The sequence below is a fragment of the Pseudomonas sp. ME-P-057 genome (assembly GCF_030208975.1).
In the GTDB taxonomy this organism is placed as follows: Bacteria; Pseudomonadota; Gammaproteobacteria; order Pseudomonadales; family Pseudomonadaceae; genus Aquipseudomonas; species Aquipseudomonas lutea.
Genome location: NZ_JARVSX010000005.1, coordinates 1 through 57,671 on the forward strand (window position 1 = coordinate 1; position 57,671 = coordinate 57,671).

Genomic DNA, 57,671 nt, shown 5'->3' on the forward strand with positions numbered 1-57,671 from the left:
AGCCCAAAAGCTGGGGCTGCAGTTGGTGAAAGCTGCTTAGATTTATCTAGGAGAAACAACGGGTTATTTTATGTTTGATGAGAGCCGGCTTGCTGGCGAACGCGCGAGACCATTCACCCCGGCAGCGACTGACCGGCCGCATTCGCCAGCAAGCCGGCTCAGGTTTTGGTGTCATTTTTGAATGCCCATGATTGCTCCCGCGGCCCCTGTGGGAATGCCGCTCCCGGCGCGCTGCGCCATTTGAAGAGGATGACGCGGAGCGTCACAGGCTGCATTCCCACGCGGAGCGAGGGAACGATCAGTGTCGCCCCGGCGCTTTTCACCAACCCTCCTCTCAGGCCAGTTTCGCATTCACTGGCGCGACCACCTTGGGCTTTCTGAACACCAACACATTTCCCGCCATCACCAGCACCAGCCCCATCAATGCCGGCGCCGTCCATTGGTACCCTTCGGCGAACGCCGAGACGTTCAACGCCACCACCGGGAACAGCACGGTGCAATAGGCGGCGCGTTCCGGTCCCATCCGGCCGACCAGGGTGAGATACGCGGTAAACCCGATCACCGAACCCGGAATCACCAGGTACAGCAACGAGCCTATGTATCGGGCATTCCATTCAAACGCGAAGGGCGTGCCGCTCAGTACGCAATACATGCACAGCATGGTCGCGCCGTACAGCATGCCGTAGGCGTTGGTCGTCAGCGGGCGCAGGCCGGCTTTCTGTTGCAGGCTGGAAAGCATGTTGCCGGCAGAAAAACACAGGGTGCCGAGCAGGGTCAGGGCCAGGCCGGTCAGCGTCTCGCGACTGGCGCTGTGCCCTGCCATCTCTGGCCAGAACAGACACGCCAGACCGATCAGACCCAGGGTGCCGCCCATCACCACATTGCGCGCGATCTCCTGCTTGAAGAATATCCGCGCATTGAGCGCGTTCCACAGCGTTGCCGTGGAAAACACCACCGCCACCAATCCGGTTGGAATCCACTGACTGGCGGTGTAGAAGCACATGAAGTTGATGCAGAAAAGGCAAAGGCCCTGCGCGAGGCAAATGAGCTGCCCGCGACGATTGACCTTTTGCAGTTTGCCGCTGACGAGCAGCAAGGCGAAGATGATCAGCGCGGCCAGGGCGAATCGATAGACGATCGATACCGGTATGGCAACTTCGCCCAGCTGCAGTTTCAAGGCGATCCAGGTCGTGCCCCAGATCAAGACGGTCAGCAAGTACAGCGTGATGTTCATGTCAGGCTCCCCAATGAGCCCTCAGTCTGGCGTCGTGCTGCCACGCTCACTTGCAGAAACTTGCGCATTTGATCGCGCACCCGCAGGCAGCCGACCGTTCTGGGCGTAGGATGCGAGCGGCAGAGGAGCCGTCCATGTCGTCACTCGAAACCATTCAGGTCTTTCAATCGCTGAACAGCTCGCCCCACGCGCAGCTGGAAAAGTGTGCGTCCCTGGGTGACGGGGTCATGGCAGCGCTGTGGAACAACCGTCATGACGCGCAGAACTACCATGCGCCGACGCACCACACGCTGTCGTGCTACGTCGGCGGTGGCACCGGAACGTTTCGCCGCGATCAGCCCGATAAAAAAGGCGCGCCCGACAAGATCTGCACGCTGCCGGCCGGCCATCAGTCTTCCTGGGTGGTCAACGGAGAGATTCGGCTCGCGCATTTGTACGTCAGCCCCGAACAGTTCGCGCTCAACTGCGTCACGCTGCTGGACCGTGAGCCGCGCCAGCTGGCGTTGCAGGAGCGCACGTTCATGGATGATCCGCTGCAGGCCGAGCGCTTTCATCGTCTGATCGGGATGAACTGGAACGAGCCCGGTGAACGCATGCTCACCAGCAGCCTTGCCCATGAGTTGCTCGACGACATGGTGTTGCGCCAGGTAGGACTGCGCGAGGGTCTGCGCCTGAAGGGTGGACTGGCGCCGCACCTGCGTCGTCAGTTGGTTGATTTCATTGAGTTGAATTTGGCCGAACCGCTGAGTCTTGGGCAGCTGGCGGGGATGTGCGCGCTCTCGGAATACCACTTCGCCCGGATGTTCCGCGAAAGCTTCGGGCTGCCACCCCATCAATACCTGCTCGCCCGACGCCTCAACCGCGCCCGGGAGCTGCTACGTTCCACGCGCAAAGCGTTGGGTGAAGTCGCCCTGGAATGTGGATTCGCCAGCGCAAGCCACTTCAGCAATCGGTTCAAGCAATCGGTAGGCGCCACGGCGGGCGAGTACCGCGCTGCGTTTGAGTAGCGGCGCCTCCGCAATTGGCGTGCTCACCGCTGCCCTGCCCCAAAGCCCGACTTTCAGGAGCGAAGCGGGTGGCGGTCGGACCCGCGAGCCCGACACCACCAGCGCGTCGACTTCACGACCGGGTGTCCCAAGCACGGGCAGGCGTGCTAACCGCTTACCTAGGCTGGGCTGTCGCGCTAAGCACCTACCTGGTGTGAGCTCTCGGGCTAATCGCCTGTCTGCGGCAAACGCAAAACTGTACGGGCGCGCTTGCCCGCGATTGCATTCCGTCAGTCAACCCATGCGTAGCTGGGCCACCCTATTCGCGGGCAAGCGCGCTCCTACAGGTGTCTGAACAAGCAAGCCCGGCACGACCATCGCGTCGACTCACGACCTGGTGTCCCAAGCGTGGGCAGGCGTGCTAACCGCCTACCTGGTATGGGCTGGCACGCTAGACGCCTACCTAGGCTGGGCTGTCGCGCTAACCACCTATCTGGTGTGAAGCTCTCGGGCTAATCGCCTGTCTGCGGCAAACGCAGAACTGTAGGAGCACGCTTGCCCGCGATTGAAAGGCGGATCAATCATGGTTCAGGCAGGAAGACAGCGCGAAGCGCGAGGGCAATATCAATGATGAATATTGCCATGTGCAAGAACCGCATCAACCGTTGGTCTGACACAGCCTCGCCAACCGCCCCGCAGCGGGTCAGCGAAACGGCCCGTAAAACCGGACACGTCGTTTGAGTTCCCGGATCACGGAAATATATTCTGCGGAACAGGGGCTTGAATTGTTGAGCGATCGGCGCCAACACTGTGATTGAGGGCAGACGAAACCATGTCGTCGAGACTCTCCCGAGCAAGCCAAAGTAAGGGAAGAACTATGCAAATCCAGGTCAACAGCGATAACCACATCGAAAGCAGCGTCCGTCTGGAGGAGTGGGTACGAACCACAGTTGAAAGCACGCTCGAACGTTACGAAGAAGACCTTACCCGCGTTGAAGTCCATATCAGCGACGAAAACGGTGACAAGCCCGGCCCGCACGACATCCGTTGCCAGATGGAAGCCCGGCCCAAAGGACACCAACCTATTTCTGTCACCCACAAAGCCGATTCGCTGGATCAGGCAGTGGATGGCGCAGCGGTGAAACTTGATCACGCCCTGGAGCATCTTTTCGGCAAACTGCGCAACAAGCGTGGCGCGGCTCCGGTGATCGAGAGCGACCTGGATGACGAGCCTGTCAGTGCGGACGCATTGCTCGAAGAAGAATTTCTTGAGAAGGATGAGGCGTTGCACGGCTGATGCATCGCTGATGAGCCAGTGATGGCTGACGAAGGGCGGACCTGACAACAGGTCCGCCTTTTTATTGGGCGTTTTTCAGGCTTCGTAGACTCACTCTGAAGTCCCTTGTATGAATCCTCCAACGGCGCCCTTTAAGAAAGCGCCGCGCGCAGTAATGGTGCTCTCCCAAAAACCGACTTGGCCATGCGCCAGCACCCAGCGACTGGCTGCAGGGCAAGCGCGGGTGTTTACCGGCCGCTTGCATGCCCGCACATCGCAGGATCTTTGGATTCGGCGCCTCGTGGCCCAAACCCTGCAAGGTTGTATCGTCGAGGTTACAGACCTGCTGGAGGCCGCTGTTTTCGGGCCTGGCAGGCAGGGCTCGCTCAGCCGGAAGACGAGTCAGAGGCCCAATGAGTGATATCACCGCTAACACGCGAGGGCGGTCAGGGCAGGCATTTTCTACCGTTGATCGGCTTCGAGAACTAAAGGGATTCGCCCTCAGTCAATTTATGCAGACCGCCAACAGGTAACAGGCCATGGACAACCCTTTTCAACTGATCACCGATGCGTTTCACCCCGCCTACCGGGTCAACTTGAGTATTCAAGGTCTGGACGGGACCATCATGCTGACGCTGTCCAACGAATCAGGGGTGGTTGCCAAACGCCTGATCAGCGCTGAACAGCGCAACTCGCCCAAGCGTCTGCAACGCCTGATCGAAAGCATCCAGTTTGGTATTGCCATCGAGCAGGGCCACAGCGCTATCAAAATCTTGGCCGCGATGACCGACGGCGACGTCAAGCAGCTTGCCCCGCCACCTGCGAAGACCCCATTTCTCGGCCGTCCTCAGCTAAACGCCAGTCTCTGAAATCCGGACGCATGGAATGAGGCGCCTTCCTGCGCCTCTCCAGCGTAACCGCGGCCTGTCTTCCTGATGCGCCTGCGCTGACCCGCCCACTGAACACTTCGCCCCGTCTCGCTCGCCCCCCTAAAAGCCCCGCCGATTCAGCCCTCAGACAGAAAGCACCTGTTACAAGAGTTATGTAGCACGCTGGCTGCCGCGTCCTGAAACGATGGGCAGCAGAGTCTGACGAGTCTGAGGTGACGATATGTCTTTACGTTACATAGCGCTGATTGGCGCGCTGGCCCTGGCCACCGGTTGCGTGGAAGAGAGAGTGGTGCACGAGCGACGCGTGGTTGATCGCCCGCCGCCACGCGCCGAATACGTTGAAGTCGTCGCCCCGCAGGCGCCGCCAGTTCGCGTCATCGAAGAAGAGCCAAGCCCGCGCCCCGGCTACATTTGGTCACGCGGCTACTGGCGCTGGAACGGCAATCGGTATGTTGCCGAGCACGGGCACTGGGAGGCCGTCCGGCCGGGCTACCGCTACCAGCATCCCTATTGGGAGAGCCGAGGCGATGGCTGGCATTACCATGTTGGAGTGTGGGTGAACTGACCCAGGCCCTGAAACGAACTGCCCCGGTAAAACGGGGCATTGTTTTGTCCGGTCGCCTGGCGGTGATGCCTGGGCAACTGTCGGTCCGGTGGCAAGCGGGCGTTGACGACAGGGCTGATTTTGCGACGCTTTGCGGCCAGGCTACACATGTCGCCCTTACTCGCACCGAATGCCCGCGAACTATTGCCCCTCCTCTCCTCTCTTAGTCCAGCAAGCAAGACGGCGCACTCCCGCCGTCTACACTTCCTACACGATCAAGAGAGGAATCCGCCATGTTATGGAAAAAAGGACGTCGCAGTGACAACGTCGTGGACGCACGCGGCGATACCGGAGGTGGCGGTGGCGGCGGGATGCGCATTGGTGGCAAGGGGCTGGGCCTTGGTGGCATCGTGATCATCGTCGCGATCGGTCTGCTGACCGGTCAGGACCCGATGCGGATTCTGGGCGAGATCACCGGGCAGATGGGTTCGGAGCAGACCGCAGCGGTCAATCCGCAGACGCGCCAGGCGCCGCCGGCCAATGACGAGCAAGCCGAGTTCGTGCGCGCAGTACTGGGCGATACCGAGGACACGTGGCAGCAGGTGTTCCAGCAAAGCGGCCAGCAGTACAAGGCACCCACGTTGATCCTGTTCAGCGGCCGGGTGCAATCGGCCTGCGGTTCTGCGTCATCGGCAAGCGGGCCGTTCTACTGCCCGGCCGATCAGCGTGTCTATCTGGACATGGAGTTCTTCCGCGAAATGAGCCAACGCTTCAAGGCAGCCGGGGATTTTGCACAGGCCTACGTCATCGCTCACGAAGTTGGCCATCACGTACAGACCTTGCTGGGGGTTTCGGATAAAGTTGACGCCGCCCGTCAGCGCGGCATGCGCATGGAAGGTGACAACGGTTTGCTGGTGCGTCAGGAGCTGCAGGCTGACTGCCTTGCGGGCGTTTGGGCCAACAACGCACAAAAGCGTTTGAACTGGCTGGAGCCCGGTGATATTGAAGAAGCGCTGAACGCCGCCAACGCCATTGGCGACGACCGCTTGCAGCAACAGGGTCAGGGCCGGGTCGTGCCGGACTCGTTCACCCACGGCACGTCTGCCCAGCGTGTGCGCTGGTTCAAGACCGGTTTTGCCCAGGGCCAAATCAACCAATGCGATACCTTCGCCGCCAAGAGCCTCTGATCACATGATGAAACCGCTTTCGATCCTGTTGTTGGGCACCCTGATGAGCCTCAATGCTCATGCTGCGGATCAGGCGGTTAAATCGATCAGTCCCGACCGGCTGCAGATCAACGGGACGACTCAGGCCACTCTCGGCCTGAGTCAGAACTGGGTTCATCCCAGCCCGCAGGTGCAGCGGGTGGTCATTGTTTTTCACGGCCGGTTGCGCAACGCGCAGACCTACCTTCGCAGCGTCGAGCGCGCAGCCAATCAGTCCAGACAGCGCTCGAAAACGCTGCTGATCGCGCCGCAGTTTCTCGACGAGAAAGACATCGCCGCTCACCGTCTCCCTGATGCAGTGCTGCGCTGGCACGCCAACGACTGGATGGCGGGCGAGAAATCCCTGGGCGCCAAGCCTGTCAGTTCGTTCGTCGTCATCGACCACATTCTCAAGCGGTTGAGCGACAGCAAGCTGTTTCCCAATCTGAAAGAGATCGTGATCGCCGGCCATTCCGGCGGTGCTCAGGTGGTGCAGCGTTACGCAATGATCGGCGGCAAGGAAGATGCGCTGCTCAAGAAGGAAGGCATCAAGTTGCGTTACGTGATCGCCAACCCTTCGTCTTATGCGTACTTCGATGCAACTCGCCCGATGCCGGTCGATGCCGCCACCTGTCCGACCTTCGACACCTGGAAATACGGCCTGAACAAGTTGCCTGCCTACGCTGGCAAGGAAACCCCGGCCGAACTTGAAGCGGCGTATGTGAAGCGCGACATCACCTACTTGCTGGGCGAGCTGGACACCGATCCGGAACACCCGGCGCTGGACAAGGACTGCGGCGCCGAAGCGCAAGGTCCACAGCGTCTGGTCCGCGGCCACAACTATTTCGACTACCTGAGCAAGCGTCACCCGGAAGGCTTGAATCAGCGCCTGGTCGAAGTGAAAAACGTCGGGCACAACGGCGACGCGATTTTCACGTCGCCGGAAGGGCAAATGGCGTTGTTCAAGGCCAATTGATATCTGTGAGGCGATAGTGGGACCGGCTTCAGGCGGGAAGGGGCCGGTGTGTACACCGCCAATTTTGTGGTGAATGGCCGGACGCTTTCCCGGCTAAAGCCGGTCCTACTCAGAACGTCGCGGCATCAGCAACTCGGGCCGATCATCGCCTGCAACGCCGTGCAATCGGCTGCATGCCAGTCAGTCAATTGCGGCCACGGGTTTTGCGGGGTGTTGACCAGGACGGTCTGAGCGCCGGCCTCGCGACCACATGCCAGATCAAACTGATGGTCTCCGACCATAACCATGTCTGCGGGATGAACGCCCCAGGCGCGCGCAAGCTTCAGCAGGCCACCGGGATCGGGCTTGGGCGCCGCCTCGTCACGGCCGAGTACATCGGCTATCGCGAAGCAATCGGCAATGCCGATCGCCTCAAGGGTCACGTGTGCAAGCTCCCGGGCGTTACGGGTCAGGATGCCAAGGTGATAACCGCGCCCTGTCAGTTCCCTGACCAGCTCCACCGCGCCTTTCGCCGGTTTGGACGCCAGCGCCAGGCCACGCTCGTGCTCAAGCAGCCACCGATGTTTGGCCGCCGAGACATCCGCCGGCAGCGCGGCGAGATGACCCAGAATGTCGTCCTCCTGGGGTATGTCCAGCGCCCTTTTAATGGCCGCGAAGTCATGCACGGCCAGGGTCAGCGTGCCGTCCATGTCGAATACCCAATGGCGTATCCGCGCCAGACTCATGACCAGTCCTTGCGATGGCGAATCAGGCCTTCCTGGCTGACTGAGGCCACCAGCTTGCCGGCGCGGTTGAACACGCTGCCGCGAGAAAACCCGCGCGAGTTGCCGGCCCATGGACTGTCCATCGCGTACAGCAGCCATTCATCGGCGCGCAGCTCGCCGTGGAACCACAAGGAATGGTCGAGGCTGGCGATCTGCATATCCTTCTGCCAGACCGTTTTGGCATGGGGCAGCAGCGAGGTCGTCAGCAGATTGAAGTCCGAGGCATAAGCCAGCATGTAGCGGTGCAACGCCGGGATATCGGGGAGCGTGCCGTCGGCGCGAAACCACACGTACTTCACCGGGTCCGCAGGCTTTGGGTTGTAAGGATCGGACTGAGTAATGGGCCGAAACTCGATGGGCTTGGGGCACAGCAGCTTGTCCTTCATGTGCTCGGGGATCAGGTGCTCGCGCTGCCGCACCAGTTCAAGCTCGGACGGCAGGTTTTCCGGGCCCACCACCTGCGGCATCTGAGTCTGATGCTCGAAACCCTCTTCGTCGTACTGGAAGGACGCGCTACAGGTGAAGATCGGGTGGCCCTTCTGAATGGCTGTCACACGGCGAGTGCTGAAGCTGCCGCCATCGCGCACGCGGTCCACCTGATACACCACCGGCAGATGAGCATCACCAGGGCGCAGGAAGTAACCATGCAGCGAGTGCACATGGCGCGCGTCTTCGACCGTCTTGCTCGCCGCCGACAACGACTGGCCCAGCACCTGGCCGCCAAACAGCTGACGAAAGCCAAGGTCCTGGCTGCGCCCACGGAAGAGGTTTTCTTCGATCGGCTCCAGGCTCAACAGCGACACCAGATCATCCAGCACGTGGCTCATTCAGGGTTCCTCATACGGTCGTCTCGCCAACCGTCATCATCAATCAGGCCAAGCGCACCAAAGATGGGCGCACAGGAAGTTGGGCGAAATGATACAGAGGTTTGGCGCGTGATTCGCGTGGTGGCTTACAGGGTGGCCAGCCAGCCCTGCCGGTTGATCCGGTACAACACGTGAGCGCGCAAAGGATGCCCGTTGGGCAGGTGCGGGTGATCGAAGTTGTCGGCGGGGTCATTGCGCATGCCAATGGCCTGCATGACCTTCTGCGACGGCAGATTGCTGACTGCCGCGAACGCCACGATTTCATCCAGATCGAGGTGTTCGAAACCGGTGCCAAGGACATTCCAGGCCGCCTCGCTGGCGTAGCCCAGCCCCCAATGCTCACGCGCCAGACGCCAGCCGATTTCCACTGCCGGGCTGAATGGCGCCTCAAACCCCACCACACTCAACCCGGTAAAGCCGATGAATGCTCCGGTGTCCTTGCGTTCAAGCGCCCACAGGCCAAAGCCGTACTCGGCGAAATGCCCGCGCACGCGGCCGATCAGCTTGGCGCTCTCCATTCGGCTCAGCGGCTGTGGAAAATAACGCATGACCTGTGGATCGGCGCACATCTGTGCGAAGGCCGGCAAATCATCATCTCGCCACTGCCGCATCAACAAGCGCGCGCTTTCGAGCTCAAGAATCGGCCCCATTCCTTGTGTCCCTCTCGCCTCGCCTTTCAAAATGCCCGTCCGACGACGACTGCCGCACAGGCAAATCGCTGTGCGGTGACCGTCGGAAATGGCAAGATTCGCTCTCGAACCAGACGCGTGCGCATGATGCCCCTGCCCCTCATTTACCACGAAGATAACAGCCCGGACTTTCCGCCCGACCATCGCTTCCCGATGGACAAGTTCAGGCTTTTGCACGATCACCTTATCGACAGCGGCCTGACCACGGATGCTCAATTGTTTCGTCCGCAAGTCTGCCCAACGGACATCCTCGCCCTGGCTCATGACCCCGGGTACATCGAGCGGTACATGGGCGGCGACCTGTCGCGTGAGGATCAACGTCGACTTGGCCTGCCCTGGAGCGAAGACCTGGCCCGACGTACGGTGCGTGCGGTGGGTGGCTCGCTGCTGACCGCCGAGCTGGCGCTGCAACACGGGCTGGCCTGTCACCTGGCGGGCGGCACCCACCATGCGCACTACGACTATCCCGCCGGTTTCTGCATCTTCAACGACCTGGCAATCATCAGTCAGTACCTGTTACAGAGCGGACGCGTCGACCGGGTGCTGATCTTTGATTGCGATGTGCATCAGGGCGACGGCACTGCACGGATCCTTGAGCACACCGAAGAGGCGGTGACCGTCTCGCTGCACTGCGAGAAGAATTTCCCGGCGCGCAAGGCGCAAAGTGATTGGGACATTCCACTGCCGATGGGCATGGGCGACGACGACTACCTGAAGGTGGTGGACGACACGCTTAATTATCTGCTGCCGTTGTACCGGCCCGATCTGGTGCTGTACGACGCCGGGGTTGATGTTCACCAGGATGATGCACTGGGCTATCTGAAGATGACCGACGCTGGCGTTGCACGCCGCGACGAGGCGGTGATCCGCCATTGTCTGGGCCGGGACATTCCGGTCATGGGCGTAATAGGCGGCGGCTACAGCAAGGACCGTCAGGCCCTGGCACGTCGCCACGGGATCCTGCACCACAGTGCCCAGCGCGTGTGGGTCGAACGAGGGCTTTAGGCGCCACGGCAAGGTGTAGGCTCCACCCCCGATCGCTCCCCACAAAGCTGCAAACCCGAGCTGAAGCCAAGCCAAGTTACCCACATCCCCTGTGGAACCGCCTGTGGATAACCTGAGTGCAAGGCCAGCATGCCCTGAGAACACTGGCTCTTGCGAAGGCTGTACGTTTTTTGATCAAAAAGTTTTCCACAAGCGATCGCTCGTCGTGAAGCTCAGGTAGAATGCGCGCCCCCACCTTGCCACCGCTCGAACCGCCGATGACTTCAGACGCCCCCTCACGCAATCAGACTGTCGCCATCATCGGCGGCGGCCCTGCTGGCCTGATGGCTGCCGAAGTGCTGAGCCAGGCCGGCTATAAGGTCGATGTCTACGATGGCATGCCCTCGGTCGGGCGCAAGTTTCTACTGGCGGGCGTGGGCGGCATGAACATCACCCACTCCGAATCGTCGCCCGCCTTCGTGTCGCGTTACGCAGAACGCGCGTCGGTGATCGCTCCCATGTTACGAAGCTTCGGCGCGCAGGCTTTGTGCGACTGGATTCACGGCTTGGGCATCCAGACGTTCACCGGCAGTTCCGGTCGAGTGTTCCCCGCAGACATGAAAGCCGCGCCGCTGCTGCGCGCCTGGCTCAAGCGTTTGCGTGAAGCCGGTGTCGTTATCCACACGCGCCATCGCTGGCTGGGCTGGAATGCCGACAGCAGCCTGCGGATTGCAACACCGGATGGGGAAATCGCACTGACTCCCGCCGCCACACTGCTGGCGTTGGGTGGAGCCAGTTGGGCGCGGCTGGGTTCGGATGGCGCGTGGGTGCCGCTGCTTGAGCAACGCAGTGTTTGCGTGGCCCCCTTGCAGGCGGCCAACTGTGGGTTTGAAGTTGATGCATGGAGCGAACTGCTGCGCAGCAAGTTTGCCGGCGCACCGCTGAAGAACGTAGCCATGGGCCTGCGAGGTCAGCCTCTGCGGCTGGGTGAGTGCGTGGTGACGCAGACCGGCGTCGAGGGCAGCCTGGTTTACGCTTTGTCCGCGCGCATTCGGGAGGCCATCAATCAGTCCGGTTCGGCCACTGTCGAGATCGATCTGTTACCCGGCAAAATACTGGCCGAGGTGCAAAGGGCGTTGAGCAAACCGCGTGGCTCGCGCTCACTGTCCAAGCACCTGCACAGTCAGCTCGGCATTGATGGCATCAAGGCTGCGCTGCTGCGAGAGCTGATGCCCGCCGCGACCTTCACCGACCCGGCCCTGCTGGCGTCCGCGATCAAAGCCTTGCCGCTGTCGCTGATCAGGCCACGGCCGCTGGATGAAGCCATCAGCACCGCCGGTGGAGTAACGTTCGAAGCGTTGGACGAGCAAATGATGATCAGCGCGCTGCCCGGCGTATTTTGTGCCGGCGAGATGCTCGACTGGGAAGCGCCCACCGGTGGCTACCTGCTCACCGCCTGCTTTGCCAGCGGTCGCGCGGCAGCACTGGGAATGGTCAGCTGGTTGCGCAGTTCGTAAGGGTCACCCTTCACGCGCACGTTCACGCCGCACGATCGATTTGCGGTTCCAGAGTGCCGGCGATGACGTGGCTGTTTGCCGCCTTGCTTCTGGCTGGGCCGGCAGCCCGCTTGCCCCATTCGACGCCCTTCAGTTCGATGTAGGTGTGAGCCAGGGCGGCCAATCCAATGGCCACCAGGGTCACTACCACTACAAACACGTTGTTGCCCAAATGCGAACCGGTGTCCATGAAGCGCTGGCCATCGATCATCGGCGCCATATCGCGGCCGGTGAGTTTCTGCGCCACGATGAACACCGTCGACAGGCAAAACAGCAATGCGGCGTGGGTCATGTAAATCGAGTAAGAAAGCTTCCCCAGCAGCCTGAAGACGCCGGTCTTCAGGAACGTCGAGACCCAGCCGGCCTCGAAGGCGAACAGCAGCACCAGCCCGCAGAACGTCACGCTGGCGATCGGCGAACGGTTCTCGAAGTCGTTCATCACCATCCAGTAACCAATGCTCAGCGTCACCACTTCCAGCACCGTCATGAGCCAGCGCACTGGCACGAAGCGGTCGCGGATCAGCAGATAAACCAGATAGGTGATGTTGCCGGCAAAGAAGCAGGAAAGGCCGAGCATCGCGCGCCAGACCAGCGGGTCGTTTCCAGTGAAGATCATGGTGAAGGTAATGACCGCCATGCAGGCGAACAGCAGAAAGCGGCTTCTCAGCGAGAGCAGGCACAGCCCCCCGAACAGCATGTAGATATAAAACTCGATGCTGATGCTCCATGACGGGTAATTGAACGACATGGTTTCGGTCAGCGTTGTCCAGGCTTGCAGCAAGAGCAGGTTGGGCAGGATCTCTGACGGGTCGAACAGGCCGGTAAACGGAACATTATTCAGCGTGAAGCCTTTTTTGTAGGCGGCCCAGCGCACCAGTTCGAAGAGGATAAACACCAGGAGCATCGTCAGGTGCAGCGGGTACAGGCGAAACACGCGCGAGATGACGAAACGCCTGAAGCTGAATCGCGGCTTCAGCCCGTAGGAGTGGGCCAGGACAAAGCCGCTGAGCACGAAGAAGAAGTTGAGCAGGATGTCCGCTCGACGAAAAAACGCCATCTCGATGAAAGCGCCCACGACGTGCAAGTGGTAGAAAACCACCAGCAGCGCGAAAAAGCCCCTGAAGCTGTCTAGCGTGGTAAATCTCTGAACTGATGCCATGACCCAACGTCCTGTCCTGGTAAAAAACGCCCTGCTCCGCCGCGACGTTCCGCGGCGTGTACACGGTAGGGCGTTGGCTGGCGCCTCGATAGTTGAAATATTTCATGTGCGATACAAATATCGGCGTAAAGATTGACGCCAAGCTTCGCGATCGTGACTGATCAGTCACCGTACGCGATCATCAGGACAAACGTGCTGCGTGGGCGTCAACGATTTGCTGGCGCCACGGCCTGCATCACGCCCAGCACAAGTAGGGCAAACAGGTCTGTCCTGATTGCCCTCTCAACCGCGCGCCGCGGAGCGTGCGTTCAGCAACTGGCGCGCCGAATCAGCAATCATCACAACACCGCCGGCGAGCATCAACACGTCCTTGAGCACCAGATGGCCGCCTCCGGACAGGAAAGGAAAGCCAAAATTCGCGTCGCCAAGACTTGAGACCCAGGCCTCAGGCGTGGTGATCAAAAAGGACAGCGTCACGATCTGGGTGAGGAATGCCAGCACTGACCCCACCATCCCCAGTCGCTTCGAGAAGGCGTAGGACAACACCAATAAACCGATCAGTATCTCGACGCTGCCCAGGCCATCGGAGAAGGCATAGGTGTTGTTGCTGACCTGCCACTCACGCTTGGCCGGATCGAGCTGGCCCTCATGAGTCAGGTGTTCCTTGTATTCATGGGGATGGTTGTAGAAGAACGACATCACCGGGCTATTGGCCACGAATGGCGTGATGCTGTCCGCTTCATAGGGCACAAATTTCAGCGCACCGATCCAGATGAAGATGATCGCGACGCCGACTCTGATCAGGTGAATGCCCAGCTTGTCGAGTCGGGATGCTTTGTGAAGGAGCGTATTCAAGGTGTTCATGGCGGTAAGTCCTCTGTGTGATTTCAGTGGACTCAGGTTAGGGATCGGGCCTCGATGCGTTACTCGCGATCCGCTCAAGATTTTCATTGATCGTCTCAAGTGGTTGAAGTGGCCTCAGCCCCTCGCAGACCAACGCCAATCGGCCCTCTGCCAACTATCAATGCCGACGATGTTCGCTACCAATCGTATTGACTTCTGATTAATTCTGCGGCGAGTAACATCACCTCCATACCGAGTCACCCACTCATTAAACGTACTGGAGCAACCCTCATGAAAACCAACAAACTGATCCTTGGCCTGGCCTTCTCTGTTCTTGCCACCAGTGCTTTCGCCCTGCCCGCTGTGGACGCCAGCCACTTCCTGAACGCACCCATCGTTGCCGAGAATGGCTCGTCGCACACCAACATCAACCGCGTCGCCGCTGACGGTGCTGATCGTGTTGGTGCAAACCGTGTCGCCGCTGACGGTGCTGATCGCGTTGGTGCGAACCGTGTAGCCGCTGACGGTGCTGATCGTGTCGGTGCGAACCGTGTTGCTGCTGACGGTGCTGATCGTGTCGGTGCGAACCGTGTTGCTGCTGACGGTGCTGATCGCGTTGGTGCAAACCGCGTCGCCGCTGACGGTGCTGATCATGTCGGTGCTGCTCGCTTGAGCTGATTGAAGCAAGCTCCTCCCCAGCCCGGCCTCGCCGGGCTTGATTGTTTCTGGACCTTGCGTTTTGCATTTTCCCCCTCGCCTCGCTCGCCCTCTTCTCCCTCTGTCTCTCCCTCTCCCCTATACGCCTGTCAGCCATTTCAGACATCGGTTTCAGATTCTTCCCAGTCTGCCGATGCATTCGTACACATGAATGTTGTGCTGGCTTCCATAACAAAAATCTCCAGCTGACGATTTCGCACATTACAAATTCAGGAGAATTGGAATGAACAGCTGGTTTGCAAACATCAGCGTCAACAAGAAGCTGGCCCTCGGCTTCGGCGTTGTACTGGTATTGACTGCCCTGCTGGCCGTGGTTGGCTGGAACAGCTTGGGCAAGATGACCTACCGCAGCGATCGCGTTGCCGACATCAATAAGCTCGGCCAGAAACTGACTGACCTGCGGGTTTCGCGCCTGCAATACATGCTCAGCAACGGCGATACCACCGCTGCACAAAACGTCCAGACCGCGCTTGACGCCTTCAAGGCTCAGCAGCAATACCTGCAGAACACCTTCTCCAATCCGCTCAATGTTCCATCCATCAAGGCCATGGGTGAGCAAATTACCGCGTATCAGTCTTCGCTGAACAAGATGCGTGACGCGTATGAAGTGAGTGCCAAGGTCCGCGCCGACATGGGCGTGGACGCTGTGAAAGCAGCGGATCTGATCGCGGCGATTAACGACGACGTGCTGAAGCTGGATGTGTTCGATGAACGCCGCTTCGACCAATACCAGGCCGTCATCAAAGCCAAAGAAGACGTGATGTTGGTGCGCTACGAAGTGCGCGGCTACACCGCCAACGTTTCGGCCAAGACCGAAGACACCGCCAATCGCCAGCTGACCGCTGCCATTGAGGGCCTCGCCCCGCTCAACGCCATGTTTGGCGGCACCCAGGCCGAGCGCCTGAAGCAGTTGGAAGCATCGCTGAACGGTTATCGCCAGTCGGTGCAGGGCTTCAAGGTCGCCACTGACAACATCAACGCTGCGCGCACCGAGATGACCGAGGAACAGAGCGCTATTATCAAACTGTCGCAGCAACTCAATGATCTGCAAATCACCCTCGGCGAAGCCGACAACCAGCAAGCCCGCACCCTGCAATTGGCCGGCACATTGCTGGCGCTGATTCTGGGCACACTGGCGGCGATCATCATCACTCGCCAGATCACCCGCCCGCTTCAGGAAACGCTGGCTGTGGTTGACCGTATCGCATCGGGCGATCTGTCCCACAACATGGTCGTCACCCGCAAAGACGAGTTGGGCGTTCTGCAAATGGGCATCCAGCGCATGGGCGCTACCCTGCGAGAACTGATCGGCGGCATTCGCGACAGCGTCACGCAAATCGCCAGCGCGGCAGAAGAGCTGTCGGCCGTGACTGAACAGACCAGCGCCGGGGTGAACAGCCAGAAGGTAGAGACTGACCAGGTGGCTACCGCGATGCACGAAATGTCGGCCACCGTGCATGAGGTGGCGCGCAATGCCGAGCAGGCATCGGTCGCAGCCTCTGCCGCCGACAAGCAGGCACGCGAGGGCGACAAGGTGGTGGGCGAAGCCATTACCCAGATCGAGAAGCTGGCCAGTGAAGTGCTTCGTTCGACCGACGCCATGACCGTACTGGAGCAGGAAAGCGACAAGATCGGCAAGGTGATGGACGTGATCAAGGCGGTTGCCGAACAGACCAACCTGTTGGCACTCAACGCTGCCATCGAGGCCGCGCGGGCCGGTGAAGCCGGTCGCGGTTTTGCCGTGGTCGCCGATGAGGTCCGTGGTTTGGCGCAACGCACCCAGCAATCGACTGAGGAAATCGAAGGCTTGGTCGCAGGGTTGCAGAACGGCACCCGTCAGGTATCGGAAATCATGCTCAGCAGCCGCAACCTGACCGACAGCTCGGTGGCGCTGACGCGCAAGGCCGGCACGTCGCTGGAAAGCATTACCCAGACAGTGTCGAACATTCAGGCCATGAACCAGCAAATTGCCGCTGCAGCCGAGCAGCAAAGCTCGGTCGCGGAAGAAATCAGCCGCAGCATCGTCAATGTGCGTGACGTGTCCGAGCAGACTGCCGCCGCCAGCGAAGAAACTGCCGCTTCCAGCGTCGAACTCGCGCGCCTGGGCAATCAGCTGCAAATGCTGGTCAGCCACTTCAAGGTATAAATGTCATGCGTCTGCGCCAGGCGAAGAAGCGTCTGGCGCAGGCGCTGCGAAGGTGTTGAAGACGAAAAAGCGCAGGCGTATCCGCAATAAAGGGATTTACTGATCCCGCAATTGCCACATACTGCCCGCGCTGTTTTATTTCGTCATATTCATTTCCATCGCCAGGTTTATCTCCATGAAAAGAATTCTGCCTTACCTCCTCAGTGCCGCCCTCTCCTTCGTCCCCTTCTCACTCACTCACGCTGCAACGGCGCCTGCACCGGTGCAACTCATCGTGTTGAGCTCCGGTGGCATCATGGGCGCGTTCAAGGCGGTGGCGCCCGATTACGAGCAGCGCGCGGGCGTGAAACTGCAAGGTGAGGTGGCGCCGTCGATGGGCGCAACTCCCCAGGCAATCCCCAATCGGCTGGCCCGACATGAGCCGGCGGACGTCGTACTGATGGTGGGTGCGGCGCTGGACAAGTTGATCAAGGACGGCAAAGTCGATCCGAAAACCCGCGTTGATCTGGGCAAATCCTACATTGCCATGGCCGTGCGTCACGGCGCACCGCACCCGGACATCAGCACCATGGAAGCCTTCAAGCAAACCCTGCTGAATGCCAGAACCATCGCCTACTCGGACAGCGCAAGCGGCGTTTATCTGTCCCGCGTGCTGTTCAATCAGATGCACATCGCCGACCGCATTCAGGACAAGAGCCACATGATCCCCGCCGAACCGGTGGGCGAAGTGGTTGCGCGCGGCGATGCCGAAATCGGTTTTCAGCAATTGAGCGAGCTCAAGCCGGTCGAAGGCATCGACATCATTGGCCTGATCCCTGATCAGGCGCAGCAGATGACCCTGTATTCCGCTGGCGTCGTGACCCAGAGCAAACACCCGGAGCAGGCCAAGCAGTTTCTGGACTTCCTGAGTTCATCCGCTGCAGCGCCCGCCATCAAAGCCAGCGGCCTGGACCCGATCGCCAAGTAGCGGTGGCTCAGGGACAAATGCGCTGCATCAACATCGCCTTCGCGGGCAAGCGCGCTCCTACAGTTGATCCCGCAATCCCGACAGCCTTCGGCGTACGCAAGATCCATTGATCCGGGCAACACCGGCAACCTTCCGCGTACGCGAAATGCGTCGATCCGGGCAACACCCGCAACCTTTGGCGTACGCGAAATCCGTTGATCCGGGCAACACCGGCAAACTTCGGCGTACGCAAAATCCATTGATCCGGGCAACACCGGCAACCTTCGAAATACGCGAATCTGTAGGAGCCGGCTTGCTGGCGAACGCGGTGATCCAGACGATAAATGCGTTGCGGCAAAATCGCATTCGCGGGCAAGCGCGCTCCTACAGTTGATCCGCGCCATACCGACAGCCTTCGGCGTACGCAAAATCCGTTGATCCGGGCAACACCGGCAACCTTTGGCGTACGCAAAATCCATTGATCCGGGCAACATCCGCAACCTTCGGCGTACGCAAAATCCGTTGATCCGGGCAACACCGGCAATGTTCCGCGTACACGAATCTGTAGGAGCCGGCTTGCTGGCGAACGCGGTGAGCCAGACGATAAATGCGTTGCATCAAAATCGTCTTCGCGGGCAAGCGCGCTCCTACAGTCGATCCCGCAATCCCGACAGCCTTCGGCGTACGCAAGATCCATTGATCCGGGCAACACCGGCAGCCTTCGGCGTACGCAAAATCCGTTGATCCGGGCAACATCCGCAACCTTCCGCGTACGCGAAATCCGTTGATCCGGGCAACAGCGGCAACCTTTGGCGTACGCGAGATCCGTTGATCCGGGCAACATCCGCAACCTTCTGCGAACGCAAATCTGTAGGAGCCGGCTTGCTGGCGAACGCGGTGAGCCAGACAACAAATGCGTTGCGGCAAAACCCCATTCGCGGGCAAGCGCGCTCCTACAGTTGATCCCGCAATCCCGACAGCCTTCGGCGTACGCAAAATCAGTTGGTCCGGGCAACACCGACAGCCTTCGGCGTACGCAAAATCAGCTGATCCGGGCAATCCACAGCCTCCGACGTACTCCGCGCTCCTGCGCTTGTCTTCAGAGGCGAGCCCCGTACACCCGCGATTATTTAAGCGTCAGCTCGATCAACTCGCCGCGCACGTCAGCGCCATCGATGTGCAGCATGCCGACGGTGATCGGCAATTTGAACCGCCTCGGCCCGGCGCTGCCAGGGTTGATAAACAGCACGCCATCGCGCACCTGCTGCAACGGCCGGTGGGAGTGGCCTGTCACGACAACGCGGACGTCGTCGGGCAATGATTTCGGCACGTCGGCCAATATGTGCGTGGTGTAAATCGCCACCTCACCGATCCGCAACACCGCTTCGTGGGGGACGTCGCTGGCCCAGGCGTCATCGGTATCGTTGTTGCCGCGCACCACCGTCAGCGGGGCGATGGCCTTCAAGGTCTCGAGAATCTCCGGCTTGCCGATATCGCCGCCATGAATGAGGTAATCGCAGCCTTGCAACGCCTCCAATGCCTGTGGGCGCATCAGCCCGTGCGTATCGGAAATCAAACCTACTTTCACCGTCATCACTCAGCTCCCGTCCGCCTATGCAGCGGCCTGTCTCGATTGCACGCGTTTCATGCTGATCATCGCCAGCAACGCAACCACGGCGACCAGCGCGGCGAAGAACTCGCCGACATGCTCCAGCCCGAATACCCGCACGCTGAAACCGACCGCCACCACCGGCACCGAAATCGACACATACAGCACCACGAAAAAGGCTGAGGTCACGGCGGCTTTCTGATCGGCCGGGCTGCTGGCAGTCACCGCGCCCATGCCGGCGCGCAGGATCATGCCCTGACCGATGCCCGCCACCAGCCCCGCGGCTATGAGCAGTCCCAACTGAGAAGTGGCGATGCTCAGCCCCAGGCAGATCATGCCGGCAATCAGCCCTACGCAGCCGAGCGTCATGTGCCGCGCCTTTGGCAGTACCTGCAGCAAGGCCTGGCCGATGATCGACGCGACGAAAAACAAGCCGATTACCGCGCCGATCAACAATCCGCTTTGCTGATGCATCACGTGGATCATCACCGACGGCACCATGCTGGTGAAAAGCCCGGCCACGCTGAAGCCCGCCAAGCCCGCGATGGATGCAGAAATAAACACGCTGCGCACCGAGGCCGGCACCGAGGGCTTCTGAATGGTCAGCCTCAGTGTCTGCGGGCGCTGCACGGTCTCACGAATCAGCACCACGCCGAGCGTCGCCAACACCAGCATTGCCAGGTGCACGTAGAACACCAGGTGCAGCGGATCCGTCAGAAACTGCGAAGTGAAACCGGCGAGCAATGGCCCTATGCCGAGGCCGAACATATTGGCCGCCGTTGCCACCAGCGTGGCGTTCTTCCAGGTCTTGGGCGCCAGCTCGATGACCGCAACCGTCGCCGTACCGGTCATGATGCCTGCGCTGAAGCCCGAGAAGAGTCGCCCTATCAGCAACCCGCCAATCGAATCGCTGCACAGGAATATGACCGCGCTGACCGCGCCCATCGCCAAGCCTGCCAGCAGCAGTGGCTTGCGTCCGAGCTGATCGGACCAGCTGCCCACCGCCAGCAGCGCCGCGATGACGCCCGCCGCGTAGATCGAAAAGATGATCGTCAGCCAGCTTGCATCGAACCCGAGGCGCTGCTGATAAAGCGCGTACAACGGGGTCGGCAATGTAGTGCCCACCATGGCGATGAGCAGCGCGCACGCCGCAAAGATGAAATCGCGTGTTGAGGAAGAAGCGGGCAAGGACATGAGCGCACCGGGCACCTGACAAGTGTAGTCAAGCAGTGTCGCCGATACGCGCCGGACGCGGAAGTCCGAAGTTTAAAGGGGCGCGCATAAGCATATTCATCATCACGCTAAACGCTTTGACTTTCACGGCGGGGAGTCATTTGACTGGATGAAGAGTGCCGGAACAGAGGCTTTCGGGCGATAAGCGGGCCAATCAGGCGGCGTGAGAAAAGTGCAACACCCAATACAGCAAAAGACTCTTACGGAACTTGAAAATAACTAACCTGATGAACTTTCTCGACGTTTGGCTAACACCGTGCAGTTCTTTAAAGTCCCGCCCTTAATACCCGTCCAGCAGTGAAAATATTGTGAACAATGATCTACAACTTGTGAAATCGGCACTGGCCCGCTTCGGCGTCATGTTGGCGCTTACGCTGTTCAGCGTCGCGATGGTGTTCGTCGACATCTTCATTGCCAAGACCGACATCCTCGAAACCTCATTCACCGAGGTGAGTCAGGAAGCGATGCTGGCGCTGATCGCCGGCCTGTTCTGGCTCTCGGCGCGTGAGCCTGGCCAACGGGGCGTAGGCATCCTGATCGGCGGTTTTTTTGCCTGCATGCTGATTCGGGAACTGGACGGTCTGTTCGACCCGATCAGCCACAGCTTCTGGCTATGGCCGGCGCTATTGACGGCTGGCACCTGTGTCTATCGGGCCTTGGGCTACAAGGGCGCCTGGCGTGACGTGGTTTCGGGACTTGCCCGTTTTTCCGTGCGCCCGGCATTCGGTTTCATCATGGCAGGCCTGTTGGCGTTGATCTTTTCGCGGCTCTTCGGCATGGGTTCGCTGTGGCACGGGATCCTTCAAGAGGGCTACGCGCGCCTGGCGAAAACCACGGTGGAAGAAGGCGTCGAATTGCTGGCTTACAGCATATGCCTCGGCGGCGCACTGGATTATTTTCTGGAACTGCGACGTGACCTGTCGCGCTTTGACGACCTCACCGAACTGCAGATCTCATCGCCGGCCAAAGCCCGGCGTCGCGCCGCTGCGGCGGAGCTGGAAACCACCGTCTGAACAGGGTTTGACGCAAAAGCCAGGCCCCGGCGGAGCATCCAGAGGCGTCTGAAAATAAACGCCCTGGTTTCGCTCCTCAGCCGGGGTTGCGCGTCCCTTTCGCACCCTCCATCGTGCTAGCCTTGGCACTCTTTGGAGGGATGCGACTGCCCCGCAGGTTGTCCCGTATTTCAGGCAGCCAATCGCCCATGAGCAAGAAAACCCCTGTCACCATTTCCGACATCGCCCGTCGCGTAAACATGACGCCCGTCACTGTTTCCCGTGCGCTGAACAAGCCTGACCTGGTCAAGCCCGCCACCCTGGCGCGCATTCTTGAAGTGGCGCAGGAACTCGATTACGTCCCCAACGCTTTTGCCCGCAGTCTCAAGCGCAGCGAAAGCATGATCATCGGTGTGATCACGGCGTCGGTGGATAACCCGTTCTACAGCGAGATGATCAAAGCCATTTCCCGCGAGGCAAAGAAACGCGGTTACACCATCATGCTGGTGGACACCGACGGTTCGGAAGAACTCGAAGCCAAGGCGGTCGACACGCTGCTCAGTTATCGCGTTGCCGGCATCGTGTTGTCGCCGGTATCGGACGAGCCGGCCTATCAACCTGCCTACCTCAGTCGCCTCAGCAACGGCGACATCCCCGTCGTACAACTGGACCGGGCGCTGCCTGACAGCCCGTTCAGCCATGTGGTTCTGGACAACTACCACAGTGGCGTCAAAGGCGCGCGCTACCTGCTGGCGCAAAGCCCGAATATGCAGCGCATGCTGGTGCTGACCGGCCCCGCGCGCTCGCGGATTTCCGAGGAGCGGCTAAAGGGCGTTAAAGCGGCCATCGCAGAGAGCGGCAAGCCTGTGCAGCTGGACGTGTTTGCAGGTGATTACACGCTGGAGCCGTCGCATCAGAGCACGCTGGATTACCTGCGCAATCACCCGATGCCCGAGGCTATTTTCGGCTTCAATCAACTCATCACCCTGGGCGCCATGAAGGCGCTGCGTGATCGCAATATCGCCCATGACAGCGTGGCCATTTGCGGCATCGACCGACTGCCGTTCGCCGACATCTTCGGCATCCCGATCGCCTGCATCGCCCACGACGCGTCACTGGCCGGCAGCAGCGCCGTGAAGATGCTGCTGGAGCGAATCGGGGATCGCCATGTGCCGAAGGCGCGGATTGTGATTGTTGGGGAGTTGGAGAATGGCGTCGGGGTGTAATAGGTCATCGGCCATCGCCGATCCAACCGGTAAATCAGCGCCCTATCCGAATCGACTCGGTACCTTGTAGGAGCGCGCTTGCCCGCGAACGCGGTGTATCAGATACCAATATGTTGCCTGACACACCGCGTTCGCGGGCAAGCGCGCTCCTACAGGTTTTGCGTTGTCGGCAGATTCACGTTGATTGGCAAATGTGCGTTGGTCAGCGGATTCGCGTTAATCGGCAAATGTGTGTTGGTCAGCGGATTCGCGTTAATCGGCAAATGTGCATTGGTCAGCGGATTGGCGTTAATCGGCAAATGTGCGTTGGTCAGCGGATTCGCGTTAATGGGTAGATTCGCGTTTGTTCGCCACCTTTGTAGCGCACCCAAATCGTCAACGGCTCGTGTATCCCCCATCAATCGGCAGCGACACGCCGCTGATCATCGAGGCCGCGCTGCTCAGCAGGAACAGGATCGGTGCGGCGACTTCGGCGGTTTCGGCGAAGCGCCCCAATGGTATGGCCGCCAGCGCGGGGTCGCGTTTGCTGGGCTCGCCCCACGCCATTTGCGCCATGGGCGTCAGCGTGACGGTCGGGTTTACGCTGTTGACGCGAATCCCGTGTCGGCCCCATTCACCGCATTGCACGCGAGTCATGGCATCCATCGCGCCCTTCGACGCGCAATAGCTCAGGTGATCATCCAGCGCCACCAGCGACGCCTGACTCGACACATTGACGATGGCGCCGGGCACGCCATCGGCAATCATCTTCTTCGCCACTGCGCCGGCGATCATTGCTGCCGCGCGGACATTGATCGCCATGACCTGATCGAACGCTTCAGCGCTTACCTGGGTGGCGGGCTCCAGAATGGAAATCCCGGCGCAGTTGACCAGCCCGTGCATCGCGGGCAGCGACGCCAGCAACGCAGCCAATGGCTGAGAATCCGCGACGTCCACTTGCAACGTCTGGCACCCTTGGGTGGCCAATTTGTCGAGGGCAGAGGCATCACGGCCCATGGCATAAACCTCGGCGCCACTGTTGAGCAATTGCTGCACCACCTCCCAGCCGATACCGCTGGTGGCGCCAGTGACCAGAATCCGCTGGCCGGTGAAATCGAATCGGGCAGTATCCACAGTCAGGCTTCCTGCAAGCGATGCATGATGGGTTTGAGCGCCGGGTACAACGCGACGTAGTCAGCGAACAGGCGCGAATACAACTCGACGTTCCGGGCTTGGGGTTCGGCTCGGCGCTCCAGTTGCACCCAGCCCTTGTGTACCTGTGCGTCGTCCACCAGACCGACCGCATGCGCCGCCAGCAGGGCAGCACCCAGCGCCGCTTCGACTTCCTGCACGATGGTGTACACCGGGAAGTTGGTGACGTCGGCGATTATCTGCATCCACAGGTCCGAGTGGCTGGCGCCGCCGACGACGATCAGCCGCGGGTCCAGAGACTGCGCGCCACGGGTCCCCGCTTCGATGTTGTGCCGGAGCGCGAAAGTGACGCCCTCAAGGACCGCGCGATACAGATGAATGCGGCTGTGATACAGGCTCAGGCCGACAAAACTGCCGCTCGCCTTCGCATCCCATACCGGGCTGCGCTCGCCCATCAGGTACGGCTGAAACAACACGCCGTCACTGCCGGCGGGAATCTTCATTGCCGCGCGTTCGAGAATGACGTGGCTGTCTTCGCCATTCTCACGCCCCTGCTGCTCTTCCGCCTGGCAGAACTGCTCGCGAAACCAGCTGACCGAGGCACCAGCAGTGATCGCGCCGCCAAAGATGTAGAGGTCTTTGGCGCCGTTGAACACGTGAGGAAAGCTGACCAGACCGTGACGCGCATCCACCTGTTGGTTGAGATACCCCCAGCACATGCTGGTGCCAATCATCGCCACATGATTGCCGGCCTGAGTGACGCCTGCCGCGAACGTCGCCATGGCCGCATCGACACCGCCGCCAAGCAGCGGCGTACCGGTTGCCAGCCCGAGACGATCGGCCCATTCGGGCAACAGACCGCCGACCACGTCGCCGGAGTGCACCAGCCGCTCAGGCATCATCGACGCCGGTATGCCCAAGGCATCGAGCATCTCTGCCGACCAGCCCCGCGCTTTGACGTCGTAGATCCCGCCAATATTGCCGGCGGAGCTGTGGTCCACCGCGATCTCGCCGGTCAGACAAAAATTAATGTAGCTGTTGGGCGGCAGCAGGTAACGCGTGTCGGCCCAGACCTGCGGCTGGTTGTCCTTCAGCCAGAGCATTTTGGTGAAGCCGTAATAGCTGTCGACGCCGTTGCCGGTGACCGCGTGCAAGCGCTCAAGGTCTGCGTGTCCGTTGACCCACTCGACCTGTGCCTCGGCGCGTCGGTCCATCCAGATCAGGCACGGGTACAACGGCTTGATCTGTGCGTCGACCGCAATCCCCGAGCCGCCATACAGACTGCTGACGCACATCGATTTAACGCTGTCTTTGGGCACGTCGCTTTTGCGCATGCAGGCAGCCACGCAGATTTCCACGGCGTCGAGCCAGACCTGAGGCCATTGCTCCGCCCAGCGCGGTTTGGGCGTATCGACCTTATAACTGTGGCTATGCTGCGCGACGATCCGGCCCTGCGCATCGACCAACAGCGCCTTGGTGCTTTGGGTGCCGATGTCGACACCGATGACGTAATCCATCCGGGTGCGCTCTTGTTGTTATGTGACGAATGAAGGGCTCAAACGGTAGGAGCGCGCTTGCCCGCGAATCGCGTGGGTTCAGCCGGTTATGCTGCCCCTGATGCACCGCCATCGCGGGCAAGCGCGCTCCTACAGATGGTCAATTATTGACGGGCTTGAGCAGGACTTTGATCGACTTGGTCGAATCGGCCAGCGCAAACGCTTCGGCATAGTCGTCCAGGCCAAAATCATGGGTCACGATGCCTTCGGAGGTCACAAGACCGCGCTCGAACAGGTCAATGGCGATCGGGTAGCAATAAGGGCCCAGGTGAGCCCCGCGCACGTCGAGTTCCTTGCGGTCGCCAATGATCGACCAGTCGGCGCTGGTCTCGGCACCGAATACGCTGAACTCGACGAAGCGGCCCAGCTTGCGGATCAGGTCCAGGCCCTGGGTGACGCCGATCGGCACGCCGGTGGTTTCGATGTAAACGTCACAGCCGTAGCCATCGGTCAGGCCATTGATGATCTCTCTGGCGTTGTCGCGGCTGGGGTTGATGACCACATCGGCGCCGAACTTCTTCGCCAGTTCGAGACGCTCGTCGACCATGTCGATGACCACCAGCTTCTTCGGTGTTTTCAACGCAGCGACTTGCACCATGCACAGGCCCAGCGTGCCGGCGCCGGCGATTACCAGTACGTCGTCGAGCTGAACATCACCCCGATTAACCGTGTGAATCGAGCAGGCCATAGGTTCGATCAGCGCTGAGTCTTCCAGCGAAACCGACTCTGGAATGTGATGCACGATGGCCGTTTTCGGAATGCGCATGTACTGCGCCATGCCGCCCTCGGCGACGTCTTTCTGGAAGCCGAAGATGTTGTGGACTTCGCACATCCAGTACTTGCCGGATTTGCAGAATTTGCACTTCTCGCAGGGCACGATCTGTTCGGCGATGACCTTGTCACCGACCTTTACCCCGAAGTGCTCTTCAGCGCCCTCGCCCACCGAGTCCACGTAGCCGAAAAACTCATGGCCCGGCACGACGGGTGCTTTGACCCAAGGGCTTTCGCCGCCCCAGAACATCGCAGCACCCGAATGACACTTGCAGTCACTGGCGCAGATCCCGCAGGCGCCGATGCGGATGACCAGTTCGTTGGCACGCGCCACCGGTTTGCTGATCTGCTCCAGACGGTAGTCTTTCGGCGCATGGCAGACGACGGCTTGCATGGTGTTTGTAGTGTTTTGTTCCATGTCGGTTCACCTGTTTTGGGTAAGTGATGATTACGGCCACTTGGGAGTGGGAGAACTGTAGGAGCCGGCTTGCTGGCGAATGAGGCCGCTCGGACATCCGCTGCGACTGACCCACCGCGTTCGCCAGCAAGCCGGCTCCTGCGGGCGTCAGCTTGGGCAAATCGCAACGCTCCCTCCGTCCCTCCCTCCCGCACGACCGCAGCCTATTCAATGCATCCGGTTATTTATGCCGCTGCCGACTGATAAAGATCGCCAGCAAGATGATTCCGCCCTTGATCACGCTCTGCACATAGGGCGAGACGCCGAGCATGTTCAGCCCGTTGTTGAGCACGCCCAACAGCATCGCGCCCACCAGCGTGCCGATGATCACGCCACGACCGCCGGCAATCGACGCGCCGCCCAGCACAACCGCCGCGATTGCGTCGAGCTCGAAGCCGACGCCCGCGTTCGGTTGCCCGCTCATCAGCCGTGACGACAACACCAGTCCGGCAATCGCCGCCGTCAGCCCGCTGATCGAGTACACCAGCAGCTTGAACCGCGAGGCGCGCACGCCGGACAGGCGCACGGCTTCTTCGTTACCACCGATGGCATAAACGTAGCGGCCGACGCGGGTGTGCTGCAGCAGTACCCAGGCGAAAAAGTACGTCGCCAGCATGATCAGAATTGGCACCTGAATGCCAAACAGCGTGCCGCGCCCGAACCAGGCAAACCAGTCGGGCATCCCGGAAATCGGATAGCCGTCGGTGTACATCAGGCCAAGCCCGCGGGCGATGCCCATGGTGGCCAGCGTGACGATGATCGGTGGCATCTTCAGGTACGCGACGAAGATCCCGTTGCCGACGCCAAAACCCACACCAATCAGCAGCCCGATGAGAATCGCAATCGGTGGCGGCACACCCGCCACCATCAGCCCGGTGGTCAACGTGCCGGACAACGCCATCACCGGCCCGACGGACAAATCGATACCGCCGGTGAGAATCACGCACGTCATGCCCACCGCGATAATCGCGTTGATCGACACCTGCCGGGCGATGTTTTCCAGGTTGGCCCCGGTGAGAAACTTGTCGCTGGCAAAGATCATGAAGACCGTCACCACGACCAGCCCCACAAAGGGATAGAACGCTGGCGAGCGGATCAGTTGAGCGAAGTTGAGCTTCATCCGGTTGGGCTGCGCAGTCATGGGTTTAATGGAGGTGTTCACTGTTGGAGCTCCCGGTGGCGTAGCGCATCACTTCCTGCGGGTTGATGGCCGAAGCCTCCAGCACATTGACGATAGCGCCCTTGTTGAAAACGGCCACGCGGTCGCACATACCGATGATTTCCGGCAGTTCCGAAGAGATCATGATGATCGCGAAGCCTTGTTCGGTGAGTTTGCGCATCAGGGTGTAGATCTCCGCTTTCGCACCGACGTCGATGCCTCGGGTCGGCTCGTCGAAGATCAGGATGTCGCAGTGATGGTTGATCCAGCGCGCGATCACCACCTTCTGCTGATTACCGCCACTGAGGTTGATAACCCGGCTCTCGCAGCTTGGCGCCTTGATCGACAGCTGCTTCATCAGCTCGCCGGTGGTGGCGTCTTCCTTGTGCCGGTCGAGCAGATGCGCCGTGCCTTCGTACTTGCCCAGGTTGTTCAACGAGATGTTTTCACGAATGCTGAAATCGACGATCAGGCCTTCGCTCTTGCGGCTCTCCGGCAACAGCCCGATGCCGCTGGCGAGCGCTTGCGCCGGATCGTTGAGGTGCGCCGGCTGGCCGCGCAACAACACATCCTTGCTGACCACCGGCAATGCGCCGATCACGCCCAGCGCCAACTCCGTGCGCCCCGACCCTACCAGCCCGGCAAACCCGAGAATCTCGCCCTTGTGCAGATTGAAGCTGTTATGCGGACCGTTACGCGTGAGCTGGATGTCCCGCACTTGCAGCACAATGTCGCCCTGGGCGCGGGACTGCTTGGGTGGAAAGCTGGCCTCAAGACGGCGCCCGACCATCATCTCCACCAAGGTGTCGATGTCGCTGTCGGCAACTGTCAGTGCGCCCACGTTGGCGCCATCGCGGAGCACGCTGATGCGATCGCAGACCTGAAAGATTTCTTCCAGATGGTGGGAGATGAAGATCACCGCCACGCCCTGACTTTTCAGCTCACGCATGATGTCGAACAGCAGCTCGGCTTCGGACGGTGTCAGGGTCGCGGTGGGCTCATCGAGAATCAGCAGACGCGCTTCGAGGGCCAGGGCCTTGGCAATCTCGACGAACTGTTGCTCGGCCACGCTCAAGTGCTGCACCGAGCAATCCAGATTGATCTTCACGCCCAGCCGGTCAAACAACGCGATGGCTTTCTCGCGCATTTCATTCTTACGCAACAGGCCGAAACCGTTGACGATCTCGTGACCGAGGAAGATGTTCTCCACGGCATTGAGATAGGGAATCAGGCTGAATTCCTGAAAGACAATCCCGATGCCCGCCGCGATGGCCTCGTTGTACGTCGCGAAATGCTGCTCGGCGCCGTCGATCAGAATGCTGCCCTTGTCCTGATGCTCGACGCCGGCAAGGATCTTCATCAGCGTCGATTTGCCCGCTCCGTTTTCGCCGAGCAACGCGTGTATCTCGCCACGCTCGACCTGCAGGTTGATCGACTTGAGCGCCTGCACGCCGGGGTAGCTTTTACAGATGTTTTCCAATTGCAGAAGGCAGCTCATGCGCACCTCGTCGCAGCACTAGCACTGCGCAGCCCGGAAGAATCGGTGATGCGCGCCTGACCGGGATGACATCAGGCGAGCGATCTCACGCGCGTTACCAGGTGAAGGTTTTAGCCTTCGCCTGATCCACCAGCAGGATGTCTACCGGAATGGTCGCCGGGACTTGCGAGCCCCACTTCTTGGCGAGCGCCAGGCCCAACGCAAGGCGCACCTGGTCACGCGGGTACTGAGCGGAGGTGGCGATGAACTTGCTGTTGGGCTTCTGGATTTCTTTGACGGCTTCTGGCGCGCCGTCGACACTGGTCAGCTTGACGTCCATGCCGCTGGATTCGATGGCCGCAAGCGCCCCCAGCGAACCATTGTCGTTGACGCTGAACAGGCCTTTGAGATTGGGCTGAGCCTGAAGCATGTTCTCAGTCACGGTCAGGGCTTGATCACGCTCCTGCTTGCCGTTCTGAATGCTGACGATCTTGATGTCCTTGTACTTGCCCAGCGCTTCCTTGCAACCGCGAACGCGCTCAAGGATCGGCACCACGGCGATGCCATCGAGAATGCCGACATCGCCCTTGCCGCCGATGTTCTTCGCCAGGTAGTCGCAAGCCTGCACACCGGCGTCGAAATTTTTCGAGCCGACGAAGGAGTCCAGCGGACCATTGGCCTGGGCATCAACCGCAACCACCACGACGCCTTTGTCATGAGCCTGCTGCACGGCCGACTGCACGCCTACCGAGTCGGTGGGGTTGATGATCAGGATATCGATGCCCTTCTGCAGCATGTCTTCGATGTCGCTGATCTGCTTGGACACATCGTGACGAGCGTCCGTGACCAGCAACGTTGCGCCGATGCTGGTCGTTGCGTCCTGAAGGGCGTCCTTCATGGTCACGAAATAGGGGTTGTTGATCTCTTGGAACGAAGCGCCGACTTTCAGCGGGCCGGTTTTGGCTGCGTCGGCGGCTTGAACAGTGACAGCGCTGGCGCAGGAAACAGCGACGGCGAGCGTACAGAGAGCGGCGCGAACGCCCTTTTTGAGGCGAATTGTCATGGCGAAAATCCCGTTGTTTTTATTGTTAAAGCGGAAAATGTCATCGTTAACATTTTCGAAATTAGCAGAGAAACCGGGGCCCCGCAATACGCGGATTCGACCGTTGGTAAGCACGGTGCGGCGACCGTTGGTGAGTTTCCTTACGCGGGCGCGTTGACAGCATAAAGATCTCTGCCGATACTCCGATTCGCGTTGTACGACAACGCATAACCGATAACAAAAATAAAAAGGATGCTCCCATGACGATGACTGTCAGTCGGTGCCTGTCGCGCCGGCAAACACGCCACACTCCTCCCCTTTCTTGCACTCCATTGTCGTCGTCAGCGTCCTTGCGCGCCGCGACGTCAGCCGAACCGCACGCGCGCGACTGATCCAGAGCGTCCGTCCGTTCAGGCAGTGAGCCTCATTCAAAACCGGTGACCCGAGCACCCATGTCCACTTCGTTGGCGTCCCTAAGGCGACCTTCGATGCAGGACCGTTTTGTCCGCAGAAAGGGAGAACAATAAGAAATGAAGATCCAGACCCATCGTTCGTGGCTGTTGCTTGGCGCTGGCAGCGTCGCGTTCAGCCTGCCGTTGATGAGCCTCGCTGAAGGCTTTATCGATGACACCAAGGCTACGCTGAACCTGCGCAACGCCTATTTCAATCGCAACTTCGTCAACCCGGCGAACCCTCAGAACTACGCCGAAGAATGGACGCAAAACTTCATTCTCGACGTGAAATCCGGATTCACCCAGGGCACCGTCGGCTTCGGCCTCGATGTGCTGGGCATGTACTCCCAGAAGCTCGACGGTGGCAAGGGGACAGGCGGCACGCAGTTGTTGCCGATCCATGACGACGGCCGTCCCGCCGACAACTTCGGTCGCCTGGGCGTGGCGGCGAAAGCACGGGTCTCCAACACGGAGCTGAAGATCGGCGAATGGATGCCGGTGCTGCCGATTCTGCGTTCCGACGATGGTCGTTCGCTGCCGCAAACCTTCCGCGGCGGGCAAATCACTTCCAAGGAAATTGCCGGCCTGACGCTGTACGGCGGCCAGTTCCGGGGCAACAGTCCGCGTAACGATGCGAGCATGGAAGACATGTTCATGAACGGCAAATCTGCCGCGTTCAAATCGGATCGCTTCAACTTCGGCGGTGGCGAATACACCTTCAACGAAAAGCGCACCCAGGTCGGCCTCTGGTACGCACAGCTTGAGGACGTGTACCAACAGGAGTTCCTGAACTTCATTCACAAGCAACCGATTGGCGACTGGACCGTCGGTGCGAACCTGGGCTACTTCATCGGCAAGGAAGACGGCAACAAGCTGGCCGGCGAACTGGACAACAAAACCGCTTACGCGATGCTGTCGGCCAACTACAAAGGCAACACCGTTTACCTGGGCCTGCAAAAGGTTTACGGCGATGACCAGTGGATGCGGGTCAATGGCACAAGTGGCGGCACACTGGCGAACGACAGCTACAACTCAAGCTACGACAACGCCAAGGAACGCTCCTGGCAGCTGCGTCACGACCTCGACTTCGCGATTTTCGGCGTCCCCGGCCTGACGCTGATGAACCGCTACATCAGTGGCGATAACGTACACACCGGCACCGTGACCGACGGTAAGGAATGGGGACGTGAATCCGAGCTGGCTTATACCGTCCAGAGCGGTACGTTCAAAAGCCTGAACGTGCGGTGGCGCAACTCGTCGATGCGACGCGATTACAGCACCAACGAGTTCGACGAAAACCGCGTGTTCATCAGCTATCCGATCTCGCTGATGTAAGAGGCCGAAACGCCGTCGCGCGCTGTCAATGAGACGGGCTTTGGCCGGAAAGCGTCGGGCATCACTCCGCAAAAAGTGATGCGCTTGAACTGGCCCCTTCCCGGCTGAAGCCGGTCCCACTGGAATACTGAGTGCGGTCAGTGGGACCGGGTTTAGCCGGGAAAGCGTCGGGCATCACGCCGCAAAAGTGATGTGCTTAAACTGGCCCCTTCCCGGCTGAAGCCGGTCCCACTGGAATACTGAGTGTGGTCAGTGGGACCGGCTTTAGCCGGGAAAGGGCCGGGCATCCCGCCGCAAAAGGAAGGGTAATGTTCGCCACGACTTTCTGCAGCGGGACGGCGATTTGATACAGGGCCCTTAGGGGCTTACACCTTCGTCGCGTTGACAAAATTTGCGGGCCCTGTTGATAATCCCGCAAACGTCATACGACAACCGATGACACCATAAAAACAACATCAGAATCAGGGTTTCCACGATGACTGAATTCAACGCTCAGGCGCCGCTCAATCGCATTTTGCTGACGGGCGCTGCTGGCGGTCTCGGTAAAGTCCTGCGCGAAAGCCTGCGCCCCTTCGCCAGAACCTTGCGTCTTTCCGATATCGCCGCTATCTCCCCAGAAGCGCGTCCCCACGAAGAAATTCAGCTCTGCGATCTGGCCGACAAACAAGCGGTCCACGACCTGGTCGAGGGCGTCGATGCCATCGTGCATTTTGGTGGCGTGTCAGTGGAGCGGCCTTTTGAAGAAATCCTTGGCCCCAACATCTGCGGCATCTTCCATATCTACGAGGCCGCGCGCCGGCATGGCGTGAAGCGCGTGATCTTCGCCAGCTCCAACCATGTCATCGGTTTCTACCGTCAGGATGAAGTCATCGACGCCAGCGCGATGCGTCGCCCGGACAGCTACTACGGCCTGTCGAAGTCCTATGGCGAGGACATGGCCAGCTTCTACTTCGATCGCTACGGCATCGAAACCGTCAGCATCCGCATCGGCTCCTCGTTCCCCGAAGCACAGAACCGTCGCATGCTTGCCAGCTGGTTGAGCTATGACGACCTGACGCAGTTGATCGAGCGCGGCCTGTTCACGCCGAACGTCGGCCACACCATCGTCTACGGCGCGTCCGACAACAGCACAGTGTGGTGGGACAACCGGTTGGCCAACCACTTGGGCTATCAGCCCAAAGATAGCTCCGAGCAGTTCCGCAGCAAAGTCGAAGCGCAGCCACTGCCGCCGTCCGACGACCCTGCAATGGTTTATCAGGGCGGTGCGTTCGTGGCGTCAGGTCCGTTTGGCGACGAGTAAGGTTCTACGATGACCGGGCTGACTGCGAGGTTGGCCCTCAATCACAAAATCACGGAATGATCGTCATGGCTGCTGAGCTGATTCTCGATGCACGCAACGCGACCGGAGAATCCCCGGTCTGGAACGCACAGGAACAGGCACTTTACTGGGTCGATATTCCGGCCCGTCGCCTGCACCGCTGGAGCCCGCAGGACTTATCGACAACGAGCTGGGAAGCGCCGGAGATGCTCGCCTGCATCGCCTGCTACGGCGACGGCAGCTGGCTGGCCGGCATGGAGAGCGGCCTGTTCCGCATTCAGCCGCAGAACCACGGCACACTGGCCACCGAGCTGCTCAGCAGCGTCCAGCATGCCACCGAGACCATGCGCTTCAACGATGGCCGCTGTGACCGCCAGGGCCGTTTCTGGGCCGGCACCATGTTGATGGACATGTCCAAGGCCGCGACAGTGGGTTCTGTCTATCGCTACAGCGCCGGCCAGACCGAGCCGCTCACCGCGCAGCTCACCGACATGATCGTGCCCAACGGCCTGGGCTTCAGCCCGGATGGCAAGATCATGTACCTCTCGGACTCGCACCCATCGGTGCAGAAGATCTGGGCCTTCGATTACGACACTGACACCGGTACGCCGCACAATCGCCGCCTGTTTGTCGACATGACTCAATACCCTGGGCGACCAGATGGCGCAGCAGTGGACGCCGACGGCTGCTACTGGATCTGCGGCAACGACGAAGGCCTGATTCACCGCTTCACGCCTGCGGGCACGCTTGATCGTTCCCTCGCGGTACCGGTGAAGAAGCCGGCGATGTGCGCCTTCGGTGGTGCAAACCTCGACACCCTCTACGTGACCTCGATACGCCCGGGCGGAGACATCAGCGACCAGCCGCTGGCCGGTGGCGTGTTCGCTCTGCAGCCGGGTGTCCAGGGTCTTGAAGAACCTTTGTTCAAGGGCTGAGCCACACGCTTGGCCCCGCTACGACGCAACGCCGCTGTACCGATCTATCTGAAAACAATAACAACACCGGAGACATCCATGGACTTCAAACGCAAGTTGCTCCTCGCCGCACTCCCTTTGGCGCTGTGCCTCTCAAACACAGCGCTGGCGGAAATCAAAATCAAGTTCGCTGAAGTACACCCCGCAGGTTATCCACCCGTTGTCGCCGAACAGGAAATGGGCAAAAAACTCGAGACGCAAAGCAAGGGCGAGATCAGCTTCAAAATGTTCGCCGGCGGTGTGCTGGGTTCCGAGAAGGAGGTGGTTGAGCAACTTCAAGCCGGCGCCATCCAGATGACCCGCGTCAGCCTTGGCATTGTCGGTCCGGTGGTACCGGAGGTGAACGCCTTCAACCTGCCATTCGTGTTCCGTGACCATGCTCACATGCGCAAGGTCATCGACGGCGAGATCGGCCAGGAGATGCTGGACAAGATCACCAACTCAAACTTCAACCTGGTCGCCCTGGCCTGGATGGACGGCGGCACGCGCAACCTCTACACCAAAAAACCTGTGCGTGACATCGCTGACCTCAAGGGCATGAAGATTCGCGTTCAGGGCAACCCGGTGTTCATCGACACCATCAACGCGATGGGCGGCAACGGCATTGCCATGGCCACCGGTGAGATTTTCAGTGCTCTGCAAACAGGGGTCATCGACGGCGCTGAAAACAACATGCCGACGCTGCTCGAGCATAACCACTATCAGAACGCCAAGTTTTACACCCTCACCGAGCATTTGATCCTGCCTGAGCCTGTCGTGATGTCGAAAACGACCTGGACCAAGCTGAGCCCCGAGCAACAAGCGCTGGTGAAAAAGCTTGCCGTCGAGGCGCAAGCCGAAGAGCGCGTCCTGTGGGACAAGAAGTCTGCCGAAAGCGAGGCAAAGCTCAAGGCTGCCGGAGTGGAGTTCATCGCGCTCACGCCTGACCAGAAGAAAGCTTTCGTCGACGCTACATCCAGCGTACGCGGTCAATACGGCGCGCCTTATGCCGACTTGATCAAGCGCATCGAAGCCGTTCAATAAGTCCTTCAGCCCGATAGCACTGCGGTGGCGGCCCTGCCCGCCCACCGCCGTTGTGGTGAGCCTATGAAAAACACGATTCTGCGCTTCAATGACGCACTGTATCGCCTCTGCATCGGGATCGCGGGCCTGTCGATGCTGACGATGTCGCTGATCATCCCGTGGGGCATCTTCGCCCGCTACGTACTGGGATCCGGCTCAAGCTGGCCGGAACCGACCGCCATCCTGCTGATGGTGGTGTTTACCTTCTTCGGTGCCGCCGCGAGCTACCGCGCCGGTGCACACATGGCGGTGAACATGGCCACTGAGCGAATGCCTGTCGCGCTGCGCAGCGCACTGGCAGTGCTGGTGCAAATCCTGATGGCAGTGGTGTGCCTGTTCATGATCGTAAAGGGCATGAAATTGTGCATGACAACCTGGAACCAGTTTCTCGGCGAAATGCCGTCGCTGCGTGTGGGCATCTCTTATTTGCCGATACCGTTGGGCGGCGTGCTTACGCTGATCTTCGTATTGGAAAAGCTGTTTCTGGGTGACCAGAGCCACCGTCGGGCGGTGAGTTACGAAGTGATCGAATCAAGCGAAGAGGCAGCATGATGGACGCATTTATTCTGTTGGGCAGCTTCATCGCGTTGATCTTGATCGGCATGCCCGTGGCCTACGCCCTTGGGCTGTCGGCGCTGATCGGCGCGTGGTGGATCGAGATTCCGTTCGACGCGCTGATGATTCAGGTCGCAGGCGGCGTGAACAAGTTCTCGTTGCTGGCGATCCCGTTCTTCGTTCTGGCCGGCGCGATCATGGCCGAGGGCGGCATGTCACGGCGACTCGTGGCGTTTGCCGGTGTGCTGGTGGGCTTCGTGCGCGGAGGCCTGTCGCTGGTGAACATCGTCGCTTCGACCTTCTTCGGTGCCATTTCCGGGTCTTCGGTGGCTGACACGGCATCGGTGGGTTCGGTGCTGATTCCGGAGATGGAGCGCAATGGCTACCCGCGGGATTTTTCTACGGCGGTAACCGTCAGCGGTTCGGTGCAGGCCTTGCTCACGCCCCCCAGTCACAACTCGGTGCTTTACTCGCTGGCGGCCGGCGGTACGGTGTCCATCGCCTCGCTGTTCATGGCGGGCATCATGCCGGGGCTGTTGCTCAGCGCCGTGATGATGGGCCTGTGCATGATCTTCGCTCGCAAGCGTAATTACCCTAAAGGCGAAGTCATCCCGCTGCGCAAGGCACTGAAAATCGCCGGCGAAGCCCTCTGGGGCATGATGGCGATGGTGATCATCCTCGGCGGCATCCTCTCGGGCGTGTTCACGGCCACAGAGTCTGCAGCGATTGCCGTGCTGTGGGCATTCTTCGTCACCATGTTCATTTACCGCGATTACAAATGGCGCGACCTGCCCAAGCTGATGCACCGGGCCGTACGCACCGTTTCAATCGTCATGATCCTGATCGGTTTCGCCGCCAGCTTCGGTTACATCCTGACGCTGATGGAAATCCCGATGAAGATCACCACGGCGTTTCTGACCCTGTCGGATAACCGTTACGTGATCCTGATGTGCATCAACATCATGCTGCTGTTGCTGGGCACTGTGATGGACATGGCACCGCTGATCCTCATCCTGACGCCGATCCTGCTGCCGGTGATCGTCGGCATCGGTGTAGACCCGGTGCACTTCGGGATGATCATGCTGGTCAACCTGGGGATCGGGCTGATCACGCCACCGGTGGGGGCCGTACTGTTCGTGGGCGCCGCGGTGGGTAAGGTCACGATCGAAGCCACCGTGAAAGCGCTGCTGCCGTTCTATGTGGCACTGTTCATGGTGCTGATGGCAGTGACCTATATCCCTGCGATCTCGCTGTGGCTGCCGAGTGTGGTGCTGTAACGGCTGAGCAAGACCTCACGCGGTGAGCTGAATCAAAAGCCCTCTTCTCGAGGGCTTTTTTTGGTCGCTAAATGCAGAACGTTCCACGACCGCCTCGAATCTCAAACCTACAGACGCGATGTGTTGTACGCGCGCTTGCCCGCGAAAGACGATCTTCCCACGACGCATCTGTCGCCTGGCTCACCGCCTTCGCGGGCAAGCGCGCTCCTACAACGGCATGGAGGCCTTGCCGCAATGCATTCGTGGCCTGGCACCGCGTTCGCCAGCAAGCCGGCTCCTACAGATTTTGCGCACGCCGAAGGTCGGCGGTGTTAGCCGGATTTTGCGTACGCCAAACGGTGCCGGTGTTGCACCGATCACCTGTAGGAGCGCGCTTGCCCGCGAAGGCGATCTTGCCGCAATGCATTCGTGGCCTGGCTGACCGCGTTCGCCAGCAAGCCGGCTCCTACAGATTTTGCGTGCGCCGAAGGCTCGCGGTGTCGCCCGGATCGCCGGATTTTGCGTACGCGAAAGGTCGCCGGTACCGCCCGGATTGACGGATCTTTGCGTACGCCGAAGGCGGTCGGTAGCCCCGGATCGTTGGATTTTGCGTACGCCAAACGTTGCCGGTGTTGCACCGATCACCTGTAGGAGCGCGCTTGCCCGCGAAGGCGATCTTGCCGCAACGCATTCGTGGCCTGGTTCACCGCGTTCGCCAGCAAGCCGGCTCCTACAGATTTTTGCTTACGCCGAAGGCTCGCGGTTTCGCCCGGATCGTCGGATATTGCGCACGCCGAACGTTGCCAGTAACGCCTGGATCGACAGATTTTGCGTACGCCGAAGGCGGTCGGTATCCGGATTGACGGATTTTGCATGTGCCAAACGATGCCGGTATTGCACCGATCACCTGTAGGCGCGCGCTTGCCCGCGAAGGCGATCTTGCCGCAATGCATTCGCGGCTTGGCTGACCGCGTTCGCCAGCAAGCCGGCTCCTACAGATTTGCATACGCATCAGCGGCTTGGGAATGTTTGCTGGCGTGCGCCTGGAAGGCAAGTAGCTAAACACTCATAACAACTACATATCGTCATAACCAATCCGCATAAACACTTCTTCTATATTTATGCCAAATAGTGATTAGCGGACTGCTGATTTATATCTTTATGATCTGAGCCACCACAACCCAAACCGAGGTTCAGGACATGGCGATTCAGATCAAACCCGTCGCGGGTAAAATTGGTGCCGAGGTGAGCGGCATCAAACTCTCGGCGGATGTCTCCCCGCAGGATTTCGATTTCATCAACCAGGCGCTGCTTGAACACAAGGTCCTGTTCTTTCGCGAGCAGTTCCTGAGCGACGACGAGCACGAGGGATTTTCTCGCCGCTTTGGCGACCAGGTCCCTCACCCAACGGTTCGCTCCGCTGACAAGAGCAGCGCCATCCTGCACCTGGATGCCAAAGAAACTCGCGCCAACTCCTGGCATACGGACGTGACCTTCGTGGCCAACTATCCGAAAATTTCCATCCTGCGTGGCGTTGTCATTCCACCTTACGGCGGCGACACGGTATGGGCCAACACGGCGGCGGCTTACGCTGATCTGCCTGAAAGCCTCAAGACGCTGGCTGATAGCCTTCGCGCGCTGCATACCAACGTCTACGACTATGCCGCCCCCCGTGACACCGGTGAAGCGGGCGTGAAGCGCTACCGCGAGCAGTTCACTGCGCAGGTCTACGAAACTGAACATCCGCTCGTGCGCGTGCACCCCGAGACAGGCGAGCGAAGCCTGTTGCTCGGGCATTTCGTCAAACAGATTCAGGGTGTCAGCAGCAACGACTCGAAACAGCTGATCCGCCTGTTTCATGATCGCATCACCCACCTCGACAACACCGTTCGCTGGCGCTGGAGCGAAGGCGATGTAGTCATTTGGGACAACCGCGCCACCCAGCACATCGCCATCAACGACTACGGCCAGGCCGAGCGCGTCGTGCGCCGTACCACCGTGGCCGGTGACATCCCGATCGGGGTCGATGGCCGCGCGAGCCAGGCCATCAAACCCACCCCCGACACGCTCTCGCCAAAGACCGAAGCCGACAAAAAGCACCTGGCGGCTTGACCCCGCCACATCGCTCACTCTTAAAGGAATAACCGTCATGGCAAACGCCAAGCGAACATCTCTATTCAGCAAAACAAGCGTAGCTACCGCACTGGCGGCGCTGCTGATGATGCCCTTGGCACACGCCGACGTATTGCGCATTGGCGTGGCCAGCGCCGGTGGCGGTGATCCCGTCACCTTCAGCGGCTCGTCGCTGGGCATCGTGCGCAACCAGCAGTTGCTCGAAAAAGCCTTTGCAGGCACGGACACCGAAGTGCAGTGGTTCTTCTTCAAAGGCGCCGGCCCGGCCGTCAACGAAGCATTGTCCAACCAGCAACTGGACTTCGCCTACGAAGGGGACTTGCCTGCTGTCGTCGGCCGATCCAATGGTCTGGACACGAAGTTGCTCGCTGCCATCGGCGTGCGATCAAACGTGTACCTGGCCGTCCCCAAGGGCTCCGACATCAAGACCATCGAAGACCTGAAGGGCAAGAAAGTCGCGGTGTTTCGTGGCACCAATGCGCATCTGGTTTCGATCAAGCTGCTCGCTGACAAAGGCCTGACCGAACGCGACCTGAAGGTCATCAATCTGGACAGTGGCAGCAGTCAGGCAGCGCTCGCCTCCAAAGGCGTTGACGCGGCGTTCGGCGGTCGAGAGCTGTTCAAACTGCGTGACCAGGGGCTGATCGACATTATCTTCGACAACCCGGATAACAACGTGCGCTATACCCGCCAATGCGCCCTGGTGGTCCGCGGCGATTATGAAAAGCAGCACGCCGACAATGTGCAGAAAGTCGTCAACGTGCTGGTCGATGCTGCGCGATGGGAATCCGAATCTGCCAACCGTGACGCGGTGCTCAACGAGTGGGCGAAGACCAATGAGCCGTTGGCGTCGCTGAAGGCTGACTTCGAGCGCCTGGACTTGCGGGACAGCGCCTCGCCACTGGCGGATGGCTTCCTGCGCGGTCGCTATCAGGCCGTCGCTGACCAGGCCAAAGACGAAAAAATGATACGCCGGCCAGTGAGCGTCGAGGGCTGGTTCGACACCCGCTATCTGGACAACGCCCTGAAAGCCAAAGGTCTCGAACATTACTGGACCGCCTATGGCGCAGACGGCAAAACCTCGAATGCGGCAACGGCGTCAACAGACGCTTCTGCCAACAACGGAGGTTAAGCCAATGTCTCGAGCAACCGCTGAAGCGCTTAACCCGGCGCAGCTTCCGGCAAAGCTAATCGCAAAGCCACTGGCGCCGGTCAAACGCCTGCCCAACGCCCCCCTTCGCCCTGCTCGACGTGTGGCGACGCGCCTGCCCAATGGCCTCTGGCGAAACCGCGCCACCGACGCCGCGCTGGCGTGGCTGCTGCCGGTCGCATTGCTCGGGCTATGGTATGTGGGCGCCGAGCGCGGCTGGCTGTCCGAGCAGGTGTTGCCACCGCCCGCCTTCGTTTATCAGGCGCTGGCCGATCTGTTTGCCAGCGGCGACTTGTGGTTGAACGCGTCCGCCAGCCTGCAGCGCGTACTCGTCGGGTTTCTGGTCGGATCGTCTCTGGGTATAACGCTGGGCCTGGCGATGGGTTTGTCGAAGACCGTCGAGGATTATCTGTTGCCGACGTTCAACGCCCTCGTACAGATTCCGGTGCTGGGCTGGATGCCATTTGCACTTTTGCTGTTCGGCATCGGTGAGCCGCTGAAGTACGTATTGATTGCCCACGCGGCGCTGGTCCCGGTCACGCTGTGCACGCTGCAGGCCTTTCATGAGGTGCCAAAGCGTTTGCTGGAGGTCGGCCGCACGTACGGTTTCAGCCGCCGTCAGATCGTCACTGATATTGTCCTGCCTTCCGCCGTTGCGCCGATTTTCACGGGCTTGCGCCTGGGCTTCACCAAAGCCTGGTTGTCACTGGTCGTGGTTGAGCTGCTGGCCTCCAGTGAAGGGCTGGGTTATCTGATCGCCTACGGCCGGCAACTGTTTCAGCTCGACCTGGTCATGGCCGCCGTGGTGGTAGTCGGCACGATTGGCCTGTTGATCGACCGCGGATTCGAATTCGTCGAGCGGCGCCTCAACCGCGGCCGTCCGAGCAAGACCGGGAGGCTGGCATGAGCACATTGACCATCGCTCAATCCTCCCAATCCCATCGCTATCGAGGCTGGGTCGTGCCGATCATGGCAGTCGCGGTGTGGTGGCTTGCCTCCAGCCAGGGCTGGAGCAGTTCGGGCCTGCTGGTTTCGCCGCAAAAAGTCGCCGTCACTGCCTGGGAGCAGGTCACGTCCGGGCAATTCTGGCGCGCGATTTCCGCCAGCCTGACACGTGACGTGAGCGGCTTTGTCATCGGCACCACGCTGGGCTTGCTGTTGGGTTGCCTGCTGGGCCTTTCTCGCCTGTTCGAGCGTTTGGTGGGGCCGAGCTTCAATACGTTCAAGCAGATTTCGCTGTTCGCCTGGATCCCGCTGATCTCGGTCTGGTTCGGCCTGGGCGACGTGGCCAAAGTGGTCTTCCTGTCCCTCGCCGCCCTGGTCCCGGTCGTCGTCAATACCTGCGATGGCTTGCGCAGCGTGTCCCCTGCCCTGCTCGAGGTCGCCAGGGTCTACGGTTTCACCCGCTGGCAGACGATTATCGGCGTCATGCTGCCAGCGGCGCTGCCGTCGATCTTCACCGGCATCTACCTGGCGCTGGTGTATTCCTGGCTGGCGACTATCGGCGCGGAATACCTGTTGGTGTCGGGCAGCGGCATCGGCAACACGCTGATCGACGGTAGCGAGCACTTCATGATGGATCTGGTGCTGTTCGGCATGATCGTCATCGGCCTGGTCGGCTGGGCGCTCAACCTTCTGGCGCGCCGCCTCGAGCAGCGCATGCAACGGCTGTACGGCATCGCCCCACGCTGACGCCACCTCGGTCCGTCAGCCCTCAAGTTCCGCTCTTCTGCATTCAAAGGAAACGTCATGCCTGCCTCTCAGACCCGCACCGCAACCGCACCCGCTGTCCTTGCGCAACACGGCAACGGCCTGCGCCTTGAGAACATCAGCAAGCGCTTCAGCAGCACCGGCGGCGACACCCAGTTGCACGTACTGGATAACGTGCAGCTGGACATCGCGCCTGGGGAGTTCATCACCATCGTCGGCGCCAGTGGTTGTGGCAAGTCAACCTTGCTCAGGTTGATCCTCGGCCTGGATGAAGCGTATGAGGGGCGGATTCTGTTGGGCGACCGGCCCATCAACGGAACCGGGCTGGAGCGCGGCATTGTGTTTCAGGATCATCGGCTGTTTCCGTGGCTCACTGTCGAGCAAAACGTTGCGGTCGGTCTGAAGAACGCACCGCTGAGCGCTCTGCAAAAACGCGAGACGGTGCGCGAACACATCGAGCTGGTCGGTCTGCAGGATTTCACCGAGGCGTATCCGCACCAGATTTCAGGAGGCATGGCGCAACGCGTGGCCATCGCCCGCGGGCTGGTCAATCGGCCGAGCGTTCTGCTGCTCGACGAACCCTTCGGCGCGCTCGACGCATTGACTCGCACACGACTGCAGCGCGAGTTGCAGAACATCTGGCAGCAGGAAAAAATCACCATGGTGCATGTCACGCATGATGTCGATGAGGCGGTTTATCTCGGCGATCGTGTGGTGGTCATGCAGCCGCATCCGGGGCGCATCCGCCGTATCGTCGACATAGACCTGCCGCGCCCGCGCAACCGCAGTGACGCCCGGTTCATCGCTCTGCGTGACGACGTACTCAGCGACTTTGCCGAGCTGTCGTAGGTTGCACGGGGCGTGTTTCGGCGGCTAATCCGCCTCGTCCACCGACACCCGATTGCGGCCGTTTTTCTTCGAGGCATACAGCGCCTGGTCCGCGCGCTCGATCAGCGTCTTGTAGTCATCCATGGGCGCGATCATGTCGGCGACACCCAGGCTGATGGTGCAGCGGATGGACTCGCCTTCGTGCATGACGTCCAGCGCTTCGACGGCGGCGCGCAGGCGCTCGGCAAACATCGCCCCGCCGTGTTTGTCGGTGTCGGGCAACAGTACGGCAAACTCCTCGCCGCCGTAACGGCCGGCGATGTCGGCGTCGCGGGTGTGCTCGCGCACCACGTCCGCAACGCGTTGAATGACCCGGTCACCGCATTGATGGCCATAGGTGTCGTTGACGCGCTTGAAGTGATCGATGTCAAACATGACCAACGCCGCCGAGGTGCCGTAACGCACATGCCGGGCATGCTCCAGCCGCAACGCCTCTTCCCAGTGACCGCGGTTGTAAAGGCTGGTCAGGCGGTCAGTGCTCGACAGCTTTTGCAGCTCACGATTGGCGGCCTGCAGCTGCAGACGATTTGTCGCCACTTCGGTGACGTCGTAAATGACCAGGCACACATGGGTGATCACGCCGGTGGTAGAGCGCAGCGGCAACAGCGTGGTGTTCTGGTACATGAACTCTTCTTGCCCGGTGATGGGCTGATAGCTTGGAAAGCGAACCAGATAAGGGCGCTGTTCCCAAATCGTGAACGCTGGCGTGCCCAGCGTCATCACGCTGTCAATTTTGTTTTTTAACCAGCGCTCATTGAGCTCGGGAAACAACGAGAAGAACGAGCGGTTGGCTGCTTTGTAAGACAACACCCCGGAACGGTTCTCCATGAAGGTGTTCCACACGTGAACCTGATACGCGTGATCCAGCACCACTACGCCGACATCAATGCTCTGAGTCACAGTCAGCAGCCAGTGCAGTTCCTTGAAATCAATTAGATCACTCATGGGTCAGCTCATCAGATGTTCGAGTTTTCGGGATATCAGCTCGACCGACTCTTCGGTGAACAACATCAATAGATCGAAGTGGATGTGATGACCCTCGAGGCTGTAGCTGATCTCCACAGCCAGCGTTTTTTTCCAGCGCCGCTCATTCGAGCGGATGAGCTCTTCAATGCCGCTGTGCAGTCCCAGCACTTGAGGGTGGCTTTGTGAAAACACGACGTCGAGCTGTTCTGCGATTCCGCTAAGACAGGCGCCGATCAGGATGGAAGACAGGTCCAGCAACATCTCCATGTCGGAGTAGTCGGCGTCATCGACCTTCATCAGCTGCGCCATATCGGCGATTTCCGAGTCATGAAACAGCAGCAGCGCTTCCCCGGCGATACCGCCACCGATATAACCCTGGCAAACCGCAGTCAGGCGATCACTCGCCTGGGCATCGGCGAGTGCCATGTGCAGCTCCCCGACCTCCAGCATGTTCACGTTGGGCACCGGTAGTTGCACGAATACGCCGAGTACCCGCGCCAGCAATGCCGCCGCGCGTCCCATGGCGACGTTTACGGTTTCCCGAAACGCGTCATGGAAACTAATGGGGTTCTGGTCGGCATTCGTGCCCGAGGCGAGCGTTTGCGTAGCCGTCTCGCCGGTGAGTCCCAAACGCTGAAGGGTTTGATGTAACTGATCCGGATCAGCCGGTTTCTTCAGGAATGCCAGCGCACCCAGTTCCAGCGTGCGCCGTACGGCCTCCTCCTGAACGTCGCCGGAAACGACAATGACGCTGGCTTGCAGCTTTTCTGCGCGGATGGCCGCGAGGGTCTGATAGCCATCCATGTCTGGCATCGTCAGGTCCAGCAGCACAACCTGCCCCAAGCCCTGGCGGATCGCCTCGATCCCTTCACGGCCATTGGTTGCGGTGGTAACCGACACGTCCCATTCGGGCGGAAGGGCTTTAATCAGCTGCTTGCGCGCCATGTTGGAGTCGTCGCAAATCAACAGGGGAATCGTGGGCATCTACTTCTCACAGCAAAAGAGTTTCAAGCCTGGCATGGTGTGCATCAGCATGGCGGTTGGCGAAGCAACGGCGATCGGACGTGCTCACTACAGGGTAGGCGAGATCAGGAATGGCGAATGGGTAGATTCTCCACCCAATCTGCGATGGGGTGCGTGATATGCAAATTATGTGCTCATCTGATCTGGTTTCATGCGCAACAGAACCAGCCTTAAGTCCACTTGAATAATCTCCCTGCGCGTAGTCCAAGATGAACAACAGCCGCTCAGCCAGCGTCGGCGGGTGCCTTGATTGCGACGGCCCCTCATCGCAAAGGCAAAAAAAAGCCCCGACGCAAGCGCCGGGGCTTCTCACGCTCCCGGTTATCGGGAGCGCTTGTTCAAACCTGAGACCGTTCGGCTGACGACATTCACACTGTCAGCGGGCCGGGCATCAGACCTGATCAGGTATGACTTACTCTGCTTTCAGGCCGTCAGCCGAAACAGCTTTGACGCCTTTGATTTTTTTGGTGATTGCTACAGCGGTGGTCTTCTGCGACTCGGTGACAGCGACTGTCGACGACAGGGAAACCACGCCTTTGTTGGTCTCTACCTTGATGTCGGAGCCTGGAATGCCTTTTTCGGTCAGCAGGTCAGATTTAACTTTGGTGGTGATCCAAGTGTCGGAAGTCGCTTCTTTAGTCTTGGCAACTTCGTTTGCAGCAACAGTCATCGGAGCCTGGGCAGAGGTCTGAGCCATGGCTACGTTGGCCATAGTCAGAGTCAGAGCAGTGGCGGTAGCAGCAGCGATAGCGAACTTCTTCATACGGGTAACTCCTGTTTTTCTCAGAATCTGCGCCAACATCATTGGCTGCAGGGTTACCGGTATATATCGCAAGCGCTGTGCCAACAGCGAAGCGCTAAACAAACCCTTATAAATCAATGGCTTATTTTTTAGCGGATCCTCGTTGGTCGTGCAGATTGCCCGCTTTAGGAAAGTTCCGCTTGCAACTTGCATGTTCTGACAAGCAGCAACCCCGCCCCACCGCACCGCAAGCCCTTAATTACGCTCAAAAAAAAGAGCCCCGAAGGGCCCTTTCTCAAGCGAGCACAGGCGGAGGGTTAGACCCCCGATGCCTTGGCAGCAGCAACGTCTTTGATCGACAGTTTGATACGACCGCGGTTATCCACGTCCAGTACCAAAACTTCGACTTCCTGACCTTCCTTCAAGATGTCGGTCACTTTCTCAACGCGAGCGTCGCTCAACATGGAGATGTGCACCAGGCCATCTTTGCCCGGCAGGATGTTCACGAACGCGCCGAAGTCGACGATGCGCTCAACCTTACCGATGTAGATCTTGCCGATCTCGGCCTCAGCAGTGATGCCCAGAACGCGCTGACGTGCAGCTTCAGCCGCTTCTTTGGTTTCGCCGAAGATTTTGATCGAGCCGTCGTCTTCGATATCGATCGAGGCTTTGGTCTCTTCGCAGATGGCACGGATGGTCGCGCCACCCTTACCGATCACGTCGCGGATCTTGTCGGTGTCGATCTTCATCGCGATCATGGTCGGCGCGTTTTCCGACAGCTCGGTGCGCGACTGACCAATGATGGTGTTCATCTGGCCCAGGATGTTCAGGCGAGCGTCCAGTGCCTGACCCAAAGCGATCTCCATGATCTCTTCGGTGATGCCTTTGATCTTGATGTCCATCTGCAGCGCAGTAACGCCTTTGGCGGTACCGGCCACTTTGAAGTCCATGTCGCCGAGGTGGTCTTCGTCACCCAGGATGTCGGTCAGGATGGCGAATTTCTCGCCTTCCTTAACCAAGCCCATGGCGATACCGGCCACCGGGGCTTTCATCGGAACACCAGCGTCCATCAGCGCCAGCGAAGCACCACAGACCGAAGCCATGGAGCTGGAGCCGTTGGATTCGGTGATTTCCGATACGACACGGATGGTGTACGGGAACACGTCGGCAGCAGGCAGCATGGCCTGAACCGAACGACGAGCCAGACGGCCGTGACCGATTTCACGACGACCTGCGCCACCCATGCGACCACACTCGCCCACCGAGAACGGAGGGAAGTTGTAGTGCAGCATGAACGGGTCTTTCTTCTCGCCTTCGAGAGTGTCCAGCAACTGCGCATCGCGTGCAGTACCCAGGGTGGCCACGACCAGCGCCTGAGTTTCGCCACGGGTGAACAGTGCCGAACCGTGAGTCTTCGGCAGAACGCCAACTTCGATGTTCAACGGACGAACAGTCTTGGTGTCGCGACCGTCGATACGTGGCTTGCCGCTGACGATGTTTTCGCGAACGGTGCGGTATTCGATTTCGCCGAATGCCGCTTTGACTTCGCTGGCGGACGGGCTGCCGTCTTCAACGGCCAGCTTGGCAACGACCTGATCCTTCAGCTCACCCAGGCGAGCGTAGCGATCGGCCTTGACGGTGATGGTGTAGGCCTCGGAGATCGCTGCGCCGAACTCGGAGCGGATGGCGCCAAGCAGTTCAGTGGCTTCAGCTTTCGGCGCCCAGTTCCAGGTTGGCTTGGCAGCTTCGGCGGCCAGCTCTTTGACGGCCTTGATGACCGACTGGAATTCGTCGTGTGCGAACAGCACGGCGCCCAGCATCTGGTCTTCGGTCAGTTCCTTGGCTTCCGACTCAACCATCAGTACCGCTTCTTCGGTACCGGCAACGACCATGTCCAGGCTCGATGCTTTCAGCTGTTCGTAAGTCGGGTTCAACAGGTAGCCGGTGCTCTCGTGGAAAGCAACGCGGGCGGCGCCGATAGGGCCATCAAAAGGGATGCCCGAGATGGCCAGCGCAGCCGACGTACCGATCATCGCGGCGACGTCTGGATCGGTCTTCTTGCTGGTGGAGACGACGGTGCAGACAACCTGCACTTCGTTCATGAAGCCTTCTGGAAACAGTGGGCGGATCGGACGGTCGATCAAACGCGAGGTCAGTGTTTCTTTTTCGGAAGGACGGCCTTCACGCTTGAAGAAACCACCAGGGATCTTGCCAGCGGCGTAGGTCTTTTCCTGGTAGTGAACGGAAAGAGGGAAAAAGCCTTTGCTTGGGTCTGCATGCTTGGAGCCGACCACAGTCACGAGAACGGTGACGTCGTCGTCAACGGTGACCAATACAGCACCAGAAGCTTGACGGGCAATACGGCCAGTCTCGAGTGTTACGGTCGATTGACCGAATTGAAATTTCTTGATTACCGGGTTCACGGTTTCCTACCTTCTTTGTGGCTCTTGGGGAACTGGTTTCTTGCGAATTCTTGGGCGGCGAGGGGAATCGGACCCTTCGGCAGCCCAGATACAACTAGAGGCTGGGAGGCCGCCAGCCCACTGATAAAACCAGCGGAACATGACGACCAACCAACCTCTATCCGAGTCGTTATTAGCGACGCAGACCCAGACGACCGATCAGGGCGCTGTAACGGCTAACGTCCTTACCTTTCAGGTAATCCAGCAGCTTGCGACGCTGGTTTACCATACGGATCAGACCACGACGGGAGTGGTGATCCTTACCGTTGGCCTTGAAGTGGCCTTGCAGTTTGTTGATGTTGGCGGTCAGCAGTGCAACCTGCACTTCTGGCGAACCTGTGTCACCAACAGCTTGCTGGTAGTCGGTTACGATCTGAGCTTTATCTTCAACGCTGAGTGCCATGTGGGCATTCCTTTTATCAAGAAACCGCTCCGGGGAGACGGCTTCAACAGGCCGAGAGCAAACTCTCGTATTTAAATGTGAGGAGTGACCATGCCTGTTAACAGCCACCCTCGTACCGCCGTGCCAGGAAACCCTGCCGCGACGGGTCCGGTCACTCTGACCGAATGAGTCGACGTGGCGCAATGCGCCCGTCTTCACTCACTTCACCGATCCCGATGAAGCGTCCTTCATGATCCTGCACCCGCACCATGCCAAACTTCGGCGCGTCCGGGGCTCTTACTGGTTGACCGTGCAGCCAGTAAAACGAACTGTGCTCCGAGAATTGCAACAGCGGCCAATCCAGCAGCCCGCTGTCCGACGGCATCAGGAAACGGTCAACGGCTTCGTTGCCGCCTTCTGCGTGCACCGCCTCCAGCTCTTCCAGAGTTACGGTCTGAGCCAGCGTAAATGGTCCAGCCTGTGTACGACGCAGCTGGGCGACGTAAGCACCGCAGCCAAGCTTCTCACCAATATCCTCCACGAGGGTACGGATATAGGTGCCTTTGGTGCAGTCGACGGCCAAACGAGCAGTGTCGCCTTCACACGCCAATAATTCCAGGCGCGCAATAGTAACAGAACGCGGTTCGCGCTCCACCACTTCCCCTGCCCGGGCCAGCTTGTACAACGGCTGGCCATCACGCTTGAGGGCTGAGTACATTGGCGGTATCTGACTGATATCCCCACGAAATGCCGGAAGCACCGCTTCGATATCCGCGCGACCAACGGTCACCGGGCGGGTCTGCAGCACTTCGCCCTCGGCGTCCGCAGTGGTGGTGGTTTTGCCCAACTGCATGAGGGTTTCATAACCCTTGTCGGAATCCAGCAGATACTGGGAAAACTTGGTGGCTTCCCCAAAGCACAGCGGCAGGACGCCGGTGGCCAGCGGATCGAGGCTGCCGGTGTGACCGGCTTTTTCCGCATTCAGCAACCAGCGCACTTTCTGCAGGGCCGCGTTGGAGGTAAAGCCCAACGGTTTGTCGAGCAGGATGATCCCACTGACGTTACGGCGAATACGCTTGACCTGAGCCACGCCGTTACTCCTCCGAACCGTCTTGCTTCGGAGCGGTTTGGTGCTGACCATCTTCAGCCACTGCGCGCTCGATCAAAGCAGACAAGTGCGCACCACGGGCGACGCTTTCATCGTAATGGAAGTGCAGTTGCGGAACGCTGCGCAGCTTCATTTCACGGGCCAGCTGCATGCGCAGAAAACCCGCAGCAGCGTTGAGCACCTTGATTGACTGGGCGATCTCTTCGGCACTGTCCTGACCCATCACGGTCATGAAGATTTTCGCGTGGCCCACGTCGCGACTCACGTCGACGGCAGTGATGGTGACCAGCCCTACGCGGGGGTCTTTGATCTCACGACGGATCAGCTGTGCCAGCTCGCGCTGCATCTGATCGCCGATACGTTGGGTACGGCTGTATTCTTTTGCCATGTCTTGTTACCTGTCACTGACCCATGGCAAAAGCCATGTGGTCTGAAAGCGGCAAACGCCCGGCCTGGCAGAAGCCGGACCGGGCGTTGCGTTTAGAGTCCATGACCTGCGCCACGCAGCTGCATGCGGCGTAAGCCATGACTCCTGAAGCTCGCGATTTAGAGGCTGCGAGCCACTTGGACCTTCTCGAAGACTTCGATCTTGTCACCGACCTTGACGTCGTTGTAGCTCTTGACGCCAATACCACATTCCATGCCGGCACGTACTTCGGAAGCGTCATCCTTGAAGCGACGCAGGGATTCCAGCTCGCCCTCGAAGATAACGATGTCTTCACGCAGTACACGGATTGGACGGTTACGGAAGACAACGCCTTCGATGACCATGCAACCTGCGATCGCGCCGAATTTCGGCGAGCGGAACACGTCGCGGACTTCGGCGATGCCCAGGATGTTCTCCCGAACGTCGCTGCCAAGCATGCCGGTGAGGGCCTTCTTGACGTCTTCGATGATGTCGTAGATGACGTTGTAGTAACGCATATCCAGACCTTCCTGCTCGACGATCTTGCGCGCGCCAGCATCGGCACGCACGTTGAAGCCGAACAGTACAGCGTTGGAGGCCAGTGCCAGGTTGGCGTCGCTTTCGGTGATACCACCGACACCGCCGCCGACTACGCGCACTTGCACTTCGTCGTTACCCAGGCCGTTCAATGCGCCCTGCAATGCTTCCAGAGAACCACGGACATCGGATTTGAGGACGATGTTAAGCGTCTTCTTCTCTTCCTGACCCATGTTCTCGAAGATGTTTTCCAGCTTGCCGGCGTGAGCACGGGCCAGCTTGACTTCGCGGAACTTGCCTTGACGGAACAGAGCCACTTCACGGGCTTTCTTCTCGTCGGCAACCACGCTCATCTCGTCACCAGCGTCCGGCGTACCGTCCAGGCCGAGGATCTCGACAGGGATCGACGGACCGGCTTCCTTGATCGGCTTGCCGTTCTCGTCGAGCATTGCCCGAACGCGACCGTAGTTGGAGCCGACCAGAACCATGTCGCCCTGACGCAGCGTACCGTCCTGAACCAGAACAGTAGCAACCGGACCACGGCCCTTGTCCAGACGCGATTCAACCACAACACCACGACCCGGCGCCGACGGCGTTGCCATCAATTCCAGTACTTCGGCCTGCAGCAGAACAGCTTCGAGCAACTCGTCAACGCCGGTACCCATCTTCGCGGAGACCGAAACGAAAGGTGTCTCGCCGCCCCACTCTTCAGATGTGACGCCGTGAACCGAAAGCTCACTGCGGATACGGTCCAGGTCGGCGCCAGGCTTGTCGATCTTGTTCACGGCAACCACCAGCGGAACACCGGCAGCCTTGGCATGTTGCACGGCTTCGATGGTCTGCGGCATGACGCCGTCGTCAGCTGCGACAACCAGAATCACGATGTCGGTCGCTTTGGCACCACGAGCACGCATTGCGGTGAACGCAGCGTGACCCGGGGTATCGAGGAACGTCACCATGCCACGCTCTGTTTCAACGTGGTAAGCGCCGATGTGCTGAGTGATACCGCCGGCTTCGCCAGCCGCAACCTTGGCACGACGGATGTAGTCGAGCAGCGAGGTCTTACCGTGGTCAACGTGGCCCATGACGGTCACAACCGGTGCACGGGAGAACGACTCACCTTCAAACTTCAGGGACTCGGCCAAGGAATCTTCAAGCGCAGTGTCGCTGACCAGGGTCACTTTGTGGCCAAGTTCTTCGGCAACCAGCTGGGCAGTTTCCTGATCCAGAACCTGGTTGATCGTGGCCGGGGTACCCAGCTTGAACATGAACTTGATGATTTCAGCAGCTTTGACCGACATCTGTTGAGCGAGATCGCCCACGCTGATGGTCTCGCCGATCTTCACTTCACGAACCAGTGGGCCGGTAGGGCTCTGGAAGCCGTGAGCGTTACGCTTCTTGAGCTTGGCCTTGCCACGACCGCCACGACGGAAACCGTCGCTCTCTTCGTCGGTAGTCCGAGGCGCGACGCGTGGCGCGGGAGCCTTTTCCTTGACCGATGCACGATGAGGAGCGTTCTTGCGATCGCCATCACCGCCACCGCTGCGACGGTTGTTGTCGTCGTTGCGTGGTTTGTCGGGGCGACGTTGCTCGTCTTTCTTGCGGTCGGCAACAGGGGCAGGAGCTGGCGCCGGGGTTTCCCGTGCTGGCTCTGCCACTGGCGAAGCTGGCGCTGCCGGGGCTGTATCAGCACCCGCAGTTTGCGGCGCTGAAGCAGAAGCAGGCTGACGACGCGCTTCTTCTTCGGCGCGCTGACGAGCTTCTTCTTCGGCCTTTTGGCGAGCGGCATTTTCTACCGCACGACGCTCGTCCAGCTCGCGCTTGCGTTCGGCTTCGATTTCTTCCGGGCTGCGCTGAACAAAGACTTTCTTTTTGCGTACTTCAACGCTGATGCTTTTGCTGCCAGCAACGCGCAGGGTGCTGGTGGTTTTGCGCTGCAAGGTGATCTTGCGCGGCTCTTCCACCTTAGCCTTGTGACCGCTTTTCAGGTGCGTCAACAGGGCTTGTTTTTCGATATCGGTCACAACTTGCTCGGCGGCGTTGTGCGGCAAACCTGCCTCACGCATCTGCTGTAACAGGCGCTCTACCGGTGTGTCGACCGTCTTGGCCAGTTCTTTCACCGTGACTTGCGTCATGCACTTCTCTCCTCAGGCCGCATCTACTTACTCGAACCAATGGGCTCGGGCGGCCATGATCAACTTGCCGGCACGATCATCGTCAATGCCGTCGATGTCGAGCAGATCGTCAATAGACTGCTCGGCCAGGTCTTCGCGGGTAATTACGCCGCGCACCGCCAGTTCCATCGCCAAATCCTTGTCCATACCCTCAAGCGAGAGCAGGTCTTCGGCCGGATGGGCGTCTGCCAGCTTTTCCTCAGTAGCGATGGCTTTAGTCAACAAACGATCCTTGGCACGAGCGCGAAGCTCGTTGACGGTATCTTCGTCAAAGCCGTCGATGTTGAGCATTTCTTCCAACGGTACGTAGGCAATCTCTTCCAGGCTGGTGAAGCCTTCGTCTACCAGTACCTGAGCGAGATCCTCATCGACTTCCAGCTCGTCGATAAAGTTGCGCAGGATGTCACCGGTCTCCGCTTGCTGCTTGGCCTGGATGTCCGATTCGGTCATCACGTTCAGTGTCCAGCCAGTCAACTGACTCGCCAGGCGAACATTCTGGCCACCGCGGCCAATCGCCTGAGCGAGGTTGTCTGCGCCTACAGCGATGTCCATGGCGTGGGCGTCTTCATCAACGATGATCGCTGCCACTTCGGCAGGCGACATGGCGTTGATGACGAACTGCGCCGGGTTATCGTCCCAAAGCACGATATCCACACGCTCGCCGCCCAACTCGCCGGAAACAGCCTGCACACGCGAACCGCGCATGCCGATGCATGCGCCCTGCGGGTCAATGCGTTTGTCCTTTGAGCGAACTGCGATCTTTGCACGCGAACCTGGATCACGAGAGGCAGCCATCACCTCGATGAGTCCTTCGGCGATTTCCGGAACTTCAATCCGGAACAGCTCGATCAGCATCTCGGGCGCTGTACGCGACAGGATCAGCTGAGGGCCGCGGTTTTCGGTGCGGATCTCTTTAAGCAATGCCCGCACACGGACACCGACGCGGAAAGTCTCCCGCGAAATGATGTCTTCACGTGCCAGCAGGGCTTCGGCGTTGTTGCCAAGGTCAACGATGACGTTGTCACGCGTGACTTTCTTGACAGTACCGGAAATGATTTCGCCCAGACGCTCTCGGTAGGCGTCCACGACTTGAGCGCGCTCAGCTTCGCGGACTTTCTGCACAATGACTTGCTTGGCAGTTTGCGCGGCGATGCGGCCGAACTCGATAGAGTCGATCTTTTCTTCTACTACGTCGCCAACATTGGCGCCAGGATGCGTCTGGGCGACCTTGCTTGGCCATGTTTCGATAGCCGGGTCGTCGAGATCGTCTTCTTCGACGACGGTCCAGCGACGGAAAGTCTCATAGGCACCTGTGTGGCGATTAATCTCGACACGCAGGTCTACTTCGTCTTCAAAGCGCTTTTTAGTGGCGGTAGCCAGCGCTATTTCAAGCGCTTCAAAAATCACGTCGGCCGGTACGCCTTTTTCATTGGATACCGATTCAACAACCAGCAGTACTTCTTTGCTCATCGTACGCCTCGCCTTTCGCAAGCCATTGGATCCGCGGGATCCGCAGTATCTGGCACGTCTCAGTCAAACTTGGGAATGATGTTGGCTTTGTCGATCAGATCGATCGGCAGCAGGTACTCGTGTTCATCCACCTGGACCACGACGTCCTGCTCCTCCACCCCGCGGAGAAAGCCTTGAAAGTTGCGCCGACCCTCAAAGGGAGACCGCAGCTTTATCTTCACTTGTTCCCCGGCAAACGAAGCAAACTGCTCGATGGTGAACAGTGGGCGTTCCATGCCTGGAGATGAAACTTCGAGCGTGTATTCGGAGCTGATTGGATCTTCGACATCCAGAATACCGCTGATCTGACGGCTGACGATCGCGCAATCGTCCACCAAAACGCCGCCTTCCTTATCGATATAGACGCGCAACATCGAGTGCCGACCTTGAGACGAAAACTCGATACCCCAGCATTCATAGCCTAGGGCCACGACCACCGGGGCCAGCAAGGCCTGCAACTGTTCTAGCTTGCTCGACACCTGAACCCCCTCGTGCATGCTGCAAATAAAAAATGGGCAGAAGCCCAATCATGAAAAACGCCTGCGAAACGCGGCGCCATAAAGTGTCCAGCTAACAAAAAGCCCCTGAAAAGGGGCTCCGCTAAAACTGGTTGCGGGGGCTGGATTTGAACCAACGACCTTCGGGTTATGAGCCCGACGAGCTACCAGACTGCTCCACCCCGCGACAAAGCTGGGGCGGAAGTATACGACCGATCCAATTTTGGGTCAATCCGACACATCCACCTACAAGAAAGCCCGCTACTGCGGGCTTTCTTGTTAATTGGTACCGAGAAGGGGACTCGAACCCCTACACCCTATGGGCACAACCACCTCAAGGTTGCGTGTCTACCAATTCCACCACCTCGGCATTACAACTCTTTTGCAGCCCCAACAACGACTGCGAATCCGGTATTACTTTTGCTCTGGAGTGGCAGGAACATCAGCAGGAACTGCCGCTGGTCTCTGTTGCCCTTCCAGAACCGGAACATCATCTGCTGCCGGCTTTTGCTTCACTTCCAATACTGCTGGGTTTGGCAAACCTACTTGAGTCAGCTGGTGAGCTTTCTCTTTAGCAAAGTAACCTAACCCTAAGCTGGTCATGAAGAAACAGGCGGCAAGTATAGCAGTAAGTTTACTAAGAAAGGTAGAGGAACCTTGGCCACCGAATACAGTATTTGATGCACCTGCTCCGAATGACGCGCCAGCGTCGGCACCTTTACCCTGCTGCAACAGAACCAGAGCAACTACGCCCAGGGCACCCAGCAGATGAAGAACGACTACGACTGTTTCCAGCATTTTTTCAGTTTCCCGCGGCGCGAATGATCGCACCGAACTCATCTGCATTCAGGGAGGCACCACCAATCAGCCCCCCATCGATATCCGGCATGCCGAACAGTTCGACCGCATTGGCCGCCTTCACGCTGCCGCCATATAGAAGACGCACACCTTGTGCGACTTCAGAATTCTCTTTCATCAACTGCGCACGAATCGCTGCATGGACTTCCTGAGCCTGCTGCGGCGAAGCAGTCAGCCCGGTGCCAATAGCCCAAACCGGCTCGTATGCGATAACCGCATTGGCAAAAGCGCCGATGCCAAGCTCTTCGATGATGCTGTCCAGCTGCTGCCCGACAACCTCAAGCGTTTTACCGGCTTCGCGCTGTTCGAGTGTCTCACCGATACACAGTATTGGCGTAAGACCCGCCGCCTGAGCGGCTTCGAACTTGCGATTGAGGATTTCATTAGTTTCGCCCATTATCTGGCGACGCTCAGAATGTCCAACAAGCACATATTTGCAGGATGCATCTGCCAACTGAGTGGAAGAAATCTCCCCGGTCAACGCGCCCTGCCCTGCCTCATGCGCGCAGTTTTGCGCACCCACATCAATCGACTGCCCTTCCAGGAAATCAACCACAAAGTTGATGTGAAGACTTGGCGGAAACACCGCCACATCAACCCCACCCGGAAGGGCGAGATTTGCAAGACCCTCGATCAGCTCAGCGACGCTGGCGCGGGTACCGTGCATCTTCCAGTTACCAGCTACCATAGGGCGACGCATGCTGTACCTCGTCGGTCAAAGTGGGCGCAGATGTTACCCAACACTTTCAACACTGGCAAGCCGAAATCAGGCGCAAACTTCAGCAACCAGTTTTGCCAGTTCATCGGCGTAGCCGGCGACCAGACTTTCGTCTTCGCCTTCAACCATGACGCGCACCAGCGGCTCTGTGCCTGACTTGCGCAACAACACCCGCCCACGCCCGGCCATGGCGGCCGTTACGCGCTCGCATGCCTCGATCACGGCGGGATGCTTGACCGGGTCCACGCCCCCACCGTCGAAGCGCACATTGACCAGAATCTGCGGGCATTTTTTCAGACCCTCCCGGGATTGGGCCAGGCTTTGCCCTGTACGCTTCATGGCGAGCAAAACCTGCAATGCCGCGATGATTGCGTCCCCGGTTGTTGTGTGCTGGAAGCAAACGACATGCCCCGAATTCTCACCGCCAACCTGCCAGTTGCGCTCAAGCAGCTCGGCGATGACATACCTGTCGCCCACGTTGGCTCGTACGAAAGGGATACTCAGATCGGCGAGAGCCAGTTCCAGCCCAAGGTTGCTCATCAGAGTACCAACCACGCCGCCCTGCAGCTGGCCGCGCTCGTGCAAGTCGCGTGCGATGATGTAAAGAAGCTCATCGCCATCGACGATCGCACCGGTATGGTCGACCATCAGTACACGGTCACCGTCGCCGTCGAAACCGATCCCCAGATCGGCACCATGCTCCACCACAGCTGCCTGCAAAGCTCCCATGTGGGTCGAGCCGCAGTTGTCGTTGATGTTCAGCCCATTCGGTGCAGCGGAAAGGACGGTCACCTGCGCTCCGAGCTCGCGGAACACGTTCGGCGCCACTTTGTAGGTCGCGCCGTGGGCACAATCGACCACCAGTTTGAGCCCTGCGAAATCAGTACTGGTTGGGACACTGCTTTTGCAAAATTCAATATAACGGCCGGCAGCGTCGTTGATACGCGATACCTTGCCAAGTTTTTCGGACTCCTCAACTGTCATTGGAGAATCCAGAAGCTCTTCGATCATCAACTCGATTT

Annotated in this window: 51 protein-coding genes, 2 tRNA genes and 1 pseudogene (1 of these 54 running past the window's edge); 25 read left to right on the forward strand and 29 right to left on the reverse strand. The window is 59.5% G+C overall.

The window, feature by feature from the left end; translation table 11 throughout:
• Nucleotides 1–334: 334 nt before the first annotated feature.
• Nucleotides 335–1,234, reverse strand: a complete 900-nt coding sequence (locus tag QRN48_RS02150) for a DMT family transporter (RefSeq protein WP_285348640.1) — start codon at nt 1,232–1,234, stop codon at nt 335–337.
• A 134-nt stretch (nt 1,235–1,368) separates the two neighbouring features.
• Between QRN48_RS02150 and QRN48_RS02155 the strand changes: the two genes are divergently transcribed.
• From QRN48_RS02155 to QRN48_RS02180, 6 genes are all read left to right on the forward strand, one after another.
• On the forward strand, nt 1,369–2,241 hold the full coding sequence (locus QRN48_RS02155) for a helix-turn-helix domain-containing protein (RefSeq protein WP_037015007.1): 873 nt from the start codon (nt 1,369–1,371) through the stop codon (nt 2,239–2,241).
• Between the two features lie 856 nt (nt 2,242–3,097).
• On the forward strand, nt 3,098–3,517 hold the full coding sequence (locus QRN48_RS02160; RefSeq protein WP_037015010.1) for an HPF/RaiA family ribosome-associated protein: 420 nt from the start codon (nt 3,098–3,100) through the stop codon (nt 3,515–3,517).
• Between the two features lie 518 nt (nt 3,518–4,035).
• Entirely contained in the window at nt 4,036–4,365 is a 330-nt protein-coding gene (locus QRN48_RS02165; protein WP_037015016.1) for a DUF3509 domain-containing protein, read from the forward strand.
• Nucleotides 4,366–4,606: 241 nt separating this feature from the next.
• Nucleotides 4,607–4,951 (forward strand): YXWGXW repeat-containing protein, encoded by a 345-nt coding sequence (locus QRN48_RS02170; protein WP_191942908.1) that lies wholly within the window; start codon nt 4,607–4,609, stop codon nt 4,949–4,951.
• A 272-nt stretch (nt 4,952–5,223) separates the two neighbouring features.
• Complete coding sequence (gene ypfJ, locus QRN48_RS02175) at nt 5,224–6,117, forward strand: KPN_02809 family neutral zinc metallopeptidase (RefSeq protein ID WP_037015022.1); 894 nt, start codon at nt 5,224–5,226, stop codon at nt 6,115–6,117.
• 4 nt (nt 6,118–6,121) lie between these two features.
• Nucleotides 6,122–7,111, forward strand: coding sequence for an alpha/beta hydrolase (locus QRN48_RS02180; RefSeq protein WP_285348643.1), 990 nt, complete (start codon nt 6,122–6,124; stop codon nt 7,109–7,111).
• 125 nt (nt 7,112–7,236) lie between these two features.
• Here QRN48_RS02180 and QRN48_RS02185 read toward each other — a convergent pair whose 3' ends face one another.
• From QRN48_RS02185 to QRN48_RS02195, 3 genes are all read right to left on the reverse strand, one after another.
• Nucleotides 7,237–7,836 (reverse strand): HAD family hydrolase, encoded by a 600-nt coding sequence (locus QRN48_RS02185; RefSeq protein ID WP_285348644.1) that lies wholly within the window; start codon nt 7,834–7,836, stop codon nt 7,237–7,239.
• Entirely contained in the window at nt 7,833–8,702 is an 870-nt protein-coding gene (gene tesB, locus QRN48_RS02190) for an acyl-CoA thioesterase II (protein ID WP_037015031.1), read from the reverse strand. The genes QRN48_RS02185 and tesB overlap by 4 nt, the downstream gene beginning before the upstream one ends.
• Before the next feature lie 125 nt (nt 8,703–8,827).
• The gene (locus QRN48_RS02195) at nt 8,828–9,391 is read right to left on the reverse strand and encodes a GNAT family N-acetyltransferase (protein WP_037015034.1); all 564 of its coding nucleotides are present in this window, start codon (nt 9,389–9,391) and stop codon (nt 8,828–8,830) included.
• Between the two features lie 126 nt (nt 9,392–9,517).
• Here QRN48_RS02195 and QRN48_RS02200 point away from each other — a divergent pair, with 126 nt between their 5' ends.
• Nucleotides 9,518–10,435 (forward strand): histone deacetylase family protein, encoded by a 918-nt coding sequence (locus QRN48_RS02200; RefSeq protein ID WP_285348865.1) that lies wholly within the window; start codon nt 9,518–9,520, stop codon nt 10,433–10,435.
• Nucleotides 10,436–10,692: 257 nt separating this feature from the next.
• Nucleotides 10,693–11,931, forward strand: a complete 1,239-nt coding sequence (locus tag QRN48_RS02205) for a TIGR03862 family flavoprotein (protein WP_285348648.1) — start codon at nt 10,693–10,695, stop codon at nt 11,929–11,931.
• A 22-nt stretch (nt 11,932–11,953) separates the two neighbouring features.
• On the opposite strand, the gene QRN48_RS02210 is transcribed toward QRN48_RS02205, so the two are convergent.
• Together QRN48_RS02210 and rclC are read right to left on the reverse strand one after the other, a co-directional pair.
• Nucleotides 11,954–13,129: an acyltransferase family protein gene (locus QRN48_RS02210; RefSeq protein WP_285348649.1), complete on the reverse strand. Its 1,176-nt coding sequence runs from the start codon at nt 13,127–13,129 to the stop codon at nt 11,954–11,956.
• Between the two features lie 282 nt (nt 13,130–13,411).
• On the reverse strand, nt 13,412–13,993 hold the full coding sequence (gene rclC, locus QRN48_RS02215; protein ID WP_285348650.1) for a reactive chlorine resistance membrane protein RclC: 582 nt from the start codon (nt 13,991–13,993) through the stop codon (nt 13,412–13,414).
• A 270-nt stretch (nt 13,994–14,263) separates the two neighbouring features.
• On the opposite strand from rclC, the gene QRN48_RS02220 reads away from it, so the two are divergent.
• The 4 genes and pseudogenes from QRN48_RS02220 to QRN48_RS02230 all read left to right on the forward strand — a co-directional run bounded on the left by QRN48_RS02220 (nt 14,264) and on the right by QRN48_RS02230 (nt 17,802).
• Nucleotides 14,264–14,650, forward strand: a complete 387-nt coding sequence (locus tag QRN48_RS02220; RefSeq protein ID WP_081955403.1) for a hypothetical protein — start codon at nt 14,264–14,266, stop codon at nt 14,648–14,650.
• A 262-nt stretch (nt 14,651–14,912) separates the two neighbouring features.
• Nucleotides 14,913–15,980, forward strand: a pseudogene (locus tag QRN48_RS25235) (methyl-accepting chemotaxis protein); the annotation flags it as partial.
• A 141-nt stretch (nt 15,981–16,121) separates the two neighbouring features.
• Nucleotides 16,122–16,835 carry a methyl-accepting chemotaxis protein gene (locus QRN48_RS25240; protein WP_420806909.1) on the forward strand — a complete coding sequence of 238 codons (714 nt, stop codon included), beginning with the start codon at nt 16,122–16,124 and terminating at the stop codon, nt 16,833–16,835.
• A 175-nt stretch (nt 16,836–17,010) separates the two neighbouring features.
• Nucleotides 17,011–17,802 (forward strand): substrate-binding domain-containing protein, encoded by a 792-nt coding sequence (locus QRN48_RS02230; protein ID WP_037015048.1) that lies wholly within the window; start codon nt 17,011–17,013, stop codon nt 17,800–17,802.
• Nucleotides 17,803–18,907: 1,105 nt separating this feature from the next.
• Here the strand turns inward: QRN48_RS02230 and QRN48_RS02235 are convergent.
• Both QRN48_RS02235 and QRN48_RS02240 read right to left on the reverse strand, forming a co-directional pair.
• A complete protein-coding gene (locus tag QRN48_RS02235; RefSeq protein ID WP_191943094.1) occupies nt 18,908–19,369 on the reverse strand; it encodes a metallophosphoesterase family protein in 462 nt (153 codons plus the stop codon).
• Nucleotides 19,370–19,393: 24 nt separating this feature from the next.
• Nucleotides 19,394–20,584 (reverse strand): MFS transporter, encoded by a 1,191-nt coding sequence (locus tag QRN48_RS02240; RefSeq protein ID WP_191942897.1) that lies wholly within the window; start codon nt 20,582–20,584, stop codon nt 19,394–19,396.
• Nucleotides 20,585–20,931: 347 nt separating this feature from the next.
• Here QRN48_RS02240 and QRN48_RS02245 point away from each other — a divergent pair, with 347 nt between their 5' ends.
• A complete protein-coding gene (locus QRN48_RS02245) occupies nt 20,932–21,636 on the forward strand; it encodes a hypothetical protein (protein ID WP_191942896.1) in 705 nt (234 codons plus the stop codon).
• Between the two features lie 188 nt (nt 21,637–21,824).
• Nucleotides 21,825–22,841 (forward strand): LacI family DNA-binding transcriptional regulator, encoded by a 1,017-nt coding sequence (locus QRN48_RS02250; protein ID WP_191942895.1) that lies wholly within the window; start codon nt 21,825–21,827, stop codon nt 22,839–22,841.
• A 375-nt stretch (nt 22,842–23,216) separates the two neighbouring features.
• On the opposite strand, the gene QRN48_RS02255 is transcribed toward QRN48_RS02250, so the two are convergent.
• The 6 genes from QRN48_RS02255 to QRN48_RS02280 form a co-directional block, all read right to left on the reverse strand.
• The gene (locus QRN48_RS02255) at nt 23,217–23,954 is read right to left on the reverse strand and encodes an SDR family oxidoreductase (protein ID WP_191942894.1); all 738 of its coding nucleotides are present in this window, start codon (nt 23,952–23,954) and stop codon (nt 23,217–23,219) included.
• A 2-nt stretch (nt 23,955–23,956) separates the two neighbouring features.
• Nucleotides 23,957–25,489 (reverse strand): FGGY-family carbohydrate kinase, encoded by a 1,533-nt coding sequence (locus QRN48_RS02260; RefSeq protein WP_285348655.1) that lies wholly within the window; start codon nt 25,487–25,489, stop codon nt 23,957–23,959.
• Nucleotides 25,490–25,628: 139 nt separating this feature from the next.
• Nucleotides 25,629–26,717: an alcohol dehydrogenase catalytic domain-containing protein gene (locus tag QRN48_RS02265; RefSeq protein WP_037015067.1), complete on the reverse strand. Its 1,089-nt coding sequence runs from the start codon at nt 26,715–26,717 to the stop codon at nt 25,629–25,631.
• Between the two features lie 220 nt (nt 26,718–26,937).
• A complete protein-coding gene (locus tag QRN48_RS02270; protein WP_191943093.1) occupies nt 26,938–27,897 on the reverse strand; it encodes an ABC transporter permease in 960 nt (319 codons plus the stop codon).
• 4 nt (nt 27,898–27,901) lie between these two features.
• Entirely contained in the window at nt 27,902–29,413 is a 1,512-nt protein-coding gene (locus QRN48_RS02275) for a sugar ABC transporter ATP-binding protein (RefSeq protein ID WP_037015073.1), read from the reverse strand.
• Between the two features lie 94 nt (nt 29,414–29,507).
• Nucleotides 29,508–30,455 (reverse strand): substrate-binding domain-containing protein, encoded by a 948-nt coding sequence (locus tag QRN48_RS02280; protein ID WP_052075303.1) that lies wholly within the window; start codon nt 30,453–30,455, stop codon nt 29,508–29,510.
• A gap of 509 nt (nt 30,456–30,964) precedes the next feature.
• Here QRN48_RS02280 and QRN48_RS02285 point away from each other — a divergent pair.
• The 11 genes from QRN48_RS02285 to QRN48_RS02335 all read left to right on the forward strand — a co-directional run bounded on the left by QRN48_RS02285 (nt 30,965) and on the right by QRN48_RS02335 (nt 43,228).
• Nucleotides 30,965–32,221, forward strand: a complete 1,257-nt coding sequence (locus QRN48_RS02285) for an OprD family porin (RefSeq protein WP_037015075.1) — start codon at nt 30,965–30,967, stop codon at nt 32,219–32,221.
• Between the two features lie 475 nt (nt 32,222–32,696).
• Nucleotides 32,697–33,521, forward strand: coding sequence for an NAD-dependent epimerase/dehydratase family protein (locus tag QRN48_RS02290; protein ID WP_285348657.1), 825 nt, complete (start codon nt 32,697–32,699; stop codon nt 33,519–33,521).
• 65 nt (nt 33,522–33,586) lie between these two features.
• Nucleotides 33,587–34,474, forward strand: coding sequence for a glucurono-1,5-lactonase (locus tag QRN48_RS02295; protein WP_285348658.1), 888 nt, complete (start codon nt 33,587–33,589; stop codon nt 34,472–34,474).
• 78 nt (nt 34,475–34,552) lie between these two features.
• A complete protein-coding gene (locus tag QRN48_RS02300; protein ID WP_191942890.1) occupies nt 34,553–35,536 on the forward strand; it encodes a TRAP transporter substrate-binding protein in 984 nt (327 codons plus the stop codon).
• Nucleotides 35,537–35,599: 63 nt separating this feature from the next.
• Nucleotides 35,600–36,127: a TRAP transporter small permease gene (locus QRN48_RS02305; protein ID WP_191942889.1), complete on the forward strand. Its 528-nt coding sequence runs from the start codon at nt 35,600–35,602 to the stop codon at nt 36,125–36,127.
• On the forward strand, nt 36,127–37,407 hold the full coding sequence (locus tag QRN48_RS02310; RefSeq protein ID WP_191943092.1) for a TRAP transporter large permease: 1,281 nt from the start codon (nt 36,127–36,129) through the stop codon (nt 37,405–37,407). The genes QRN48_RS02305 and QRN48_RS02310 overlap by 1 nt, the downstream gene beginning before the upstream one ends.
• Nucleotides 37,408–38,586: 1,179 nt before the next feature.
• A complete protein-coding gene (locus QRN48_RS02315; RefSeq protein ID WP_191942888.1) occupies nt 38,587–39,498 on the forward strand; it encodes a TauD/TfdA dioxygenase family protein in 912 nt (303 codons plus the stop codon).
• Nucleotides 39,499–39,535: 37 nt separating this feature from the next.
• A complete protein-coding gene (locus tag QRN48_RS02320; RefSeq protein ID WP_191942887.1) occupies nt 39,536–40,651 on the forward strand; it encodes an ABC transporter substrate-binding protein in 1,116 nt (371 codons plus the stop codon).
• Nucleotides 40,652–40,655: 4 nt separating this feature from the next.
• Nucleotides 40,656–41,576, forward strand: a complete 921-nt coding sequence (locus tag QRN48_RS02325; RefSeq protein WP_285348660.1) for an ABC transporter permease — start codon at nt 40,656–40,658, stop codon at nt 41,574–41,576.
• The gene (locus QRN48_RS02330) at nt 41,573–42,361 is read left to right on the forward strand and encodes an ABC transporter permease (RefSeq protein ID WP_037015101.1); all 789 of its coding nucleotides are present in this window, start codon (nt 41,573–41,575) and stop codon (nt 42,359–42,361) included. The genes QRN48_RS02325 and QRN48_RS02330 overlap by 4 nt, the downstream gene beginning before the upstream one ends.
• Nucleotides 42,362–42,418: 57 nt before the next feature.
• A complete protein-coding gene (locus QRN48_RS02335; RefSeq protein ID WP_285348662.1) occupies nt 42,419–43,228 on the forward strand; it encodes an ABC transporter ATP-binding protein in 810 nt (269 codons plus the stop codon).
• Between the two features lie 24 nt (nt 43,229–43,252).
• On the opposite strand, the gene QRN48_RS02340 is transcribed toward QRN48_RS02335, so the two are convergent.
• The 15 genes from QRN48_RS02340 to glmM form a co-directional block, all read right to left on the reverse strand.
• Nucleotides 43,253–44,212 (reverse strand): GGDEF domain-containing protein, encoded by a 960-nt coding sequence (locus tag QRN48_RS02340; RefSeq protein ID WP_037015103.1) that lies wholly within the window; start codon nt 44,210–44,212, stop codon nt 43,253–43,255.
• Between the two features lie 3 nt (nt 44,213–44,215).
• Entirely contained in the window at nt 44,216–45,217 is a 1,002-nt protein-coding gene (locus tag QRN48_RS02345) for a response regulator (protein WP_285348665.1), read from the reverse strand.
• Nucleotides 45,218–45,668: 451 nt separating this feature from the next.
• Nucleotides 45,669–46,019, reverse strand: a complete 351-nt coding sequence (locus tag QRN48_RS02350) for a BON domain-containing protein (RefSeq protein WP_037015108.1) — start codon at nt 46,017–46,019, stop codon at nt 45,669–45,671.
• Nucleotides 46,020–46,315: 296 nt separating this feature from the next.
• On the reverse strand, nt 46,316–48,421 hold the full coding sequence (gene pnp, locus QRN48_RS02355; protein ID WP_285348666.1) for a polyribonucleotide nucleotidyltransferase: 2,106 nt from the start codon (nt 48,419–48,421) through the stop codon (nt 46,316–46,318).
• A gap of 172 nt (nt 48,422–48,593) precedes the next feature.
• A complete protein-coding gene (gene rpsO, locus QRN48_RS02360) occupies nt 48,594–48,863 on the reverse strand; it encodes a 30S ribosomal protein S15 (RefSeq protein WP_037015114.1) in 270 nt (89 codons plus the stop codon).
• Between the two features lie 151 nt (nt 48,864–49,014).
• Complete coding sequence (gene truB, locus QRN48_RS02365) at nt 49,015–49,932, reverse strand: tRNA pseudouridine(55) synthase TruB (RefSeq protein ID WP_037015116.1); 918 nt, start codon at nt 49,930–49,932, stop codon at nt 49,015–49,017.
• A gap of 4 nt (nt 49,933–49,936) precedes the next feature.
• Entirely contained in the window at nt 49,937–50,338 is a 402-nt protein-coding gene (gene rbfA / locus QRN48_RS02370) for a 30S ribosome-binding factor RbfA (RefSeq protein WP_037015118.1), read from the reverse strand.
• 158 nt (nt 50,339–50,496) lie between these two features.
• Nucleotides 50,497–53,028, reverse strand: coding sequence for a translation initiation factor IF-2 (gene infB, locus QRN48_RS02375; RefSeq protein WP_037015120.1), 2,532 nt, complete (start codon nt 53,026–53,028; stop codon nt 50,497–50,499).
• A 27-nt stretch (nt 53,029–53,055) separates the two neighbouring features.
• Nucleotides 53,056–54,537, reverse strand: coding sequence for a transcription termination factor NusA (nusA, locus tag QRN48_RS02380; protein ID WP_037015122.1), 1,482 nt, complete (start codon nt 54,535–54,537; stop codon nt 53,056–53,058).
• 59 nt (nt 54,538–54,596) lie between these two features.
• The gene (gene rimP, locus QRN48_RS02385) at nt 54,597–55,055 is read right to left on the reverse strand and encodes a ribosome maturation factor RimP (RefSeq protein WP_037017405.1); all 459 of its coding nucleotides are present in this window, start codon (nt 55,053–55,055) and stop codon (nt 54,597–54,599) included.
• A 128-nt stretch (nt 55,056–55,183) separates the two neighbouring features.
• Nucleotides 55,184–55,260, reverse strand: a tRNA-Met gene (locus QRN48_RS02390).
• Between the two features lie 97 nt (nt 55,261–55,357).
• A tRNA-Leu gene (locus QRN48_RS02395) sits at nt 55,358–55,443 on the reverse strand.
• A 44-nt stretch (nt 55,444–55,487) separates the two neighbouring features.
• Nucleotides 55,488–55,871, reverse strand: coding sequence for a preprotein translocase subunit SecG (gene secG / locus QRN48_RS02400; RefSeq protein WP_285348673.1), 384 nt, complete (start codon nt 55,869–55,871; stop codon nt 55,488–55,490).
• A 4-nt stretch (nt 55,872–55,875) separates the two neighbouring features.
• Nucleotides 55,876–56,631 (reverse strand): triose-phosphate isomerase, encoded by a 756-nt coding sequence (gene tpiA, locus QRN48_RS02405; RefSeq protein ID WP_285348675.1) that lies wholly within the window; start codon nt 56,629–56,631, stop codon nt 55,876–55,878.
• Nucleotides 56,632–56,697: 66 nt separating this feature from the next.
• Nucleotides 56,698–57,671, reverse strand: the 3' portion of a protein-coding gene (gene glmM / locus QRN48_RS02410; RefSeq protein WP_191943091.1) for a phosphoglucosamine mutase. 370 nt of this gene lie beyond the right edge of the window; the window shows 974 of its 1,344 coding nt (coding positions 371–1,344); the start codon falls outside the window, past its right edge; its stop codon occupies nt 56,698–56,700.

Bases quoted from the DNA above. Each gene is read 5' to 3' on its own strand.
- QRN48_RS02150 (WP_285348640.1), bottom strand. From the start codon at position 1,234: ATGAACATCACGCTGTACTTGCTGACCGTCTTGATCTGGGGCACGACC.
- QRN48_RS02155 (WP_037015007.1), top strand. From the start codon at position 1,369: ATGTCGTCACTCGAAACCATTCAGGTCTTTCAATCGCTGAACAGCTCG.
- QRN48_RS02160 (WP_037015010.1), top strand. From the start codon at position 3,098: ATGCAAATCCAGGTCAACAGCGATAACCACATCGAAAGCAGCGTCCGT.
- QRN48_RS02165 (WP_037015016.1), top strand. From the start codon at position 4,036: ATGGACAACCCTTTTCAACTGATCACCGATGCGTTTCACCCCGCCTAC.
- QRN48_RS02170 (WP_191942908.1), top strand. From the start codon at position 4,607: ATGTCTTTACGTTACATAGCGCTGATTGGCGCGCTGGCCCTGGCCACC.
- ypfJ (WP_037015022.1), top strand. From the start codon at position 5,224: ATGTTATGGAAAAAAGGACGTCGCAGTGACAACGTCGTGGACGCACGC.
- QRN48_RS02180 (WP_285348643.1), top strand. From the start codon at position 6,122: ATGATGAAACCGCTTTCGATCCTGTTGTTGGGCACCCTGATGAGCCTC.
- QRN48_RS02185 (WP_285348644.1), bottom strand. From the start codon at position 7,836: ATGAGTCTGGCGCGGATACGCCATTGGGTATTCGACATGGACGGCACG.
- tesB (WP_037015031.1), bottom strand. From the start codon at position 8,702: ATGAGCCACGTGCTGGATGATCTGGTGTCGCTGTTGAGCCTGGAGCCG.
- QRN48_RS02195 (WP_037015034.1), bottom strand. From the start codon at position 9,391: ATGGGGCCGATTCTTGAGCTCGAAAGCGCGCGCTTGTTGATGCGGCAG.
- QRN48_RS02200 (WP_285348865.1), top strand. From the start codon at position 9,518: ATGCCCCTGCCCCTCATTTACCACGAAGATAACAGCCCGGACTTTCCG.
- QRN48_RS02205 (WP_285348648.1), top strand. From the start codon at position 10,693: ATGACTTCAGACGCCCCCTCACGCAATCAGACTGTCGCCATCATCGGC.
- QRN48_RS02210 (WP_285348649.1), bottom strand. From the start codon at position 13,129: ATGGCATCAGTTCAGAGATTTACCACGCTAGACAGCTTCAGGGGCTTT.
- rclC (WP_285348650.1), bottom strand. From the start codon at position 13,993: ATGAACACCTTGAATACGCTCCTTCACAAAGCATCCCGACTCGACAAG.
- QRN48_RS02220 (WP_081955403.1), top strand. From the start codon at position 14,264: ATGAAAACCAACAAACTGATCCTTGGCCTGGCCTTCTCTGTTCTTGCC.
- QRN48_RS25240 (WP_420806909.1), top strand. From the start codon at position 16,122: ATGCACGAAATGTCGGCCACCGTGCATGAGGTGGCGCGCAATGCCGAG.
- QRN48_RS02230 (WP_037015048.1), top strand. From the start codon at position 17,011: ATGAAAAGAATTCTGCCTTACCTCCTCAGTGCCGCCCTCTCCTTCGTC.
- QRN48_RS02240 (WP_191942897.1), bottom strand. From the start codon at position 20,584: ATGTCCTTGCCCGCTTCTTCCTCAACACGCGATTTCATCTTTGCGGCG.
- QRN48_RS02250 (WP_191942895.1), top strand. From the start codon at position 21,825: ATGAGCAAGAAAACCCCTGTCACCATTTCCGACATCGCCCGTCGCGTA.
- QRN48_RS02260 (WP_285348655.1), bottom strand. From the start codon at position 25,489: ATGGATTACGTCATCGGTGTCGACATCGGCACCCAAAGCACCAAGGCG.
- QRN48_RS02265 (WP_037015067.1), bottom strand. From the start codon at position 26,717: ATGGAACAAAACACTACAAACACCATGCAAGCCGTCGTCTGCCATGCG.
- QRN48_RS02270 (WP_191943093.1), bottom strand. From the start codon at position 27,897: ATGACTGCGCAGCCCAACCGGATGAAGCTCAACTTCGCTCAACTGATC.
- QRN48_RS02275 (WP_037015073.1), bottom strand. From the start codon at position 29,413: ATGAGCTGCCTTCTGCAATTGGAAAACATCTGTAAAAGCTACCCCGGC.
- QRN48_RS02280 (WP_052075303.1), bottom strand. From the start codon at position 30,455: ATGACAATTCGCCTCAAAAAGGGCGTTCGCGCCGCTCTCTGTACGCTC.
- QRN48_RS02285 (WP_037015075.1), top strand. From the start codon at position 30,965: ATGAAGATCCAGACCCATCGTTCGTGGCTGTTGCTTGGCGCTGGCAGC.
- QRN48_RS02290 (WP_285348657.1), top strand. From the start codon at position 32,697: ATGACTGAATTCAACGCTCAGGCGCCGCTCAATCGCATTTTGCTGACG.
- QRN48_RS02295 (WP_285348658.1), top strand. From the start codon at position 33,587: ATGGCTGCTGAGCTGATTCTCGATGCACGCAACGCGACCGGAGAATCC.
- QRN48_RS02300 (WP_191942890.1), top strand. From the start codon at position 34,553: ATGGACTTCAAACGCAAGTTGCTCCTCGCCGCACTCCCTTTGGCGCTG.
- QRN48_RS02305 (WP_191942889.1), top strand. From the start codon at position 35,600: ATGAAAAACACGATTCTGCGCTTCAATGACGCACTGTATCGCCTCTGC.
- QRN48_RS02310 (WP_191943092.1), top strand. From the start codon at position 36,127: ATGGACGCATTTATTCTGTTGGGCAGCTTCATCGCGTTGATCTTGATC.
- QRN48_RS02315 (WP_191942888.1), top strand. From the start codon at position 38,587: ATGGCGATTCAGATCAAACCCGTCGCGGGTAAAATTGGTGCCGAGGTG.
- QRN48_RS02320 (WP_191942887.1), top strand. From the start codon at position 39,536: ATGGCAAACGCCAAGCGAACATCTCTATTCAGCAAAACAAGCGTAGCT.
- QRN48_RS02325 (WP_285348660.1), top strand. From the start codon at position 40,656: ATGTCTCGAGCAACCGCTGAAGCGCTTAACCCGGCGCAGCTTCCGGCA.
- QRN48_RS02330 (WP_037015101.1), top strand. From the start codon at position 41,573: ATGAGCACATTGACCATCGCTCAATCCTCCCAATCCCATCGCTATCGA.
- QRN48_RS02335 (WP_285348662.1), top strand. From the start codon at position 42,419: ATGCCTGCCTCTCAGACCCGCACCGCAACCGCACCCGCTGTCCTTGCG.
- QRN48_RS02340 (WP_037015103.1), bottom strand. From the start codon at position 44,212: ATGAGTGATCTAATTGATTTCAAGGAACTGCACTGGCTGCTGACTGTG.
- QRN48_RS02345 (WP_285348665.1), bottom strand. From the start codon at position 45,217: ATGCCCACGATTCCCCTGTTGATTTGCGACGACTCCAACATGGCGCGC.
- QRN48_RS02350 (WP_037015108.1), bottom strand. From the start codon at position 46,019: ATGAAGAAGTTCGCTATCGCTGCTGCTACCGCCACTGCTCTGACTCTG.
- rpsO (WP_037015114.1), bottom strand. From the start codon at position 48,863: ATGGCACTCAGCGTTGAAGATAAAGCTCAGATCGTAACCGACTACCAG.
- rbfA (WP_037015118.1), bottom strand. From the start codon at position 50,338: ATGGCAAAAGAATACAGCCGTACCCAACGTATCGGCGATCAGATGCAG.
- infB (WP_037015120.1), bottom strand. From the start codon at position 53,028: ATGACGCAAGTCACGGTGAAAGAACTGGCCAAGACGGTCGACACACCG.
- nusA (WP_037015122.1), bottom strand. From the start codon at position 54,537: ATGAGCAAAGAAGTACTGCTGGTTGTTGAATCGGTATCCAATGAAAAA.
- secG (WP_285348673.1), bottom strand. From the start codon at position 55,871: ATGCTGGAAACAGTCGTAGTCGTTCTTCATCTGCTGGGTGCCCTGGGC.
- tpiA (WP_285348675.1), bottom strand. From the start codon at position 56,631: ATGCGTCGCCCTATGGTAGCTGGTAACTGGAAGATGCACGGTACCCGC.